This window comes from Streptomyces sp. NPDC091279, from assembly GCF_044757465.1.
Classification (GTDB): domain Bacteria; phylum Actinomycetota; class Actinomycetes; order Streptomycetales; family Streptomycetaceae; genus Streptomyces.
Map to the genome: position 1 here is coordinate 97557 of NZ_JBIVVA010000013.1, position 56786 is coordinate 154342.

Consider the following 56786-nt stretch of genomic DNA (forward strand, 5'->3'; position numbering starts at 1 on the left):
CTCAGCGTCGTTGAGGACGGCGACCCGGCGCCACAGGCCCAGCTGACCGCGTCCGGCGCCCGTCGGGCTGGCCCACCCGGTTCCACCGCCGCTACTCCCGATCGACCGCGTCACCCCAGGCCGAGCCGACCGCATCCACCCCCACCCAGCGAAGCCGCCCTCCCCGCCTCTCCCCGAGAAGCCGTCCTCCCCGCCTCCCCCGAGAAGCCGCCCCCCACCCGGACAACCCAGCACACCCCACCCCATCCCCTCCCCGCATCCGGAATATGACCTTCCACTTTCATTGAATTAGCAACGACCCGTGACCATCCGCGTGCGTTATGTGATGTGCTGGGATCGACCGCGGCACATGCCACCCGCACGGGGCGTACGCACCGGGCCAACGCGCTGCGCCGGCGCACCACTTCGGCGTACTCGGCAGGACACCGCGGACACCACACAACACGCAGCACACGCCACGCATGGCACACCACGCAGCACACAACGGGGGCATGAGGGAGGGGAGCCACCATGTCGTCAGATCACTCACCCGAGAACCCGCCCGAGCACGCGTCGGCGTACTCGCCTGAGCAGTTGTCCGAGCGGCCACCCGGACAGTCACCGGAGCGCCACCCCGAGCAGCCACCGCCACCGGCGCCGTCCCAGCCACCGGCGTTCTCGCAGCCATCGTCACCGGAGCTGTCCCAGCCCCAGGCACCTTCGCAGCCGTCGTCCCCGGCACCCTCGCAGCCGTCCCCGCCACCGGCACCCTCGCAGTCCACGGCACCTTCGCAGCCCCCGGCGTCCTCGCAGCCATCGTCACCGTCACCCACCCCTGCCCCCGCACCCGCCCCCGCACCCGCCCCCGCACCCACCCCCACCCCCTCGGCCCTGCTGGACCCCGCTGTGCTGCCGGCGCTCGGGGAGTCCATTCATCGGTGGGAGTCCGGGGCGCTGGCGCATGCTGTTGATGATCCGTTCGGGCAGGGGCCCGTGCCCTGGTTGCGGGGGAGCGAGACGTACTTCGACGACACCGGGCATGTCGTGCCCTGGTACGTCGACCCCGACGCGCGGCCGCCGGGGCCGACCGGGCGCCCGGTGCGTATCCCCGGGCCCCGGGCCGCGGACGACGTCGGCCGGCAGATCAAGGGGTTCATCTCCACCAGCGTGATCACCCCGGGCGAGGCCGTCGACTTCCATGTCACGGTGGACCCGCCGCAGGAGTTCGCCGTCGACATCTACCGCATCGGCCACTACGGCGGCGACGGCGCCGCGAAGATCACCACCAGCCCCCGCCTCTCCGGCATCGTCCAGCCCCCGCCGCTCGCCGCCGACCGCACCGTCTCCTGTCACCACTGGTGGCTGTCCTGGCGGTTACAGATCCCGTCGTACTGGAACGTCGGCGCCTACGTCGCCGTCCTCACCACCGCCGACGGGTACCGGTCCCACATCCCGTTCACGGTCCGCGACAACAACCCCGCCGACCTGCTGCTCCTCATGCCCGACGTGACCTGGCAGGCCTACAACCTCTACCCGGAGGACGGCCGCACCGGCGCCAGCCTCTACCACGCCTGGGACGAACGGGGCCGCCTCCTCGGCGAGTCCGACGCCGCCACCACCGTCTCCTTCGACCGCCCGTACGCCGGTGCGGGCCTGCCCCTGCACGTCGGCCACGCCTACGACTTCATCCGCTGGGCCGAGCGTTACGGCTACGACCTCGCCTACGCCGACGCCCGCGACCTGCACGCCGGTCACGTCGACCCCACCCGGTACCGGGGCCTGGTCTTCCCCGGCCACGACGAGTACTGGTCGGCCACCATGCGCCGCACCGCCGAGCAGGCCCGCGACCACGGCACGTCCCTCGTCTTCCTCTCCGCCAACACCCTCTACTGGCAAGTGGAGTTGGGGCCCTCCCCGTCCGGCACCCCGGACCGGCTGCTGACCTGCCGCAAGCGCAAGGGCCCCGGCAGGTCCGTGCTGTGGCGGGAGGTCGACCGGCCCGAGCAGCAGCTCATGGGCATCCAGTACGCGGGCCGCGTCCCCCAGCCCAGCCCGCTGATCGTCCGCAACGCCGACCACTGGCTGTGGGAGGCGACCGGCGCACACGAGGGCGACGCCCTCCCCGGCCTCGTCGCCGGCGAGGCCGACCGGTACTTCCCGCGCACCGCGCTCCCCGAGCACGAGGAGCGCATCCTGCTCGCGCACTCCCCGTACAACGACATCGCGGGCGTCCGCCGCCACCAGGAGACGTCCCTGTACCGGGCCCCGTCCGGCGCCCTCGTCTTCGCGTCCGGCACCTTCGCCTGGTCCCCGGCCCTGGACCGCCCGGGCCATGTCGACGCCCGCGTCCAGCGCGCCACCGCCAACCTCCTGGACCGCATCTGCAAACGCGACTGAAGCCGAGGACGGCCCCCCGGGGCACCCGGCCCCGCCCACCCGGGACACCCGCCCGGCCCCCTCCCGGCACCCCCTGCCGCCGCCGATCCCCCGCATACGGGAGAATCGAGCGAGTTGGACAAAACCATGGAGGTCAACGGTGTCCGGATTCGTCGAAAAGCCCGAGCCGCTCCAGGTTCCGGGCCTGGTGCATCTGCACACCGGCAAGGTGCGCGAGCTGTACCGCAACGAGGCCGGTGACCTCGTCATGGTCGCCAGCGACCGGCTGTCGGCCTACGACTGGGTGCTGCCCACCGAGATCCCCGACAAGGGCCGCGTCCTGACGCGCCTGTCGCTGTGGTGGTTCGACCAGTTCGCCGACCTCGTCCCGAACCACGTGCTGAGCACCGACCTGCCGCCCGGCGCCCCCGCCGACTGGGCGGGCCGCACCCTGATCTGCCGTTCCCTGCGCATGGTTCCGGTCGAGTGCGTGGCCCGCGGCTACCTCACCGGCTCCGGCCTGCTGGAGTACAACGACTCCCGCACGGTCTGCGGCCTCGCCCTCCCCGAGGGCCTGGTCGACGGCTCCGAGCTGCCCGCCCCGATCTTCACCCCGGCCACCAAGGCCGCCGTCGGCGAGCACGACGAGAACGTGTCCTACGAGGAGGTCGCCCGCCAGGTCGGCGCCGACACCGCCGCCGAGCTGCGCCAGGCGACCCTGGCCGTCTACGCGCGCGCCCGTGACATCGCCCGGGAGCGCGGGATCATCCTCGCGGACACCAAGTTCGAGTTCGGGTACGACGGTGAGACGCTCGTCGTCGCCGACGAGGTGCTCACCCCGGACTCGTCGCGTTTCTGGCCGGCGGCGCAGTGGGAGCCGGGGCGGGCGCAGCCGTCGTACGACAAGCAGTTCGTGCGGGACTGGCTGACCTCGCCGGCCTCCGGCTGGGACCGCAGGAGCGAGCAGCCGCCGCCCGCGCTGCCCCAGGACGTCGTCGACGCGACCCGCACCAAGTACATCGAGGCCTACGAACTCCTGACCGGCCTCAGCTGGGAGTAAGCGGGAGCCGGACGGAACGGGGAGAACGGGAGACCGGACCCGGGCGGGCGACCTCTCTCCCCCCGGGCCCGGCGCCACCAACTCCCTTTCGCGGCAAGGCCCGTCACGAAACCCGCCACCCGCTCGCCCCCCCGGCCCCCACCCGCACCCCGGACACGAGAAAGGCCCCCGGTCTCCCGGGGGCCTTCCCATCACGCACTCCGTGAAGCTCACTCGCTTCATCTGGAGCGGACGACCAGGTTCGAACTGGCGACCTCAACCTTGGCAAGGTTGCGCTCTACCAACTGAGCTACGTCCGCGTTGCGCCGTGGCGCGAGAGCAACTATACCCAACCTCGCTCGCGTGCGAGACGCACCGCCGTATGACGGTTCTCGGCACCGAGTTTGGAGGCGGCCGAGGAGAGGTAGTTCCGCACGGTCCCCTGGGACAGCGCGGCCCGCTCGGCGATCTCCGCGACGGGCGCTCCGTCGGCGGCCAGTTCCAGCACCTCCGCCTCCCGCGCGGTCAGCGGGGAGTCCCCGGCGGCGATCGCGTCGGCGGCCAACTCCGGGTCCACATAACGGTTCCCGGCATGCACCGTGCGGATCAGCTCGGCCAGCCGCTGGGCGCTCACCGTCTTCGGCACGAACCCGCGCACCCCGGCCGCGAGCGCCCGTTTGAGGTGCCCGGGGCGGCCGTGACTGGTGACGATCAGGACCCGGCATCCGGGGAGTTCGGCCCGCAGGGATGTGGCGACCTTCACACCGTCCGCGCCGGGCATCTGGAGATCGAGAACGGCGACGTCGGGTTCGTGGGCCAACGCCATGGCCAGCGCCTCCGGCCCGGACGCCGCCTCGGCGACGACGACGAGGTCGTCCTCCAGCGCGAGCAACGCGGCCAGCGCCCCCCGGATCAGATGCTCATCGTCAGCAAGCAGAACCCGCACCCTCACACCCCAACTCCTCGCACCACAACCGCCCCCCACCCCGCCCCTGCCCGTTGCCCGCTCATGCTCTCTCCCCCTGCACCGGCAGCCGCCCCGGTACCGGAACCGGTACCTCTGCCGCCACGCGGAACAGGTCGGGGGCGGCTGGGGCGGCGGTCAGGGTGCCGCCTACCTCGGCGAGGCGTTCGCGTAGGCCGGCGAGGCCCGAGCCCGCCTGGGCGCGGACGTCGCCGGGACCGTCGTTCCGGACGCCGGTGCTGTCGTTGCCGTTGTCCGCGCCGTCGTTCTCCACGGTCAGGAGCACCCGGCCCGAGGTGGTGGTGAGCCGGACGCGGCAGCGGGTGGCGTTGCCGTGGCGGAGGACGTTCGTGGTGGTCTCGCGGACCACCCAGCCGAGGGCCGACTGCACCTCGGCGGGCAGTCCGGCGGCCTCGCCGCGTATCTCGCAGTCGATGCCGGCCGCCGCCAACACCCCGCGCGCACCGGCGAGTTCGACGCCGAGGTCGGCCTCGCGGTAGCCGCGGACGACGTCCCGCACCTCCCGTTGGGTCTCCCGCGCGATGCGCTGCACCTCGATCATCTGGTCCACGGCCTCGGGGCGCCCGCGCCGGGCGAGCTGGACGGCGAGTTCGCTCTTGAGGGCGACGACGGCGAGGTTGCGGCCCATCACGTCGTGCAGGTCGCGCCCGAACCGCAACCGTTCCTCGGCGACGGCGAGCCGCGTCCGGGTCTCGCGGGCCTCGTCGAGCGCGTAGACGGCGTCGAGCAGCCAGACCGAGAAGACGGAGACGAAGGCGACGAACCCGGCGGAGCACAGCACCACGCCCGTGGAGATCAGCGTGGACAGCAGGGGCATCCCGATGAGCAGCGAGCCGATGCCGGTCGCGACGGCGAGCCCCGCGGCCATGGCGCTCACCCGGCGCCCCCCGCGCATGCCGAGCGCGACGACTCCGGTCCCGACGACCAGCACGATCCCGAAGACCGCCCCGGTCAGACCGGTGAGGTCGGCGCCCGGCGCGAGGCGGGGGACGAGGAGCGCGCCGAGCGCGATCGCGCCGGTCACGACCGCCTGCGTCCACAGCAGCCGCACCGGCTGCGGACGCGCGCCCCGGGTCCAGTCCAGCGCCCGCGACACCGTCACCATGGACAGCGCCGCGTGGGCCGTCGTCAGGGCCAACAGCAGCCATCCGAGGGCGGGTCGGGAGGAAACGGCGGTGGCCGCGCCGATCGCCGGGACCTCGCCGATCACCATCAGGTGGAACGACCATCGCGTGTACGTCTCGACCTTCGCCGGCGTGCTCTTGCCCCGCCACCAGCCGCCCGCCCGGACCATCTCACTCCCTCGCGGCACCCGTCATCACCGTCCGCACGTCACCGGGGTACCTCAGCGCCGGGGCTCCCAGCGGAACCACCGCTGTACAGCAAACACGGCCACCACGATCCAGGCCAGCGCCAGCCCGAGCGTGCCCACCGCCTCCGGCCCGGCCAGCCGTCCGCTCCAGCCGCCCTGCACCAGCCGCACGGCGGGGGAGAACGGCAGGAACCGGCAGACGTCCGCGACCCGGTCGGGCAACGTCTGCAACGGGACCGCCATCCCGGAGCCGAGCATGGAAACGAACAGCAGCGGCAACGCCGTGACCTGCGCACTCTCCACGGTCCTGGTGACCGTGGCGGTGACGGCGGCCAGCGCCGCGCTCAGCACCAGGCCGAGCAGGACGCCCAGCGCGGCGAGCGCCGGGCTCTTCGGCGCCCCGGTGTCGAGGAGCACCCCGCAGCCGACGGCGAGGATCACACACTGGGCGAGTCCGACGCACAGGGACGGCAGGGCGGTGCCGAGCAGGATCTCGGTGTCGCCGAGTTCGCCGGTACGCAGCCGTTTGAGGACGAGTTCCTCGCGGCGGGCGACATAGGCGCTGACCAGCGAGGTGTAGACGGCGAAGAGGAACGCGAAGCCGATCGCGGCGGTCAGCAGCACGGTGCCGATGGTCAGGCCCTGGCTTGTGAGGTCGAGGTCCGCCATCGCCGGTCGCGCGGTGAACGGCAGCGCCAGCGGAATCAGCAGCGCGGTGAAGACGGCGGTGCGGTTGCGGGTGAGCAGGGTCAGTTCGGCGCGGGCCAGCGCGCGCAGCCGACGTCCGCCGGTGACGGGTGCGGCGGTCTTCGCCGGGGCGTGCAGAACGTCGCTCACGCGGCCACCTCCGAGGTGCGGGCGATCCCGAGGAACGCCTCCTCCAGCGACGCCGAGCGCACATCGAGCCCGTGCAGCTCGACCCGGGCCCCCTCGGCCCACCGCAGCAGCCCGGTGGCCGCCCGCTGCAACTCCCTGGTGCGCAGCCTGACGACCCGGCCCTCGACGTCGTGGTCGGTGACCCCGAGCGGGCCGAGCGGCGGCAGGTCGCCGAGGTGGAAGCCGTCGGGCAGCCGGAAGGAGATACGGGCCGGCTGGGAGGCGGTCACCTCGGCCGGCGTCCCGGTGAGCGCGATCCGTCCCTCACGCATGATGGCGAGGTGGTCGGCGAGGTTCTCGGCCTCCTCCAGGTAGTGCGTGGTCAGCAGCACCGTGGTGCCGTTGTCCCGCAGCGCCCGCACCAACTCCCAGGTGGCCCGGCGCCCTTCGGCGTCGAGTCCGGTCGTCGGCTCGTCGAGGAAGAGCACCTCGGGGTCGCCGAGCAGGGCGAGCGCGAGGTCGAGCCGGCGCCGTTCGCCGCCGGAGAGCTGCTTGACGCGGACGTCGCCCCGGCCGCCGAGCCCGACCCGGGCCAGCACCTCCGCCTCGGGCCGCGCCCCGCTCACGCACCCCGCCCACATGCGGGCGGTCTCGGTGACGGTCAGCTCGGACGGGAAGCCGCCCTCCTGGAGCATGACGCCGGTGCGGGGGCGGACGGCGGCGCGCTCGGTGTACGGGTCGTGCCCGAGGACGCGGACCCGGCCCGCACTGGTCGGCGCGAGCCCTTCGAGCACCTCGACGGTGGACGTCTTGCCCGCCCCGTTGGTGCCGAGCAGCGCGAAGACCTCCCCGCGCCGCACCCGGAAGTCGATTCCGCGTACGGCCTCGAACCCGCCCCCGTAGACGCGGCGGAGGCCGGTGACCTCAATCACGTGTTCGTGTTCGTGGATGTTCATGTCTTCAGCGTTCCGCCACCGGAAGCCGTCCGGCAGTGCGCGGTGTCATCACCCGGCATGACAAATGTCAGAACCCCGGGCTTTCCCCGGCACTCGGGCACAACAAGGAAGGCGAACAACGCGAAGACCCCGGTCCAATGGACCGGGGTCTTCGTCAAGAGCGGACGACCAGGTTCGAACTGGCGACCTCAACCTTGGCAAGGTTGCGCTCTACCAACTGAGCTACGTCCGCATTGCCTCCGACCGGCTCCCACCGATCGGCGCGAGCACCAGCCTACCCGACCGAGAAGACTGGTCAGGACCGGCGGTGCAGAGCGGGTGACAGGAATTGCACACTGCGCCTTCCCCCTGGAAGGGGGATGTTCTACTACTGAACTACACCCGCGTGTACTCCTCGGTTCGGGCCTTTCGGCCTTGCCCCTCGGCGTGCTCCAGACTCTAGCCGACCCTGTGGGGTGCAACGCAAGTCGGTTCCTCCGAGGGGCCGGTGACCGGTTGTCGTACGCGGCTGCCGGGCGCGCTCACTGGGCCGCGCTGAACGCCTCGTACACCTTCTTCGGGATACGGCCCCGGGCGGGAACGTCCATTTTGTTGGCCTGCGCCCAGGCGCGGACGGCGGCGGGGTCGGGGGCGACCTCCGTCTGCCGGTAGGCCTTGCCGGAGCGCGACCGCTTGCGGCCGGCCTCCACGTAGGGCGCCAGGGCCTTACGCAGTTTCTTGGCATTGGTTTGATTCAGGTCGATCTCGTACGACTTGCCGTCGAGTCCGAAGGCGATCGTTTCCGCCGCTTCAGATCCGTCGATGTCGTCAGAGAGCGTGACCACGACCTTCTGCGCCACGAATATCGGTCCCTCCGTACGGCACGTTGCCAATTCATTTGTACAGTGCCTTATTGCATTGCGAAGCTCGACTAAATCCTCCCGCGTGTCCCCAGCGCAATAGGTACCGGGTGTCGATCTCGGATCTTTCCCGGAACTTTTCGACCACGGACACACGGCCCACCACTGGTGACGGCCCTCTCGTAGGTTCCTCCAACGCTACCCGCGTAGAAATTTTGTACGGGTAGTCTGAACCCACCTGTAGGAACCAGCTCAGCCCCACAACACCGGGAGTGCCAGTGGCACGCGTCGTAGTCGACGTCATGCTCAAGCCGGAGATCCTCGACCCCCAGGGCCAGGCGGTGCAGCGCGCACTGCCGCGGCTGGGTTTCGAAGGCATCTCCGATGTACGTCAGGGAAAGCGATTCGAACTGGAAGTTGACGGGCCGGTCGACGAGGCCGCGCTCGCCCGCATCCATGATCTTGCGGAATCCTTCCTCGCCAACACCGTGATCGAGGACTTCACGGTCAAGGTGGAAGAGGCGGCGGAAGTCGCGGAGGCCGCGAAGTGACCGCTCGTATTGGCGTCGTCACTTTCCCCGGAAGTCTCGACGACCGGGACACCCAGCGCGCGATCCGGCTGGCCGGCGCCGAACCCGTCGCCCTCTGGCACAAGGACAAGAGCCTCCACCAGGTCGACGCCGTGGTCCTGCCCGGCGGTTTCTCCTACGGCGACTATCTGCGCGCCGGTGCCATCTCGCGTTTCTCGCCGGTGATGGAGACCGTCATCGCCGAGGCGAAGGCCGGACTCCCGGTGCTCGGTATCTGCAACGGCTTCCAGATCCTCACCGAGGCCCATCTGCTGCCCGGCGCGATGCTCGGCAACAACCACCTGCACTTCATCTGCCGTGACCAGAAGCTGCGGGTGGAGAACGCGGACACCGCCTGGACCGCCGACTACACGGCGGGCCAGGAGATCCACATCCCGCTGAAGAACATGGACGGCCGCTACGTCGCCGACGAGCACACGCTCGACGAGCTGGAGGCGGAGGGCCGCGTCGTCTTCCGCTACCTGGCCCGCGGCGGAGCCGCTGGTGAGCTCGGAAACCCGAACGGCTCGCTCCGCGACATCGCGGGCATCACGAACGCCGCCGGAAACGTCGTAGGCCTCATGCCGCACCCGGAGCACGCGGTCGAGCCGCTCGTCGGGTCCGGCCGCACCGACGGCCTCCCCTTCTTCACGTCGATCCTCAAGAAGCTGGTCAACGCATGAGCCGGACGCCTCTGGACACGGTCGAGCACGCCGCGAAGACCCCCGACGTCGAGCTGCCCTGGGCCGAACTCGGCCTGAAGAAGGACGAGTACGAGCGCGTCGTCGAGATCCTCGGCCGCCGCCCGACCGGCGCCGAGCTGGCCATGTACTCCGTCATGTGGTCCGAGCACTGCTCCTACAAGTCGTCGAAGGTGCACCTGCGCCAGTTCGGCGAGAAGGCGCCCCAGTCGGACGCCCTGCTCGTCGGCATCGGTGAGAACGCGGGCGTCGTCGACGTCGGCCAGGGCTACGCGGTCACCTTCAAGGTCGAGTCGCACAACCACCCCTCCTACGTGGAGCCCTACCAGGGCGCGGCCACCGGAGTCGGCGGCATCGTGCGCGACATCATCGCGATGGGCGCCCGCCCGGTCGCCGTCGTGGACCCCCTGCGCTTCGGCGCCGCCGACCACCCCGACACCCGGCGCGTGCTGCCCGGCGTCGTCGCGGGCATCGGCGGCTACGGCAACTGCCTGGGCCTGCCCAACATCGGCGGCGAGGTCGTCTTCGACGCCTGCTACCAGGGCAACCCGCTGGTCAACGCCGGTGCCATCGGCGTCATGCGGCACGAGGACATCCACCTCGCGAAGGCGTCAGGCGCCGGCAACAAGGTCATCCTCTACGGGGCCCGCACCGGCGGCGACGGCATCGGCGGCGCGTCGATCCTCGCCTCGGAGACCTTCGACGACGCCAAGCCGTCGAAGCGCCCGGCCGTGCAGGTCGGCGACCCCTTCCAGGAGAAGCTCCTCATCGAATGCACCCTGGAGGCCTTCGCCGAGAAGCTGGTCGTCGGCATCCAGGACCTCGGCGCGGCCGGACTCTCCTGCGCCACCAGCGAGTTGGCGTCCAACGGCTCCGGCGGCATGACCGTCACCCTGGACGACGTCCCGCTGCGCGACTCCACGCTCTCGCCCGAGGAGATCCTCATGAGCGAGTCGCAGGAGCGCATGTGCGCGGTCGTCGAGCCGTCGAAGGTCGACCGGTTCCTGGAGATCTGCGACAAGTGGGACGTCATCGCCACCGTCATCGGTGAGGTCACCGACGGCGACCGCCTGGAGATCTTCTGGCACGGCGGCAAGATCGTCGACGTCGACCCGCGCACGGTCGCCCACGACGGCCCCGTCTACGAGCGCCCCTACGCCCGCCCCGACTGGCAGGACACCCTCCAGGCCGACAGCGCCGCGAAGCTCGCCCGCCCGGCGAACGCGGACGAACTCCGGGCCCAGGTAGTGCAGTTGGTGTCCTCCCCGAACCAGGCGTCGAAGTCCTGGATCACCTCCCAGTACGACCACTTCGTGCAGGGCAACACGGTTCTCGCCCAGCCCGAGGACTCCGGGATGATCCGGATCGACGAGGAGAGCGGCCTCGGCGTCGCCATCGCCACCGACGGCAACGGCCGCTTCGCCAAGCTGGACCCGTACACGGGCGCCCAGTTGGCGCTGGCGGAGGCCTACCGCAACGTCGCGACGACCGGTGCGAAGCCCCTCGCCGTCTCCGACTGCCTGAACTTCGGCTCGCCCGAGGACCCGGCGGTGATGTGGCAGTTCGCGGAGGCGGTGCGCGGACTGGCCGACGGCTGCCTCCAGTTGGGCACCCCGGTCACCGGCGGCAACGTCTCCCTCTACAACCAGACCGGCGAGGCGGCCATCCACCCGACCCCGGTGGTCGCGGTCCTCGGCGTCATCGACGACGTGGCCCGGCGCACCCCGGTCGCCTTCCAGGAGGACGGCCAGCTGCTGTACCTCCTCGGCGACACCCGCGAGGAGTTCGACGGCTCGGCCTGGTCCCAGGTCGTCCACGACCACCTCGGCGGCCTGCCCCCCAAGGTCGACCTGGAGCGCGAACGCCTGCTGGCCGAGATCCTGATCTCCGCCTCCCGCGACGGCATGATCGACTCGGCGCACGACCTGTCCGACGGCGGTCTGATCCAGGCGGTCGTGGAGTCGGCGCTGCTCGGCGGCAAGGGCGCCCGCCTGATCGTCCCGGACGGGCTCGACGCGTTCACCCTCCTCTTCTCCGAGTCGGCGGGCCGCGCGCTCGTCGCCGTCCCGCGCTCCGAAGAGGTCCGCTTCAACGACATGTGCGGCGCCCGGGGTCTGCCGGTCACCCGCATCGGTGTCGTCGACGGCGAAACGGTGGAACTCCAGGGCGAGTTCACCCTCCCCCTGGCCGAACTCCGCGAGGCGCACGAGGCCACCATCCCGGCCCTCCTCGCCTGACCCACCCCAGCCGGACCCCGAAGGCCCCGACCGCCACCTACTGGCGGCCGGGGCCTTCACCTTTCCGGTGCCGCCGGGCCGCAGGGCCGCCGCCCCAGCCCCCTTCCGCATAAGCTCCCCCCATGCCCCCGGCCAGAAAACGCCCCCGCGTCTACGACCCAGCCAAGACCCGTGCCGCCGTTCTCGCCCAGTTCGGGCAGGTACGGGAGGCCGTACGCACGCTCACCGAGGCGCAGTTGGCCGGGGAGACGCGGCTCGGGGCGTGGAACGTGCGGGAGTTGGCCGCGCATCTGACGATGGCCGTGGACACCGTCGCCCGGAATCTCGCGCGGCCCGAGCCGCCGAAGGCCGAACTGGCGCTGCTGGACTGGCCGTTCGCCACCGCAGGGCGGGCCGGTGACATCGCCGACGCCACCCGGCGGCTGGCCGCCGACCACCCCGACCTCGACGCCCTCTACGCCGCCGCCGGGCAGCGGCTGACGGACGCGCTCGCCGCCGCCCCCGACACCCGGCTCCTCGACACCCGCACCGGCGCCATGTCCCTCGGCGACTATCTGGTCACCCGGACCGTCGAACTCGTCGTCCACACCGACGACCTGAACGCCGCCGTGCCCGGCCTCGACGTGCCGCTGGACCGGCAGGCGCTGGCCGCCTGCACCCGGCTGCTCGCCGACGCCCTCGCCGCGAAGGCGCCCGGCGGCTCGACCGAGGTGCGCGTCCCGCCGTTCGCCGTCGTCCAATGTGTCGCGGGCCCCCGGCACACCCGAGGCACCCCGCCCAACGTCGTCGAGACCGACCCGCTGACCTGGCTGCGGCTCGCCACCGGCCGGCTCGGCTGGCGGGACGCGCTCGCGAACGCAAAGGTCAGCGCGAGCGGTGAGCGGGCCGACCTCGACGCGCTGCTGCCGCTGATGGGCTGAACCGGCGCTCGGCGGAACCCGTTCACCGGTGTCTCCGTCCCATCCCCATGGACAAGCAACGACTGACCCTGACCGTGCTCAGCGTGCTCCCCCTGCTCGTGTCGTGCGGCAGCGAGCGGGCGAACAGTTCCGCGGCCGCGGCCGGACCGGCGGTGAAGGGCGTCCACTGGAGCGTCGACAGCGTCACCGCCGACGGCCGCACCAGCGAGGCCCCCGGCGGCGCCTGGCTGCGCATCGACGACAACGGCGAGACCAGCGGCGCCCTCGGCTGCAACGACTTCGGCGCCACCGCCTCCGTCACCGGCGACCAGGTCTCCTTCGGACGCCTGGAGTCGACCGCCCTGGCCTGCGACAACGCCCCGCAGGACGTCGAGAAGCGGCTCGCCGGGACGCTCGGCGCAGGGCCCCTCACCGCCCGCGTCGACGGCGACCGCCTCACCCTCACCACCGAGAACGGCGACCACGTCCGCCTCACCGAGGAACCCGACGCCCCCTTCTACGGCACCGAGTGGACGATCACCGCGCTGCGCCACGACGGCGTCACCACCGACCTGCCGAAGAAGACCGCCGCCCACCTGACCTTCGACAAGAAGTCCGGGAACGTCACCGGAAGCCTCGGCTGCAACCACCTGCGCGCGAAAGCCACAGTCCGCGACGGACATATCACCCTGGGCAGCCCGCTCGTCACCAAAATGATGTGCGACACCTCACTCATGAACACCGAGAAAGCCCTGCTGAGCCTCTTCGACGGGCCGGTCGGCTACAAACTCGATCACCGCAACCTCGCGCTGACCAGCAAGAACGGGGAAAGCGCGGACGCCGTCGCGAAATCGGTGATCGATTAAGCGCGGGTGTCCCCAATTCGGACCAGTGGTCGATCTCGCCTACACTCGGTGCCGTGCCACGTGGTGACGGTCGACTCAGTCATGATCTGCTCCCCGGCGAGAAAGGACCCCAGGACGCGTGTGGCGTCTTCGGGGTCTGGGCTCCCGGTGAAGAGGTCGCCAAGCTCACTTACTTCGGGCTCTACGCCCTCCAGCATCGAGGCCAGGAATCCGCGGGAATCGCGGTCAGCAACGGCTCCCAGATCCTCGTCTTCAAGGACATGGGCCTGGTCTCCCAGGTCTTCGACGAGACCTCTCTCGGTTCGCTCCAGGGTCATATCGCGGTCGGACACGCCCGCTACTCGACCACCGGCGCCTCCGTCTGGGAGAACGCCCAGCCGACGTTCCGCGCCACCGCGCACGGTTCCATCGCGCTCGGCCACAACGGCAACCTCGTCAACACGGCGCAGCTCGCCGAGATGGTCGCCGACCTGCCCAAGCAGGAGGGCCGCACCCCGCGCGTCGCGGCGACCAACGACACCGACCTGCTGACGGCGCTGCTCGCCGCGCAGGCCGACGACGAGGGCACCCCCCTGACCATCGAGGAGGCCGCCCACCGGGTGCTTCCCCAGGTCCAGGGCGCCTTCAGCCTCGTCTTCATGGACGAGACCACCCTCTACGCCGCCCGCGACCCGCAGGGCATCCGCCCGCTGGTCCTGGGCCGGCTGGAGCGCGGCTGGGTCGTCGCCTCGGAGTCCGCCGCCCTCGACATCTGTGGCGCCGCCTACGTCCGCGAGATCGAGCCCGGCGAGTTCATCGCCATCGACGAGAACGGCCTGCGCACCTCGCGATTCGCGGACGCGAAGCCCAAGGGCTGTGTCTTCGAGTACGTGTACCTGGCCCGCCCCGACACCGACATCGCCGGCCGCAACGTCTATCTGTCCCGCGTCGAGATGGGCCGCCGCCTCGCCAAGGAGGCCCCGGTCGAGGCCGACCTGGTGATAGCGACGCCGGAGTCCGGGACCCCGGCCGCCGTCGGCTACGCGGAGGCCTCCGGCATCCCGTTCGGCAACGGCCTCGTGAAGAACGCCTACGTCGGCCGGACCTTCATCCAGCCCTCGCAGACCATCCGACAGCTGGGCATCCGCCTGAAGCTGAACCCGCTCAAGGAAGTCATCAAGGGCAAGCGCCTGGTCGTCGTCGACGACTCGATCGTGCGCGGCAACACCCAGCGCGCCCTGGTCCGGATGCTCCGTGAGGCGGGCGCCGCCGAGGTCCACATCCGGATCTCCTCGCCGCCGGTCAAGTGGCCCTGCTTCTTCGGCATCGACTTCGCGACCCGCGCCGAACTGATCGCCAACGGCATGACGATCGAGGAGATCGGCACCTCGCTCGGCGCCGACTCGCTGTCCTACATCTCCATCGACGGCATGATCGAGGCGACCACGATCGCCAAGCCGAACCTCTGCCGCGCCTGCTTCGACGGCGAGTACCCGATGGACCTCCCGGACCCCGAGCTGCTCGGCAAGCAGCTCCTGGAGACCGAGTTGGCGGCCGGACCGGCCGGCACGGCAGCGGCCGACGCGATCCGTCGCCCGTAAGCCCCGTAGTCCGAAACGAAAGTTCTTGAACCCCATGTCTGCTGAGTTTGATCAGCGCGCTCCGCTTCCGGGCGCCGGTGCCAGCTACGCGAGCGCGGGCGTCGACATCGAGGCGGGCGACCGCGCCGTCGAGCTGATGAAGGAGTGGGTGAAGAAGACGCAGCGCCCCGAGTCCCTCGGCGGCCTCGGCGGCTTCGCCGGTCTCTTCGACGCCTCCGCGCTCAAGCGCTACGAGCGCCCCCTGCTGGCCTCCGCCACGGACGGCGTCGGCACCAAGGTCGACATCGCCCGCCGCCTCGGCGTGTACGACACCATCGGCCACGACCTGGTCGCCATGGTCATCGACGACATCGTGGTGTGCGGCGCCGAGCCGCTCTTCATGACCGACTACATCTGCGTCGGCAAGGTCCACCCCGAGCGGGTCGCCGCCATCGTCAAGGGCATCGCCGAGGGCTGTGTGCTGGCCGGCTGCGCCCTGGTCGGCGGCGAGACCGCCGAACACCCCGGTCTGCTGGGCCCCGACGACTTCGACGTCGCCGGCGCCGGTACGGGCGTCGTGGAGGCCGACCGGCTGCTCGGCTCCGAGCGCATCCGCGAGGGTGACGCGGTGATCGCGATGGCCGCGTCCGGGCTTCACTCGAACGGGTACTCGCTGGTCCGGCACGTCCTGCTGGAGCGGGCCGGACTCGCGCTGGACGCGCGGATCGAGGAGTTCGGCCGCACCCTCGGCGAGGAGCTGCTCGAACCCACCAAGATCTACTCGCTGGACTGCCTGGCCCTCACCCGCACCACCGATGTGCACGCCTTCTCGCACATCACCGGCGGCGGCCTCGCCGCCAACCTCGCCCGGGTCGTCCCCGACGACCTGCACGCCGTCGTGGACCGCGCCACCTGGACCCCGGCCCCCGTCTTCGACCTCGTCGGCCGCACCGGCCAGGTCGAACGCCTGGAGCTGGAGAAGACCCTGAACATGGGCGTCGGCATGATGGCGATCGTCCCCGCGGACTCGGTGGACGTGGCCCTCGCGACCCTCGCCGACCGGGACGTCGACGCCTGGGTCGCCGGTGAGATCACCGCGCGTGGCGAGAAGTCGACCGGCGCGGAGCTGGTCGGGGACTACGCCTGACAGACAGCACGAAACCCGGTCCGGCGCGAACGCCCCGGACCGGGTGAGGTGCAGTCGTCAAAAGCTGTGTCGCCGACCGACTGCGAAGATCGGGGCGTCAAGCACCGCGACGATGTTGCGACGCGGGACCCGACTGATCGTCGTCGTCCTCATCGTCGTCGTTGTACAGATTCGCGTACTCGGCGTACGGATCGTCTTCGTCTTCGTCGTCCTCGAACGGCTCGCCGTTCGGCGGTTGGCTTGAAGTCGAAGCGCCCAGCTCGTTGGCCAGACGCGACAGGTCAGTCCCGCCGCTGTTGTACTTCAGCTGGCGGGCGACCTTCGTCTGCTTGGCCTTGGCCCGGCCGCGCCCCATGGCTCGACCCCCTCGGTGACGGGGCTCGACGGCCCCAGAGTCTTGACACGCGTTCATGATCTGGAACGGGCTCTGGGAAGAGACCGGTCCGTAGGGCATCCACGGTACCTGAGCCCACGCCCATACGGTACGTCGCCCGCACCCCGGGCCGTCGTCCAGGACCCGCGGGGCGCGCCGTCCCCGCTGGTCAACCGCGATTTTAACCACTTATCGGCGGGCGACCCGCCGACGAACGTGAGAGTTCTCTCGAACTGTCCGCCCGCGGGTACCGCCCCGCACCCCGTTCAGCGCGCCGCGCGGGCCTCGGCCATCCGCTGTTCGGCGATCCGGTCGGCCGCCGCGGCCGGCGGGATTCCGTCGCCCTTCGCACGTGCGAAGATGCCGAGCGTGGTGTCGAAGATCCTCGCCGCCTTCTCCTGGCACCGGCCGAAATCGAACCCGTGCAGTTCGTCCGCGACCTGGATGACCCCGCCCGCGTTCACCACGTAGTCCGGCGCGTAGAGGATGCCCCGGTCGGCGAGGTCCTTCTCGACGCCGGGGTGGGCGAGCTGGTTGTTGGCGGCGCCGCACACCACCCGCGCGGTCAGCACCGGCACGGAGGCGTCGTCGAGCGCCCCGCCCAGCGCGCACGGCGCGTACACGTCCAGTCCGTCGACGCGGATCAGCGCCTCGGTGTCCGCGACCGCCCGCACGCCCACCGGATGCCGCCGCAGCAGGCGTTCGACGGCGTCCTCGCGCACGTCGGTGACGACGACCTCGGCGCCCTCCGCCACCAGGTGCGCGACGAGGTGGTGGCCGACCTTGCCGACACCGGCGATCCCGACCCGGCGGCCGCGCAACGAGGGGTCGCCCCAGAGGTGCTGGGCGCTGGCCCGCATGCCCTGGTAGACGCCGAACGCGGTGAGCACGGAGGAGTCACCGGCGCCGCCGTTCTCCGGCGACCGCCCGGTCGTCCAGCGGCAGGTGCGGGCGACGACGTCCATGTCCGCGACGTAGGTGCCGACGTCGCACGCGGTCACGTAGCGGCCGCCCAGCGAGGCCACGAACCGGCCGTAGGCGAGCAGCAGTTCCTCGGTCTTGATCTGGTCCGGGTCCCCGATGATGACGGCCTTGCCGCCACCGTGGTCGAGACCGGCCAGGGCGTTCTTGTAGGACATCCCGCGCGCGAGGTTCAGCGCGTCGGCGACGGCGTCCGCCTCGCTCGGATAGGGGTAGAAACGCGTACCGCCGAGCGCGGGGCCCAGGGCGGTGGAGTGGAGGGCGATCACGGCCTTCAGGCCGGTGGCGCGGTCCTGGCAGAGCACGACCTGCTCGTGGCCGCCCTGCTCCGAGTGGAACAGGGTGTGCAGTACGTCAGCAGGTGCGCCGATTACGTCGGTCACGGTAGTGACTCCTGGTAAGTCGCGGCGGGTGGAACTGGTCCCCGTACAGGTGGCGGGGGCTCCGAGGCCGAGATTAGAGCCTCGCGGGCCGCGCCACCTGGCAGTGCCCAGGATCACCCTCCACCGGAGTACGGGCGTGCGACGATTTGCCTAGTTTTCCCGCGCGTTCGTCGGCGGGTCCGGCCGTTTTCCCCGGTGCTGGGCGGGGGAGGGAGCAGGCGTGCCCAAGGTGTCCTCGGTGATCGTCCCGTACGCGACCTATCTGCGGGTGTACGAGCCGCTGGCGGCCTTCCCCGAGCCGGAGCGCGGCCACTGGGCGCGCTACGCCCGCCGCCCCGACCGCCCCTCCTACCAGGACGAACTGCGCCGTTCGCTGGCCGACCTGCTGCCCACCCCGCCGGTCCCGGTGCCGGTGCACGAGAGCCCCGACGCCTTTGTCCTGGAGGCCGACGGCGTGGTCTGCGTCTGCCCGTGGCGGACCCGGCTGCGCGGCTGGCAGGCGCTCGCGGAGCTGCCAGGCGAACTGGCGCCGCCGCTCCTGGACGCGGCCCTGCCACCGGTCGTCCGGGAGCAGGCCGCCAAGGACTACGACCGCTGGCTCACCCGCAACCCCGACGCCCGCCCCTGGATTCGGACAGCGACCTGGCAGGTGCCGTTGCACTGGTTCGTCCTGGTCGCCGACCGGGAACGCCGCTACGACGAGGGCGGGAACGGCGGTGCGGGCGCCGCCGGCGGAATTCCGCCGATGTTGCGCTACCGCACGCCGATGGTGGAGGCCCGGCGCCGGGTGGCTCGCGCCCTGCGCACGCTCAAGGAGACCCTCGACGAGGGACCGATGATCGACGGGCTGATGGACGTCGGGCGCTGGCTGGAGGAATTCCATCCGCGTTCGCTGGTGGAACTGGACTACGGCGGCCTGGTGCACATCCTGTCGGCGGGCGAGCTGGAGGATGATCATTCGGCGGCCGATGTGGCGGTCGGCATCGAGGCGCTGCGACAGGGCGACGGGGCGGCGGCGGGGGTGGCGTACGCCCGGCTCGTGGAGCGCTGGCGGGCCGTGCGGGACCGGCGGTCGGCGAACTGACGTTTGACGGGGCGCCCGTTTTGGGGTTTCGTCCTGCCATCAAGTTTTTCCGGAACTTTCTGAGTTCTTGACCATCTTGACGTGATGGGGCCTAGGTCCTGTTCTGGGCTTTTGTGTCAAGCGTGACGGACCGCACGTACGCGGCCCTTGCGCCGCTTGCCCCTCCTCATGCCAAAATAGGACAAGGAGTCCGGGGAGTACTCCGTTCGTCCCGGTGTGCATCGCCGTGGGCGAATTCTTCAGCATTGCTTGCTTTGGGGGGTCTCGTGACTCCTGATCGTCATGTGACTGATCGTCACAGAGGCGTGACTGTCCGCTATGGCGTGGTCCATCAGCTTCCGCGGCTGATGACTACCTGGGAGGGCAATTCCATCGGTTTGGCCGACGCGGCTGGACGGATGGTGTAGTTGTAGTGCCGAGGACAAGCCGTTCGTCCTATAACCGACTCGACCCCCGTCCGCCATTTCGGGCAACGTGGGTCAAGGTGCAGAATTTAGAGGAAAGAACCGAGATGGATTCGGTTCTCCCGAGGAGGCCGCTCATGACCGCTCGCACCCCTGATGCCGAGCCGCTGCTGACCCCGGCTGAGGTCGCCACCATGTTCCGTGTCGACCCCAAGACGGTCACGCGGTGGGCGAAGGCCGGCAAGCTCACGTCCATCCGCACGCTCGGCGGACACCGCCGTTACCGCGAGGCCGAAGTCCGCGCACTGCTCGCGGGCATTCCGCAGCAGCGCAGCGAGGCCTGACACCCCCTATCCGGGTAGTGCGACACGTCCCCCAACGTGTCGAATCACCCGAAATCTAGCTCCACTCGACGCGGGGTCTGCCCCAACAGACTCCACGCCCGGGCTCCTTGAAGCCCACCCAAGATCGTCACATGGGCGCGTCGTCATCGCGCTGGACTCCGCCGGGTCCAGCGCGATTTTTTTGTGCCCGGGGCACTTTGTGCGCCCCGGCGCGCGCGGCCAAGGCGCTGTGCGCGGCCTGGCCGGACTCTGGGGAGGCTCGTCGGATCTCCTGTGGGCGACCTGTCCGGACGCCTTCCGGGGGCCTGTGCGGCTCTTTCTGAGGGGTCGTGGCAGCGGCCCGACAGCGCCTCGTCAGGTGGCCCACAGGGTGGTGCAATTGCACATATTAAATTGACTAGTTGTAGGGGGTCGGTAAGAACCTGCCCATCACGCTTTTATGCGGTGACACCCGTCACATGTCGGAATCCTTGCCGGTCCGGCGGCGGTGCGCTAAAGAAGCCCTGTTCGCCAGCGACCGTGCACAGCAAGGGAGTTGGGGCCGACGGAGGTCATGAACCGACGGGAGTCGCGTCCTCGCCGGCCTCGTCGGCGCCGTTGAAGATCTCCTCGTCGGCGTTCGAGGGTCCGGAGGCCATCGCCATCCGCAGGAGGTGGTGGCAGACCGGGCAGTGCCGGGTCCGATGCCGGTAGGGGGAAGCGGCCGACAGATGGGCGCGGAGCAGTGCCCGCGTCTCATGCCTCACCACAGGGGTCACACGCCACCTCCAGCACCCGCACGCACGACGGGCCTTGACATGTGGTTACCGGCACGAGGGGGCACCGTCAAGAGATCGGCGCACTGGAGGGGGTGGTGGGCAGAAAAGGTGCCGGTGTTCATGGAGGGGCACGCCTCTCGGCCACTCGCCGGGCCCGTCCGCCGAGTTGGCGGAGGGCGACGGATGTGAAGAAGACTTGCGCGTGTGAAGAGAGGGCGGGTGCGAAGGGGGCTGCTTCTTCGGGGTGGCGGTGGGTGCGAGAAGGCCCGCGTCTCCGGAGCGGAGGCGGGTACGAAGAGGGCCCGCGTCTCCGGAGAGGGCGGGCCTTGATCAAGTGTGGCGGTCCTGACGGGATTTGCTGTGCTCGATTGCGGCTCCGCCGCGGGCGCGGCCTCCACGGCGACGGCTGTGGTGGCGGGTACGAAGAGGGCCCGCGTCTCCGGGGAGAGGCGGGCCTCGTTCATCTGCTGCGGTCCTGACGGGATTTGCTGTGCTCGATTGCGGCTCCGCCGCGGGCGCGGCCTCCGCGTGGCGGCCGTGGAGGTGGGTACGAAGAAGGCCCGTCTCTCCGGGGAGAAGCGGGCCCTCTTCATCTGCTGCGGTCCTGACGGGATTTGAACCCGCGGCCTCCACCTTGACAGGGTGGCGAGCACTCCAAGCTGCTCCACAGGACCTTGATTCGCAGTGCGATTCGTGCGTTGCGCTGCGAGAAGAGACTCTACAGGAGCAGGCGCCCGCTGGTCGAACTCACCCAGGGTGAAGGGGTCGTCACGGTGCGGCCGCGTCGATCGCCTTCACGATCCGCTTGTCGGAGACCGGGTACGCCGTGCCCAGCGCGTGCGCGAAATAGCTGACCCGCAGCTCCTCGATCATCCAGCGGATGTCGGTCACCGAGGTCGGCACCGGGCGCCCCTGCGGCAGCTGTTCCAGCAGCCAGGCGTACTCGTCCCGCATCTCCCGCACCTTCTCCATGCGGGTGGTGTCCCGCTGGGCGTTGGTCGGCATCTGCTGGAGCCGCCGGTCGGCCGCGACCAGGTAGCGCATCAGGTCCGCCAGCCTGCGCACCCCCGTCGCCGTCACGAACCCGGGCCGCACCAGCTCGTCCAACTGCCCCCGCACGTCCTGGACGTTGGCCAGCAGCGCGGGGCTGCGGACGGCCTTCAGGCGCCGTTCGCAGGCCTGCCAGGCGGCGAGCACCTGCTGCACCTGTCCGACCGTGCGGACCGTCGCGTCGACGATCTCCGCGCGGACCTTCTCGTAGAGCTTCCGGTAGGACTCCTCGTCCCACGCCGGACCACCGAAGTCGGCGATCAGCCGGTCCGCCGACGCCATCGCGCAGTCGTCGAACAGCGCCTGGATGGAACCGTGCGGATTCGCCGACAGCGCGAGCTTCTGCGGGTTGGTCAGCTTCTCGGATGCGAACTTCGCCGGGTTGACCGGGATGGTGCGCAGGATCAGCCGCCGGGTGCCCCGCCACATCGCCTCGGCCTGCTCCGCCTCGGTGTCGAAGAGCCGCACCGAGACCGTGTCGCCGTCGTCCACCAGCGCCGGGTACGCCTTCACCGGCTGGCCGGCCCGACGTGTCTCGAAAACGCGGGTCAACGTGCCGATCGACCAGTCGGTGAGGCCCGAGCGCTCCAGGGACTCGCCGCCCTGACGTTCCGCCGTCGCCGCGGCCGCCTGCGACAGGGCCTGGCGTGCCTTCGGCCGCAGCCGCAGCTTCAACGCCTCCAGGTCCTTGTCCTCGGCCAGCTTCCGGCGCCGTTCGTCGACGATCCGGAACGTGATCTTCAAGTGGTCGGGGAGCTTCGCCCAGTCGAAGTCCTCCGCCTCGAACGGCACCCCGACCATCCGCTTCAGCTCGCGCGCCATGGTCGTCGTCAGCGGCTCCTGGCGCGGTACCGCCGTGTCCAGGAACCGTCCCGCGAAGTTCGGCGCGGGCACGTAGTGACGGCGGATCGGCTTCGGCAGCGACCGGATCAGCTCGGTGACGACCTCCTCGCGCAGCCCCGGGATCTGCCAGTCGAAGCCCTCGTCCTTGATCTGGTTGAGGACCTGCAACGGCACATGGACGGTCACGCCGTCCGCGTCCGCCCCCGGCTCGAACTGGTACGTCACCCGGAACTTCAACGGCCCCTGCCGCCAGGTGTCCGGATAGTCGTCCTTGGTGACGGCCTGCGCCGCCTCCCGGATCAGCATCGCCCGCTCGAAGTCCAGGAACTCCGGCTGCTCCTGCCGTTTCCGCTTCCACCAGGAGTCGAAGTGGGCGCCGGACACCACGTGTTCGGGCACCCGCTGCTCGTAGAAGTCGAAGAGGGTGTCGTCGTCCACGACGATGTCCCGGCGCCGCGCCCGGTGCTCCAACTCCTCGACCTCGCTGAGGAGCCGGCGGTTGTCGGCGAAGAACTTGTGGTGGGTGCGCCAGTCGCCCTCCACCAGCGCGTTGCGGATGAACAGCTCGCGGCTGACCTCGGGGTCGATCCGCCCGTAGTTGACCTTGCGCTGCGCCACGATCGGGACGCCGTACAGCGTCACCTTCTCGTACGCCACCACGGCCGCCTGGTCCTTCTCCCAGTGCGGTTCGCTGTACGTCCGCTTCACCAGGTGCTCGGCGAGCGGCTCGATCCACTCGGGCTCGATGCGCGCGTTGACCCGCGCCCACAGCCGGGACGTCTCCACCAGCTCCGCCGACATCACGAACCGCGGCGGCTTCTTGAACAGCGCCGAGCCCGGGAAGATCGCGAACTTGGCGCTCCGGGCGCCGAGATACTCGTTCTTCCCGCCGCTCTTGGGGCCGCTGTCGCCCTCCTTCACGTCCTTCATGCCGACGTGCGAGAGGAGGCCCGCGAGCAGGGAGACGTGGATGCGGTCGCCGGGGGCGTCGTTCTCGTCGAGGTGGATGCCCATCTGCTTGGCGACCGTGCGGAGCTGGGAGTAGATGTCCTGCCACTCGCGAATCCGCAGGAAGTTCAGGTACTCCTGCTTGCACATCCGGCGGAACGACGACGAACCCCGCTCGCGCTGCTGCTCGCGCACATACCGCCACAGGTTCAGGAAGGCGAGGAAGTCGCTGGTCTCGTCCTTGAAGCGGGCGTGCTGCTGGTCGGCCTGCGCCTGCTTGTCGGAGGGGCGCTCGCGCGGGTCCTGGATGGAGAGCGCGGCGGCTATGACCATCACCTCGCGGGCGCAGCCGTTGCGGTCGGCCTCCAGGACCATCCGGGCCAGCCGCGGGTCGACCGGGAGCTGGGCCAGCTTGCGCCCCGTCTCGGTGAGCCGCTTGCGCACGTCCTGCTGGGAGGGGTCCAACGCGCCCAGCTCCTGGAGGAGTTGGATGCCGTCGCGGATGTTGCGGTGGTCCGGCGGGTCGATGAACGGGAACTTCTCGATGTCCCCGAGCCCGGCCGCCGTCATCTGGAGGATGACCGAGGCGAGGTTCGTCCGCAGGATCTCGGCGTCGGTGAACTCCGGGCGGGCGGTGAAGTCGGCCTCGCTGTAGAGGCGGATGCAGATGCCGTCGCTGGTGCGGCCGCAGCGGCCCTTGCGCTGGTTGGCGCTGGCCTGCGAGATGGCCTCGATGGGCAGCCGTTGCACCTTGGTGCGGTGGCTGTAGCGGCTGATCCGGGCGAACCCGGGGTCGATGACGTACTTGATGCCGGGCACCGTGAGGGAGGTCTCGGCGACGTTGGTGGCCAGCACGATCCGGCGCCCGGTGTGCTGCTGGAAGACCCGGTGCTGCTCGGCGTGCGAGAGCCGCGCGTACAGCGGCAGCACCTCGGTGAACCGGTACTGGCGCTTCTCCAGCGCGTCGGCGGTGTCCCGGATCTCCCGCTCCCCGGAGAGGAAGACCAGGATGTCGCCCTTGCCCTCGCCCTGAAGCTCCTCGACGGCGTCGCAGATCGCGGTGATCTGGTCCCGGTCGGCGTCCTCGGAATCCTCTTCGAGCAGCGGCCGGTACCGCACCTCCACCGGGTAGGTCCGCCCGCTGACCTCGATGATCGGGGCGTCCCCGAAGTGCCGGGAGAACCGCTCGGGGTCGATCGTCGCCGACGTGATGACGACCTTCAGGTCCGGGCGTCTGGGCAGCAGCCGGGCGAGGTACCCGAGCAGGAAGTCGATGTTCAGCGACCGCTCGTGCGCCTCGTCGATGATGATGGTGTCGTAGGCGCGCAGCTCACGGTCGGTCTGGATCTCGGCCAGCAGGATGCCGTCCGTCATCAGCTTGACGAACGTCGCCTCCGGGTCGACCTGGTCGGTGAAGCGCACCTTCCAGCCGACGGCCTGGCCGAGCGGGGTGTCCAGCTCGTCCGCGACCCGCTCCGCGACCGTCCGCGCGGCGATCCGGCGGGGCTGGGTGTGCCCGATCATGCCCCGGACCCCGCGCCCCAGCTCCATACAGATCTTCGGGATCTGCGTGGTCTTCCCGGACCCGGTCTCACCGGCGACGATCACGACCTGGTGGTCGCGGATGGCGTCGGCGATCTCGTCCTTCTTCTGGCTGACCGGCAGCTGCTCGGGGTACGAGATGGCGGGTACCCGGCCGCGCCGGCGCGCCATCCGCTCCTCGGCCTTGACGACCTCGGCCTCGATCTCGGCGAGGACGGCGGCCCGGGCCTCGGGCTTGTGGATCTTGCGCGCACCTTCGAGCCTGCGCCCGAGCCGCTGCGCGTCACGCAGGGACAGCTCGGTCAGGCGGGGGGCGAGGGCGCCGAGGGCGGGGGCAGGGTGCGTAGACATACGCGATCCAGGATCTCATCCCGGGGAAATTCGTGGCGAACGATTTGCCGCCCCCGCTCGCGAGCGGGCCGCGCGCGGCTCCTGCGGGGGCATGCGACAAGGCCCCGATCCGGGGATCGGGGCCTTGGCTACGGTGGCTGGGGCCGGGATCGAACCGGCGACCCTCCGCTTTTCAGGCGGATGCTCGTACCATCTGAGCTACCCAGCCACGGTGTTTCACGTGAAACACCAGCGGTCCTGACGGGATTTGAACCCGCGGCCTCCACCTTGACAGGGTGGCGAGCACTCCAAACTGCTCCACAGGACCTAGCGTGCGCGTGCCAGAGTCTCGCACACACGACTTACGTATCCCCAAACGGTATGGATCTCACCGCTGCCCGAGAGCGCGCCGAGCGCTGGGGTCTCAATCCGGCGACCGTCCGGCGGCTCCTCGCCCCGCTCGATCCGGTGGACCGTGATCCGGAGACGGGACCCAAGGGCGCCGCAGAAAGGGCTCTCTTGCCGGTGCAGGTGCGCACACGTCCACCTGTACGCCCCGGGTGTCTGCCAGGACGTAGCCGACCCGGTGCTGCTGGTCGAGGTCACGATCGAGTCTCCGATGAACGGAGAGCCCGAGGAACGCCGGCTTCGGCCGTTCTGCCGAGGAAGAACCAGCAGTCCTCGGTTGACGAGGTTCGGTAGGCCTTTGCCCAGTACCGGGCCTGAACGGAGGCATCGGTCAGCCAGAGCATCCATTCACCGGCCGGTATCCGCACGGGCGTTGGCTCGCCGATGAGGGCAAGCTGCTCATCAACGACGTCGGGCCCGGCCCCGTTCACCGCCGCGAGCGGGAAGAGGCCGGGCCCGAGGCCGATGATCTCCTTCGCCCGGGCCGCCTTCCCGTGCCTACGGTGCGCGCGATGAGCAGCGATTTCGGACAGCACTGGGGGCACAGGTGAGCACGACTCCGGCAGTAGCGGTGAGCGCGGCAGAACTACGTCGGCGGGTCCGGGGTCCGCGGACATCTCGAACCAGGAGTCCGGTGCGGCTCATGGCGACGGCCGTGGAACTCGGGCTGCTGAGGCTGCTGTTCGTCAAGGGAGCTGCTGTCAGTCCGAGAGATGAGCGGGTTGTGGCTGACGCGTGCCGTCCGGCCGAGATGGCGCCGAGGTCGTGTTCCCGGTGAGCATGAATGCGCAGGTCAGAGCCGATTGTCAGTGGTGACCTCTAGAGTCTTCACCGATACGTTCACGGAGCGCGGTTGAAGGGGGTGTGCGGGGTGGCGCAGGAGATTCTGCGGGCGTTCAAGTTCACCCTTGACCCCACTGCCGCGCAGGAGGAGGCGCTGTCCCGGCATGCGGGTGCGGCCCGGTGGGCGTTCAACCACGCGCTGGGCATGAAGGTGGCGGCCCATCAGCAGTGGCGGTACGAGGTCCAGGAACTCGTGGACCAGGGCGTCGCGGAGGCGGAGGCCCGGAAGCAGGTGAAGGTGCCTGTCCCGACGAAGCCGGTGATCTACAAGCATCTGAACCGGATCAAGGGTGCCAGCCTGCCGGAAGGCGTGGAGGGGCCGCAGCGTCCGTGCCCGTGGGCGGAGGAGGTCAACGCTCACGCATTGCAGTCCGCGTTCATCGATGCCGACCGGGCATGGACGAACTGGCTTGCTTCATTGCACGGGGCGCGGGCCGGACGCCGGGTCGGTTACCCGAAGTTCAAGAAGAAGGGCCGAGTACGGGATGCGTTCCGTCTCCACCATGCCGTGAAGTCGCCGACGATCCGGCTGGAGAGCTACCGCCGGCTGCGGCTGCCGAACATCGGGGTGGTGCGGCTGCACGATTCCGCGAAACGCCTCGGCCGCCTCACCGCCCGGGGCGAGGCCGTGGTGCAGTCGGTGACCGTCTCTCGCGCCGGCAACCGCTGGTACGCCTCCGTCCTGTGCAAGGTCACCACCCGCCTGCCCGAACAGCCCACCCGGCGCCAGCGCGAACGCGGCCGAGTCGGCATCGACCTCGGCGTCAAACACCTCGCCGCCCTCTCCCAGCCCCTCACCCCCGGCGAACCCAGTACCGCCTTCATCGCGAACCCACGACACATCCGCAAGGCCCAACATCGCCTCACCAAAGCCCAACAGGCCCTCGCCCGAACCCAGAAAGGCTCCGGCCGACGGGAGAAGGCACGACGGCGGGTCGCGCGGCTGCACCACGAGGTCGCCGTGCGCCGCAGCACCGTGCTCCACGCGGTGACCAAACAACTCGCCACCCGCTTCGCCGAGGTCGCCGTCGAGGACCTCAACGTCGCCGGCATGACCAGCTCCGCCCGCGGCACCCTCACCAAACCAGGCCGCCGCGTCAAACAGAAAGCTGGCCTCAACCGGGCTATCCTCGACACCGCACCCGGCGAACTACGCCGTCAACTCACCTACAAAACCAGCTGGTACGGCTCCACCCTCGCGGTCGTCCACCGCGTGTACCCCTCCAGCCAGATCTGCTCCGCCTGCGGATGGCGAGACTCAAGCCTCACGCTCGCGGACAGGACGTTCCACTGTGTCAAGTGCACCCTCACGATCGACCGGGACCTCAACGCCTCGTACAACATCGAGGCCCACGCTGTCCCTGTCGGTCACCTCGTCGCCTCTGGTAAAGGGGAGACGCAAAACGCTCGTGGAGCGAGAGTCAGACCACCCGGCCCACGGGCCGAGCGGCATCACGCGATGAAACGAGAAGACACCACGCCACCCAGCGCGGTGCCACCCCAGCGGAGTGATCCGCTGGCATCCCCCAACCCGCGCCATGAACAGGCAAAGCTGTTCTGAAAGCCCAGGTCACGAAGTGTCCGACCCAGGCGCGCGAGGGATGACCGTAGTCGTTGTAGGCGAGCAGCTGCACTCGCCGGGCATCGGCGGCAGCTTCGCCGCCGTGCACCACCTTGTCGGCGGCCTCACCCTCAGCCAGAACTTCCGGCAGAGGGACCTGGTCGAGCGTCGGGCACTGGAACTGTGGCGCGACGACAACAGGGTCGAGGCGCTCCGTGCGTTCGCCGGAGCGGGTCGCGTGCACGCCCTGGTCGACAAGGACGCCACCCTCGCCGCGATGCTCACCGTGTGGGCCGACAAGCGCGCCGCGCACACCGACGACCACACGGCCGTGCAGCAGCTCCTCATGCTGGCCGCCACCAACGAGGTCGTGGAGGAACTGAACGTCGGGGCCCGCGCTCTGCGGAGGGCCGCAGGCGCCCTCCCCGGCCCGGAGCACGTCTACGCCCTGCCCGGCGGCGGTGAACTGACGTTGTCCGTGGGGGACCAGGTCCTTCTGCGGGCCAACGACTACCGGGGAAAGCGAAGCTGCGGTGCGCACGAGGACGTACTGAACGGGTACCGGGGGATCGTCCGCGCTGTGGACGAGGAGCGCCGGGTTCTGGTCGAGTGGCGCGAGAAGACCGCCGACGGCCACCGCGACGTCGCCGAATGGGTCGACGCCGACTACATCGCGCAGGGCGGCCTCAGCCTCGGATACGCGATCACCGGCCACAAGTCCCAGGGCCTCAGCGTCCAGGAAGCCCTGGTCTACGGCCCCGGTGCCCAGGCCAACGCGCTCTACACGATGATGAGCCGCGACAAGAAGGAGTCCCACCTCTTCCTGCCGTTGTCCCTCTACGAAACCGACGCCGACCGCGCACGCGACGGTGACGCGCTCACCGAGCAGGAACACCTTGACCGCGCTGTCGCGGGCCTCATCCGCGAGATCGAGAACGGCACCGAGGAACGCATGATCCTCACCGAACTCCCCAAGAACGAGATTCCCGCCCACGTCCGCCAGGCCGTAGGCGCTCTGCCGACCCCACGCGCGCCCCGCGCCCGCGACCCGCACGTGGCGCACGAACCCGAAGACGCACCCGACCCCGAGAACCGGCGCACACCCGGCACCACGCAACGCCCCGCGACCCCCGCCACGCCCCCAGAACCCGCGCCGACCGCCGACCGTCCTTACGCTCACCTCAGCAACGCGGGCCTGCGCGACGCGACGCGCAAGGCCGTCACGGCCGCGCGCGCCACCAGAACGGCGGCCGAGAAGGCAGAGACCCTGGCCGACCGCGCCGAACAGCAGGCCGCCGCCGGAACGGGACCCAACGCACTCGCACTCAACCGCCGACACCAGGATGTTGCCGAACGCGCCGCAGCAATCCACGAACTCCACGAACTGAACAGCACGATCGCCGACGCGACCACTCAACTGCACGGCGCACAGGACCAAATCGAGGAACTCGAACGACAGCTGGCAGCCACCGGCCGATTCGGGCGCCCGGTACTGCGCGGCGACGTCCGCTCCGCCGTCGAGGCCGATCGTGGAGAGCTGCTCCGTGCTCGCGAGGAGACCGCGCGGGAGCTGAAGCAGATGTACAACCGGCTCCACGAGGCCGCCGAACTCGCCGGACCCACCAGCGAACACGAAGCCGTCCTGCACGAAGCAGCCATGCCCCAGCAGGACAAGACCGCACTCCTAAGCCGCGCCAACGACAGGGACACCCAGGCAGCCAGGCAGCTCCGGACCGAGGCAGCCAAGGCCCGAGGCACTGCTCGCGGCGCCGACCACCGACTGTCCGGCCTCCAGGAGGAGATGGCCCTGCGCACTCGACGTGGACGCCAGCACGCCGACGTCGAGGAGCCCGCGACGCCGTCAGCCCCGAAGCTCGAGTCCTCGTACGCCAATCGGACGGCGACGGACTTCGTAGAACCTTCTCAACCTCCGGAGGGCGAACAGGACGCGCCGCACGTATAGCAAGGGCAGAGGCTGCGTTGTCGGGCGTCAGGGAAGGTAACGCTTCCGGGACGGTGCCCATGAGCCAGAGCCTGATGCGTCACGGCCCATAAGTGAGCACAAGGCCGGCGCGGAGCCTCTGGCTCTTGCCCGGGTCGGCACGCGCGGCCCAGTTCTACTTCGCCGGTCGCCCGAGTTGGTGGACGGTCCAGCCCGCCAAGCGCCAGGGCTCGGGGTCGAGGGTGGTGCGGCAGTCGACGAGCAGTGGATTGGCTGGGCGGCCCGCCAGGGCGTGTGGGTCGACCTGCCGGTACTCCGGCCATTCGGTGGCCAAGACGACGAGGTCTGCGCCGTCGAGGGAGGCGGCCAGGTCGTCGGTGAAGTCCAGCTCCGGGTTACGGACCATCGCCGTGGGCACGGCCTGCGGGTCGTGCACGGTGATGGTGGCACCGGCCTGGTGGAGGGATTGGGAGAGGGCGAGGGCCGGGGACTCGCGCACGTCGTTGGTGCCGGGCTTGAACGCGGCACCGAGCACGGTGATCCGCGCGCCCTTGATGGGGCGGTCGCCCAGGGCGCGGGTGATGAGGCCGAGGGCGACGTCGGTGCGGTTCTCGTTGATCTCCTCGGCGGCGCGCAGGAGGGTCGCGGCTCGGTCGGCACCGAGTTGGCGGGCGGATGCGGTGAAGGCGCGGACGTCCTTGGGGAGACAGCCGCCGCCGTAGCCGATGCCGGGCCGCATGCCGCCGGCGCCGATGCGGGGGTCGATGCCGAGGATGTCCACGATCTGGGAGACGTCGCCGCCCGCGGCGTCGCACATGTCGGCGACGGCGTTGATGTAGCTGATCTTGAGTCCGAGGAAGGTGTTCGCGGCGCCCTTGGCCAGCTCGGCGGTCTGCGGGTCGGTGACGAAGATCGGCACGCCCGCGTCGATGATCCCGGCGTACACCGCGCGGATCGCCTTCTCGCCCTCTGCGGTGGTGACACCGGCGATGAGCCGGTCCGGGCGGAGGGTGTCCTCGACGGCGTGGCCCTCGCGCAGGAACTCCGGGTTCCATACGACGTCGACTCGGTCGCCTGCGGGGGCCAGGCGCTGCGCGAGGGCGGTCACCTGGGTGGTGGTGCCGACGGTGACCGTGCTCTTGCCGACGATCGTGCATGCCCTGTCGAGGTGAGGGGCGAGCTGACGGATCGCGCCGAAGACCTGCGCGGTGTCGTACGAGCGGCCGTCGGCGTCAATCGGTGTCCCGACGCCGATGAAGTGCAGCTCCGCGAAGTCGGCGGCCATGCGGATGTCGGTGGTGAAGCGCAGACGTCCGCTCTGGGTGTGGCGGGCGAGCAGTTCCGGCAGACCGGCCTCGTAGATGGGGCATTCGCCGGCGTTGAGTCGATCGACCTTGGTCTGGTCGACGTCGACGCCGATGACCTCATGGCCGAGTTCGGCCATCGCCGCGGCGTGCGGGATGCCGAGGTGACCGCAGCCGATCACGAAACACGCATTGCAGGTCGTCCTTGTCTGGTCGGGGGCGCGCTGAAGGCGGTGTACCCCTAGACGCTATCGGGCGACCAGGCCCCAAGTCGGTCCGCTCGCCGGGTCGTTGGAGTGGATCAGGTGACCAGAGTCCGGGCGGGCACCGGGCCCGGTGCCGGCCGATGGTTCAGCTCACGGCGTTCAGCGCGTCGGACAGGGCGGTGGTCAGGAACTCGATGTCGTCGTCCGTGGAGGTCAGTGGGGGCGCGACCATGAACCCTTCGCTCTTGGGCTCCCCGGCGCCGGTGAACGGGTAGAAGAACATGCCCCGTTCCTGCGCCGCCTTCATCGCGGGCCAGAGCTGTCCCGGGGCGACTTCCACCCCGTAGAGGAAGCCCAGTCCGCGGACGTCCCGTACCGTCTTGATGCCGCTCAGCGATGTCATGGCCTCCGCGAGGCGGTCGCCGCGCGCGGTGAAGGCGGTGAAGTCCATCGCCTCCAGGTCGTCGAGGACGCCCAGGCACGCGGCTGCCATGAGGGGGTGGGTGGCCATGGTGCCCATCGCGGGCAACGGGTCGGCGTCGTCGTGCCGAATCCATCGGGCCATCTGCGGGGACACCAGTACGGCGCCGACGCTCGTGTACCCGGCGCCCAGCCCCTTGGAGAGGACGACCATGTCGGGCTCGCAGCCGTCCCAGTGGTGACTGGCCAGTGGTGTTCCGGTGCGCCACATTCCGGTCAGCACCTCGTCGTGGATCACCAGGACGTCCCGCTCCTGACAGATCTCGGAGACCCGCCGCAGGTAACCGTCAGGCGGTACGAAGGCGCCGCCCGTGGTCCCGTTGACGGGCTCGATCAGCACCGCGGCGACGTTCTCGGCCCCGCGGCGGTCGATCTCCGTCGCGATCTCGTCGGCGCACGAGGCGTCGCAGGCGCGATCCTTGTGGGCGTGTGACGGCGGGTACGGTGCCGGGAAACCGGGGCCGAGGCCGAGCGCGTCCTCCGGGCGCGGTCGTCGGGCGTGGTTGCCGGCCAGCGCGAGGGTCAGCGCCGACATCCCGTGGTAGCTCAGCGTCGAGGTCAGGATGTTCCCGCGCAGTTTCCCGTCGCGTACCCGGGTGATGTTCCGCGCCAGCCCCACGGCCACTTCGACGCCGAGGGTCCCGCACGTGGTCAGCGCAACGTAGTCGTCCGGGCGGCCGACGGCATGGCACAGACGCTCCATCAGCTCCATCTGGATGTGGGGCTGGACGACGGCGGCGCCCCCGAAGGAGTAGCGGAAGAACTGCTGCTCGATCCTGGCGTGGACGCTGTGGCTGCTCTGGCCCACGTTGGTGCAGAGCAGCCCGCTCGATCCGTCGAAGATCCGGGTTCCGCCCGCGAGGTGCAGCCAGGGGCCCTGCGACCCCACGACCTTGAAGTCCGGCATGGGCCTGGACGACGTCAGCAGCCGCTCACGGTTGCGCTCGTACGAATCCACTCTGGGAGTCCCTTCTCACGTGTGCTCACGGGGGTGGGGCCGCGCACGAGCACCGTGCGCGGCTCCGGGGTGCCGCGCGGGTCAGGTGGTCTGGACGGGGACCGGCGCTTCCACGCCGAGCTGGTGACACAGTTCGACGAGCGTGGGGATGGCCTCGGCCTTCACGATCACGTCGCCGTCCTGCGGGCCCTCCAGCGGGTAGGGCATGTACGTGCCGAACTCTTCGAGGCCCTCGGTGTCGACGTAGAAGACCTTCATGCCGCGTTCGCGGGCCCGCCGCTGGACCGACCGCCGGTCGGCGTGCAGCCCGACGACCAGGAGCGCCTTCGCCTCGGGGAGGAACGGGACGGGCGGGATCTTCTGGTCGTAGCGCCGCACGAAGCACTCTTCGAGACCAGCCCTCGCGGCGAGCAGGTCGAAGTTGTGCTGGAGCACGGGGCCGACGAAGTGCCCGGCGTCGTGCAGTGCCTTGAGCGCGCGGTGGGCGGCTGTCGGCTCGGCGAGGAAACTCGTCCGGACCATCGTGACCAGCTCGTCCGCCTTCCCCGTGGCATCGAGCAGCATCTCCCGCACGAGCGTGTCCTTCTGCGGGCTCAGGACGAACGGATGCATCCCCTTCGTGACGTTGTCGATCTGCTCGGTGACCCGGTACGCCTGGTGCAGGAAGTGCAGCGGCGGCACCCCGGCCTCCACGCTCGTGCCGCACCCGATCTCGACCTGGAACGGCAGGAAGTTCTTCAACTCGCTCAGGTCGTCGGCGTACGTCGGGTTGCCGCGCTCATCCTTGATACGGATGCCGCCCGCCAGGACGTTCCACGGCAGCTGCCGCACAGTGCGCGTCACCACGAAGTCCTCCGACACGAACACGACGTCCAGCGAGCCGAAGCCGGCCGGGGTCGTCCTGGAGGCCCGCTCGTCCTGCGGGTGGCTGCCGTACGGGACGACGCTGACGCGTAAGTCGCCCTTCGCCCACATGGTGTCGTCGATCTGCCGCCAGCGGCCCTCAGCGAGCCAGGCGTGTACGTTGTCGCGGTACTCGTCGATCTCGGAGATCGGGCCGAGCACCGACGTGTACAGGTACAGGTCCGCGAGGACCAGGCGCGGCACGGGGAAACTGAAGTCGAGATCGTACCGGTACCGGTAGTGCACGACGCGGCGCCGGCCGTGCTCGTCCTCGGTCCAGCCGGACTGGAGAGCGTTCGCCGGGTCCTGCGTCCTGCGCCAGATGCCCTCCTCGATCGCCCGGGGCCGTTCATGTCCGGCACCGGCGAAGTGCTTCTCCCAGGTTGCCACCTGGGCGTCGTCGAGCTGTTCGATCACAGGATGGGGAAGGAACATTTGTCCTCCTACTGAACGGTCGTGGAATCCCGCGTGCTTCCCGGCCGCGACCGGCCGGGAAGGTGGAGCCCCGCCCCGTTCCTGCGCCACATGGGCAGGTCGTGCCCGGCAGCAGGCCGGGGCGGGAGTCTGGGAAATGCGTGACGTTCCGAGAACACCACCGTGGCGACGGCCGTGGTGGTGGGCTTGCAGGGCGTGCAAACGCCTTGCAGGATCTGCAAGAGACCGCCCGCGCGCGTTGTCGACTGGGCGTCAGCGGCCCTTGATCACGGGCGCCACGATCGCGGCGACGAGGAACCAGGAGACACTGAGGTAGGTGCACAGGGCGTGCACGAGAACGGGGTGCTGGTGACGCATCGCCTTGAGGGCGGCGAAGCGCGTCCTGCCCTGGGAACGTGCCCCGAAGAGGCTGATCTCCACGGACGACGGCTGGACCGGGTGATCCGGCTCAGCGCCCATGTCCACGTCCGCGAGCATGTCGACGAGGCTGAACGGCTCATGGTCCTTACGCGGGGAGCGCGACGCGTGAAGACGGCGGAGGCGGCGGAGATTCTCGGAGACATGCATGGTCAGTCGGGCTCTCTCTTGATCGTTCGGACGGTAGAGGCGACGAAGAGGCTTACAGGACAAGCCAGTTGAACGGCGGCGGACGGTTGTGCCGCGACAGGTCAGGAACGTGCCCCGGTCAGGAGCGGCCGGTGCGGGTTGATGACGCGGCCGTCGGGCAGCAGCTCACCGGTGTCCTCGAAGAGCAGCACGCCGTTGCACAGCAGGCTCCATCCCTTTCGGCGAGTTACGGGGTCGTCGCCGACGACGACTTCAGCCGGTTCTGGAGGGTCGCGATCAAGTGTTTGGCCGTGTTCAGGCTGAGCGTGCCGAGGGTGATGGACGGGTCGTGGCCGCACCGCGCGCAGTAGGGGTGGAGCTGGACATCCACGAACCCCGACGTCGCTCTCATGGCTTGGTCGAGGCGCATCATGACCTGGTCGGACTCGGGCCAGTCGGGGACCTCGGCCAGCTTCGTGAGCGCCGGGGCGGCTCCGAGGAGGGTGCCGAGTGCCTGCGCGGTGTGCACGCTGATCTCGCCGAGGTGGATACGGAGACCGCGCGCAACGGGAACGGGAGCGCCCTCCAACCCGCAGGCCCGGAAGGCGGCGTCCAAGGCGTCGGCCGTCGCGATGTACTCACGCATACCCGCAGAAATGAGTTCGGCCAGCGTGGTAGCGGTGGCGGTGTCCAGGCGCTCGATGTGCAGGACCAGGCCCCAGCCCCTGGGATGGGGCTCCACCTCCGTCACCTGCGTCGGCCCGCTGATCCCCGCGTCGGCCAGAGCCCTTTGAAGGTCGGCGCGCGCGGCGACGGTCTCCTCATGGTTCATCATGCAGTCGAATGCGGACCGCAGAGGCTCCGTGGCGCGCAGCAGGGCCGTCATCCGCTCGGCGCCCGGGCCGCCCATATACCTGATGTGCATGACGGGGGTGCCGTCATGCTCGTTGTCACTGGGGTAGCCCGGAACCGGATGAACGCAGTTGATCCCGGCGTCTTGCAGTGCACGGCCAAGTACCTCGGCTGCGGCAAAGGCCGCTTTGAAGGCCTGATGGGTGATGGTCACGAATCTCCCCGTGGGTGAAATGGCGGACGGTAGGGATGCGGTCAGTCAGCGGCCGATCTGCGCGGTCGGGAGCACCCGCGCAGGAACGCGGCGATGGCGTCGTCGCTGTAGCCGTGGTGGCGGCCTTCCGCGTCGTCGCCCCCCTCCCAGTACCGCGGAGCGGGATCACCCCACCGGACCGGGTGACAGGTGTCGGCATCCGGCGACCACCGGACACGCAGGTCAGGAAAGCCGACGGGGACCGTGGCGTGCAGGTCCCGTGCCTGGAGCGCGTCCGTCAAGGACTCGTAACTCGCGTATCCGCCACGCCTCTTACCGCCGACCGGCACGGCCAGCAGCGGGCGGCCGAAGAGCGCGACCGCGACGCCGGAGTCCGCCTGGAGAGGATCGTCGAGCCGCTCGCGGAAGTAGTCGTAGTCGCAGGCGGCTTGAGGGGGCAGAAGCCTCGGCTGGAATCGCTCGTGGCTCGCGGTGGAGCAGGCGCAGGTGAAGTTCGGCAGGACCTGCCTTCCCTTCTCGGCGTAGGCGAGGGAACGCATGAGCAGCTCTCCTTCTCGGGTAGGTGATGGGCGGTGGGGAGCGGCAGGCTGTCTAGGCGGAACTGCTGATCTGGGAGAATGCGATGAACGCGAGTCGGTCGTGCAGCCACCGCAGGTAGACCTCGTAGACGTCGTCGGACGGCAGTGAGGCGCGGCCGGCGGTGAGGATTCCGTCTACACGCCCGGTCCCGGCGTACTGGCAGGCGCGGCTCAACTCCGGCCTAGGACAAGCGTGTTCGTCGCGCCGCACGTGGTCGGTGAACCGCTGCGCGCCCAGACGCCAGCCCATGACCTGCTCGGCGTAGGTGGTCAGCGCGTCGTGTTGAGGTTCGGCGGAGACGGCCGGGTCCGTTGCCACGTACGTGGCGACCCTGACGAGACGGCCTCGCGCCGAGACGAAGTCGAGCGCCTCGTCGTAGAAGGTGCGGCGTAGAGCGCCCAGTCGTGTCGAGACGGGTGCCGAGACGGGTGGGGCGTACTGCCAGAGCCTGGTCATGAGCCACCTCGGCGGCACACTTCGGCGAAGCGCTCCATCTCGATGGCCTGGAGCTTGTCCATCGGCGCGGGTGCGCGGCTCCTCTCACGGAAGGGTCGCCCCAGAGCGAGGAGGACCACGATCGCCGCCAGGAGGAACAGCTTCGGCATCGGTACTTTCCTCGGGGGTGTTTCTCCGCCGCCGGGGCCTCGGGGGAACTTCCCAGCGGCGGAAACATGAGTAAGGCCGGGCTCGTCGGCGTCCGCGGGGGAACGGTGCCGCCGACGAGCCCGGGGTCGGAGAGCGGTCCCGAGCCTTTGGTCCAAAGCCGCGTGGGCGCGAGCGCCGTCCGGCCAAGCCCATCTCGCAACAGCTGTGCAGAGACGAGGGAATGCGCTGTTCGTGCCCCAGTGATCAGCATTCGATCAGTCCGGTGACAAGGCCGACTTCCTCCAGGCCCTCGACCAGTTCGAGGGTGACTTGGCCCAGCTGCCGTAGGAGCCCCTGTGCCTGCCAAGGGTCGGTAGGAAGTTCTTCGGAGCGCAGCTCGCGGGCTCGGGCGATCAGGTCGGCAAGATCCGGATACTTCTCGTCCGCTTTATCTCGCAGCCCCCGGTTCACGAGCTGCATGAGGGCTCCTCGGAAGCGCTGGGCAAGATCCTCGGCATGGTCGTGCCCGGGTGCCGTCGTGCGGGCGTGGCTACGGCCGGACGTCCCCGCAGCGTGGTGACTGACCTCCCCCATGACCGTGTCCAGGGCGTCGAAAACGAGGTCCCAGTCCACCGGATTCCAGCGGTGCACCATGCTCAACACGTGCTGAAGGGCATGCGGATTGAGCGGCGGCGTCCAGGAGTCCGCTGGCACGGTGGGGTCCTTGATCCGAACTGGCATCGTCATCAGCTCGCCGTCAAACTCAGCTCGCACCACGTGGTGGCACCGCCGTCTTCGATGCCCCAGGTGCCCCGTTGTTCTTCGGCGATCGCCTTCACGAGGACCAGACCGCGACCGTGCTCGTCGGCGTCACAGGGTGCCCGCGGCAGGGCGTGACTGTTCGGGACACCGTCGTGCACGTCGATCCGGAGGAAACCGTCCCGTAGGGAGAGAGCCACCGTGACCCTCTGGCCTCCGCTGTGCACGATGGCGTTGGTGACCAGTTCGGACACGACCAAGGCGGCGTCATCAGCGATACAGAACAGACCGCGCGCGAGGAGGCAGTTCCGGGTTACCTGCCTCATGGCGCCGACCTGGAGTCTGTCTTCGAGCGGGGGGAGTTCGCCCGGCGAGCGCTTGGCGATGGGGAAGGCCTCCGCCACCAAGACGCCGTTGCGCATAGCGGGCAGGCGCTGCGACGCCTGGGCGTTCACCGCTCCGGTCCGATCTGGGTGGGGCTGTCGGCCGGAAGGTCGGTGAAGGTGAGCGGGTGCGACCGGCACCGCTGGCTGGGAACGCGTCGGAGCAGTCCGGCGAGGGCAGGCATCGGGGTGTTGGAGGCGTCAGCCAAGTTGCGGCGGCGCTCGCGATCTCCGGGAGTCCGTGCGGTCATCGAGCGTCACCTCCCGCGATGGGGAAGAGACCGCCGAGCTTTCCGTGCAGAGCAACCGCGTCATCGGCCGTCAGGACCAGCGGAACGACCACGGGCTTCGCGGCCCCCTCGTGCAGGTCGAGGGGGATCGCGAAGCGGCCGGCCTCCGTCGGCGCCACCTCGGCCTCGCGAGCAAGGCGGAGGTGGCGCCTGGCGGGCGCCGGGCCGGTGTCCGTCTGTACGTGACTTGTCGTCATGACCCGTAAACGTAGGGCCACTTCGAGGACTCATCCCTGAGAAAAAATCAGGGCTGAGTAACGCTCAGGGTCGGCATATGCCTATGCCGCGAGACCGATGTGCACGGCCACCGCGCGCAGGTCGTCGCGCCACATCGGCTTTTCACGCTTCAGCAGGTCGGCTACTGCCTCCCTGACCAGGGGAGAGAACACGATCTCCTCCGGTGACTGCTTCAACAGCTTCCCGAGGATGTGGACTGTCGCGTAGTCGTCGCGCTGGATGCGGTTGAGGTTCATTACCTCGATCAGGTAACGGGTCCGACGTTCGAGCGGTACCTCGATGTTGACCTGGACGTGATCGGCGGAGCGGAGCGCTTCGGCGGTGTCGCCCTCCTCGGCCTTCAGATGCACCTCGTGCATGGCGAAGTTGGTCGGTCCGAAGCAGGTGTGCCAGTGGTTCTGGTCCGAGCCGACTCGTTCCACGGCCTGTTGCGCACCGTGGTACATGTCCCAGGCCCGGGGCGCCTTGGCGGCGCGGACGGCGGCGACGGCGCCTTGCAGGTGCAGGGCGCCGTACGCCGACCAGTGTTCGAGGTTCGCGTCGTCGTGTGGCCGGCACTGGGCGATGGTCTGCTGAGCCAGTTCGTAGCTGTCTTCCACGTCGCCAGCGGAGGTGAGGACGCAGGACAAGCTCCACGCTGCTGCCGCGAGCAGGCCCGGGTCCCCGGCGTTGTCCGCGAGGGCGAGGCCGCGGTCGGCCGCGATACGCGCGAGGGTCAGTTCGCCGACTCGACCTAGCCAGATCTGGTGGAGGCTGTACAGACTGATGAGCTGCCGCAGGACAGCGCCCTCGTCCTCGGTCGAGGCATCGCGAAGAGCGGCATGCCCCTGTCGCAACAGGTTGGGAAGCCTGGCGCCTACGTCGCGATATCGGTCGGCAGCCTGCGTCTCGTAGACCTTCCATGCGTCCGCCACGGACAACTCGAAGTCCTCGGAACCGATCGACCCGACGCGTTGCGGAAGCAGGGAGGTGGGCAGGGACAGCGTCTGTCGGATGAGCGGTACGTGCTCGTGCTCAGCCCCGCCGGTGGCGATTCCGGACACGTAGCCGCCCGTCAGATCCGCTAGGTCGCACCGCAGTGCCTTGCTGAGAGCGATCAGGATCGGAAGCCGGTCCAAGGGCATCCGGTCGTTCTCAATCTTGTAGACCCAGTTCTCTGACCTGCCGATGAGGTCCCCTAGCATCTTCTGGGACAGGCCCCGGCGCTCACGCCACCACTTGATCCTCTGCCCGATGCTGAACAACTCTCCGTCATACGCCATGGGTTGACCATCCGTCGTAGTGGACAGGGCACTCGTGTCAAGCGTAGGCCCACGTACGTTGGAGAGCGGTGATACTGATGGTCTCTCCCCCTGGGGAGGGCCCTCAACGGTTGCTCTGCCGCTGTGACGGCCAGGGGACCAAGTACGCGAACGACCAGATGGGCAAGGAGGCCGCTTTGTCAGCCCCGTACCGTGGCCTGATCCTCGACTTCGGTGGTGTGCTCACCACCCAGATGCGACTGAACGGAGAGACGTTCGAGAGGTCGGAGGGACTGGCGCCCGGCGCGTACTTCGCGGCCCTGGAGGAACACCCCGACGGCGTCGCGATCTACGCAGCCCTGGAGGTCGGTGAGGCGACGCAGGAGGACTGGAACCGCGTCATCGGTGGCATCCTCGGCATCGACTCCACCGACCTGATGCGACGGGCCCTGGCCAACCTCCACCCCGAGCCCCAGATCGTCGCCGCCGCGGAGCGTGCCCGTGCGGCCGGGATCAAGGTGGCCATGCTCAGCAACTCGTTCGGGATCGAGCCCTACAACCCGTACGAAGACAAGGGCATCTGGACGGACTTCTTCGACGCGGTGATCCTGTCCGAGCAGGAGGGCGTACGGAAGCCGTCTCCGCTCATCTATCAGCGGGTACTCGACGCCTTGGAACTCACCGGGCCGGAATGCGTCTTCGTGGACGACTACGCGAGAAACCTGCCTCCGGCCGAGGCCTTGGGCATCCGCACGGTGCACCACACGACCGACCCCGCGAGTACGGCGGCCATCCTCGACGCCCTCCTCCTCGACCGGACCCCGGCCTGACCAGGCGGAGCGGCTTGTATCGCTGAAAGCCGGTTGCGCGTCGACCGAGGGACAGCAGCGGTTTTGGAGGAGCCCAGTACGGGGCTCCTCCAAAACAACCTTGTTAAAAAAGCCGGGTCGCATATCGAGTAACAGGTTCCAACGTGTGGATTTTTGTGAACTGGCCTCGGGGGATTTCTGAAATTGCAATACCTCTCGCTGGTTCGGCTAATAATTGTCTCCACCGAAGCGCGAGGAAGGTGTCCCGACGGTGCAGATCTGTGTTATGTGCGATCGCCTAAACACTGGCCTGCGTGCCCTTTCCCGGCCTATAGGCGGCGCCACTCGGGAAATCGTCCCGGAAATCGTCCCGGAAGCCGTCTCCGGCACGCTTCGACAGGACTCCTGTGGGTGCCTTCAGACTCCGATATGTGGGAGTGCGCGTAGGACTTGTGCTGATCCGGGGTAGCGCATGCCTGTCAGAATGAGGTGTGCGTCTAGGTTGCCGTCCACGAGGCCGGACAAGATAGAGGTGAATGGCGTTTGGGGTGCGTGGGCGAATTTTTCGACGATGCGAATGTATCGCGTGATGGCTGTGTCAATTGCGGTTTGCAGGTCGCCTGGAGACCGGGCGTGGAATAGGACCCAGTTGGATGTCACGTAGGCGTTAGCGGCTCCTATCCGTACTTCCTCCTCGTCCTTGGTGATGGACGCCAAATCGTTGACCAGGTAGATCGCCTCCACGGCGAGTTCGTTGAACTCATAGGCTTTGGACCCGGGGGTGGGAAAGGGCAGACCGCGGACAGTCCGCCAGCAGGTGACGTACGGCAGGTTGCCGATAGTCAGCCGCCGCAGGGCATGGAATTGCTCCTCGGTCATGGTGCGGACATCGTGCTGGGCTTCCGTGGCCAAGGCGGAGCAGAAGTCCGCAAGCGCAGTCGTGAACTGCTGGGTGTCCAGAGCCCGCTTATTCATCTCGTCCAGCAGCGCATGACACAGGACGCCGCACTCGCCACTCGCCGCCCGGTGACCACTGCGCAGTTGCTGCTCCAGATTGGCCAGTTGGTCCGTCGGACCGTCATCCACGCACAGGAAGAAGACGATGTACTTCCCGCCGAGCAGGCTCTCGTCCAGGGTCGCATCGGATGGTGCGCCACAAGTCTCGAAGGTGGCCGCAACGTAGGCCGTCTGGGCATGCCAGGCGGCGCCTTGCCCACAAGAGCACAGTCGGAGGGACCAGGCGAGCAGTTCCCGAGTGAGGTCACAGTGCCGCTGATTGATCATGCGGTACGGGGCGAGCAGATCGGTACTCATCGCGGCTCCTCAGACTGTGTCAGTGCCTTACTGGTCTGGCCGGTGTGTGGAAGGGCGGCGGCATGGCGTGGTGGGTTGTGAGGGGTGCAGGGCTGCGAGGGCAAAGAGAGTGGTCAGCTGCGGCGAACCGAAGTACAGGGGTACACGACCGAGGCGGTAGTAGGGGCGGGCGGGCCAGGAGCCATCCGGTCGTTGGTGGCGTACGAGAGTGGCGCGCCGTTCGTCTTGTGCGTGTGTGTGGGCAAGGTTGTTGGCCGCGATGGTCCGCAAGGCCAACTGGAGTGGATCACCCGCTGCCTCCTGGGTGGTGAGGTACGCCTCGCGTTGGACGAGGGCGGCACGCAAGGCGTCGGTGAGTGGGGCGGTGTGTGCGGTGGTGTGCAGGCACAGGCGCGATGCCGCGTGGAGGAAGGCGTCGGGTGAGGGGTAGTAGCGCGTTCCGTGCCGGTAGCGTCCGGAGTCGAGATGCTCTCTGACGTAGTCCAGGGTGGTTGCCATGGTCAGGCGGCAATTCTCGGTGAGCGCTGATGGTGTGGCCAAGCTCATGGTGTGCAGGGCATTGGCGCAGACGACGGGGTCGTGCTTGCGTCCCCTGGGTGTGGCGCCCGGCTCGGCCCCATCGTCCCAGTAGACCATCACAACCCCGGGATGCAGGCCGGGGTGACGGCCCCTTTCGGTGAATCCCGTTGCGGGCGGGGCGGCTGCGTCGGCCAGTTCCCGCACGACGGCATGCAGTCTGTGCCGGGGCATGGCGCCATGCGCGGACAGGCCGCTGGCGGCGTGAGCCGTACAGTCGGTATCGGCGGCGAATTGGCTGACGGCCGGGAAGAACCGGAACCTGTGCTGCCAGCGGCTGTTGTCGACCTGCCGGATCAGCGCAGCACCAGCCGTGGGACTCAGGCAAGCTGTCGGCAGCACTGACAAGGCGAGCATGGCCGAGAACGCCTCGTCTGCCGGACTGAACCCCAGGTCGATGCCGAACTGTCGCAGCACGCGCGCGCGGGCCTCGGTGCCTGAGCAGCAATGGTGGAAGAGACAGTCGGTGGCAAGCTGGGCAGCCGGCATACCCCTGCCTTCGACCTGGTGGGAGAGGTAGCTCAGCCCCCGCTCGATTGCCTCTTCGGTCTTGCCCCGGCCGTTCACGTGGTGTCCGTCTGGTCGTCATGGGCGGTCAGTTGCCGAGGACGGGTGTCGGCGGCGCCAGCGGCCAGAGCGATCTCCGCGAGGCGGACGGAGTTAGAGGAGTTCAGGGAGTCGACGACTATGAGCAGGTCAACCTGGGCGGCGGGCTGTTTCACTGCCGTCTGGCGGTTCTGTGTGGCGTAGCAGATGTCGTCGCTGGACGGGGAGATGAGCTGCGAGAACTTCTGCTTGTCTTGTGGCGGACGTAGATGGGGGCCCCGTACAGTTTCAGAGTTTTTCGACGGTCTGGATGGAGCGTAGGGACGCCTGCGCAGAAGCCACGGGGGCTAGCGAGGAGGACCCTGGCAGGAGGCTTCATGATGTGCGCTCCGTGGCCAGGCTCACGATGCGGCGGAGCGAGACGTCGTAGAGCGGTCGGACCGGCGCGTCCGTGTGGCCAGAGCGGGGATTTCACCGGCCGGTACGGCCCGTACCGCCTGCGGTCCGGTCAGGTCGGCTGAGATGGGCCGGGTCGGCGTGGCGACAGTCATCGGGATCTTCCTTCGCCGGGGTCCTGGGCAGGTGTGGTCAGAACCAACCCGGCGTGCGGTGCCCGCAGTTGGAGGCAGGCGGGAGCCGGGTACAACAAGTGCACCACCCGAGCCTCGGGCCGTACAGAGGGCTGAGGCGGTGGATGTGCTGCAACCGATGCACTATTGCGCGCTTGCGAGATGCGGGCGGGGCGGTCCGGCAGGTCGGAGCCAGGGAGGGTAGAGATGCCCAAAACCCCCAACGCTTACCTGCGGACCCAGCTCGTCGGCTCTCCCGGAAGCAGAGTGACGGGCCCGACGCTCTAGTTGGAAGGTCTGGCCCCTGGTGAAGACCACGTCGAGGCCGTCATCAAGGCGTCACCGGTTACTCCGGCCAAGCTGCTAGTTGGAACCGGGAACTGCGTTCCTCGTGGCGCCCGACTCGGCACTCGTCGCCGGCCTTGCCGAGCATCTTGTTCATCCGGAGAAGGAACCGGTCGTACTGTTCGTGCCAAGTCACCGTTGACGCTGCGTCGTTGTACGCGTCGGCCCTGGCGAAGGCGAACGCCGCGATCTCGTAGGCGAGATGGTGGTGCTCTTGCCAGCAGGGCGGGATCACGTCCTGGGGCTGCCAGGCGTATGTCTCGTTGAGCCAGCGGCAGACGGCGTCCAGCCAGGCGGGCATCGGAGCCGCCAACTCGGCGGTCAGGGCGCCGAGATCCCACGGTGCGGGTCCATCGGCCACCGACTCCTCGGCGCTTCGTTCCGCGAGGTACTCCAGGATCGGCGCGGGCGGCTCGGGGAAGGGCGTGAAGCGGGCGAGGGGGGTGCCGGTCATGCGGCAGCCGCCGCCTGATTGTTCGTCCATGCGCCGGCGTGCGCCTCGGCCTGGTTCTTCTTCGTGGCGGCCTGCTGTGAGCGTGTTGCCTTGTTCGCTGTTCGGAGGTCGTGGACGTGGCTTTCGATCTCGGGCCAGGAGTCCCAGGTCCACATGCCGTCGAGGCGGGTGACGACGGGTGCGAGGTTGTCTGCGAGGAGCAGGGCGTGGCCGTCGGGGAGTGCCCTGATCTCGTCACCGCGAAGAACCGGCTCCAGCGCCGTGTGCGTTGCGGTCGAGTGACCGCCGTGGTCGCCGCCGGTCGTGGTCCTCGTCGTGCGGACGCGTTCGACCTGACCGCACAGGTCGGACATGTCCTTGAGGAACGCGGGGTCCTTCGCGCCGCCGAACACGACGACGTGGTTGGTGAACGATGCCAGCTCGTTGGCCGTGTCCTCACCGAAGCGGGCGCGGGCGGACGCCCAGCCCTGGAGGCCGTAGACGACCGTGATGCCCCGGCCCCTGCCGTCTGCCACCCACTGGCGCAGCGAGGGGATCGGCGCGATGTTCGGCGCCTCGTCCAGGGCGGCGAGGAGGGGCGGGTCGAGGCGCCTGGTTGCTGTCGGCTTCGTGTGTCCTGCGTGTGGGGTCAGGTCACGGTGAGGGTGCCCTTCATGTACTGGTGGATGGTGCAGATGTAGGAGTAGGTCCCGGCGGTCTTCGGGGCCGTGAAGGTCTTTGTCCTGCCCGCCCCGATGTCGCCGGTGTCGAAGGTCTTCTTGCCGGTGGCGGTCACGGTGTGGGTGGCCGAGTCGTTGTTGGTGACCGTGATCACGGTGCCGGGTCCGACCGTCAGTTTCGCCGGGTGAAAGGCGAAGTCCTTGATCTCGATGTGGTTCGCACCGGACGGCGACGCGCTCGCCGAGGAACTGGAGCTGGCACTGCCGGAGTTCGAGCAGGCCGTCAGCGCCAGCAGCAGACAGGCGATGCCTGCCACCGCCGGACGGCGACGGCGGACGCGGCCAGAGGCGTACGGAAGGCCCCCTCTCCCCTCGCCCTCTCTCGTTCTTCTCACCCTCACACCTCACACCGTCAGGAGGCTCGGCTTGGCGGCCGAGTTGACGGGCAGGAAGGCGTCCGGCACCGGGTACTGGCCGAGGACGAAGTGCAGGATCGCCGCGTGCATGGCCTCGACCGGGGCAATGGTCGCCGCGGTGCTGACGCCCGCGATGCTCTTCACGTGGGCGGTCGCGTAGAGGTAGGTCTGCGCGGCCTGGTCCTCCAGCCGCAGGGCGAGCTTGGCAGCCGCGCCGACGCTGGTCGCCTTGCCCAGCGTGGCCATCACCTGGTTCTGGTCGGAGAGCGGTACGTCGTGGATGGCGGGCTTTCCGGCGCCGGTGAGCACGGCGTTCCACGCCTTCGCATGGTCGGCGTGCTGGGACATCGCCGTCGTGACGAAGGTGGCGACCGCGGGCGGCACCTTGCCCAGCTTGCCCGCCTTGGCCGCCGTCAGCGTGGCCCGGTAGGCGCCCACTGCCTGGTTCTCCAGCGCGACCGACAGGGCGACCAGCTGGAGATCACCGGTGTATGTGCTCCCGGAGGAGGAGCCGGACGGCGAGGGGGACGCGCTGCTGTCCGCGTCCAGCGCGGCCGCCGAGGTGTCGCCGCCCCCGCCCGAGCAGGCGGCCAGCAGGAACGCGGCCGCACCGCCACCCGCGCCGAGCAGGAACCGGCGCCGGTCCGTGGCGGGACGGCCTGGGCCCTGGACGCCGTCGGACCGGGTCCTGATCTCCTCGGCCAGCTCCGCCGCGCTCGCCTGCATGGCGGGGAGCGTCTCGTGGTGGGCCTCGGTCATGTCGTCGGTGAGGCGGGCGAGCTGGTTCTCGGTGATCGGCAGTTCCCAGCCGTCCTGTGTGGCGTTCACTTCACGGCTCCTTCGGACACCGGCGAGGCCGATCTGGTCGGGTAGAAGGCGTTGGGGAATCCGACGTTGCCGACCTTGGCGGGCAGTTTGGCGACGTCCGTCGGGATCGCGATCAGGCTCGCGTCGTTCGAGGCCAGCAGGGACTGCACCGCGAGCAGCGTCGCGCGGTGCTGGGCCTCGACGGGAGCGACCGACGCGAACAGCTGCCGCAGGCGGGGGTCGCCGACCTGGCCGACGTTCTTGGTGTAGGTCTGGGCGGCGACGTCCTCCAGGCTGATGGCCAGCCGTACGACGTCGGCGGACGTGCGGAGGCCCGGCAGCGCCTTCTTCACGACGGCCGCGTACTTCGGGTCGGGCTGGTGCTGCGCCTTCCCGCCGGCCTGGGCCACAGCGGCGTTGAACGCCTTCGCGTGCCCCTGGTGCTGCTCGGTGGTCTTGCTGATGAACGCGACGATCGTCTTGTTGCCGTCCTTGATGAACGGCAGCCCGGCAGCCGCCTGGTAGACGCTCACGGCGAGGTTCTCCAGCGACGCGGCCGTCTGGAGCGCCATCACGTCGGTCTTCGATCCGGCTCTCGCTCTGGACGGCGCGTCGTCCGCGAAGTCGTTGAGCGCGCCGTGCGTCAGCCGCAGAGCATCACTGTTCAGATCCTGCGACTGCTCGGTCAACATCTCCAGCAGTCGGGAGTCGATACGGTCCTGTCCCATCACGCCCCGTCTCTCAAAGGCATCCGCCCGGCGGCGGCCGCTCTACCACCAGGGTTCGCCGCATCCGCGCATTGAGGGGCGTTTTGTTCGGCCGTACGAGCTACCGATTGCTTCATAGGGTGACTTGGCAATTACGGAAAGTGTTCGAAGTGTCAGGCGGACCCTGTGATCGCTCGGGCAGTGAGGCCGAGGCCGACGAGGACGACCAGGAGGGCCGTCGCCAGGGGGCCCACGCGGGCGAGTACGCGTACGGCGCGGTGGCGGCTGTCGGACGGGGACGTCAGGTGCGCTTCGACGCGTTCTCTCAGGCGCACCAGGACCAGGCCGACGAGGGTGAGGGTCGCGGCCATCCCGAGGCCGTAGGCGACGACCAGGAACACGCCGAAGACGGTCCTGCCCAGGGCCACGGCGCCCAGGAGAACGACGAGGGCGGACGGGCTGGGCACGAGGCCGCCGGCGATGCCCATGCCGATCAGGCCACCCCGGCCGAGGGGGCGGTGATCGGCGTGCCGGTGGCCGGGAGGGGCGACGGGGTCGGCCGTTCTGAGGAGAGTGGCCACGCCGACGGTGTCTCCGGGCGGGCGCGGGGCGGGTGGGGTACGGCGTCTCGGGAGCAGTTCCGTGAGGCGGCGGCCGGGGTGTTCGTGGCCTCCGTGGGCGTGGTCGCCGTGATGGTGATGGTGAGCGTGTCCGTGGCTGTGGTGGTCGTGGCCGTGGCCGTCTCCGTGATGGTGATGGTGGCCGTGGTGGGGCCGGTTGCGCAGGGCGCCGGTGAGGAGCCAGCCGCCGATGCCGGTGACGATCAGGCCGCTCGCCGCCCCGAGCCAGGTCAGGACGGTTTCGCCGGCCAGGTGGGTGGCCGCCGGGAGGGCGAGCCCCAGAACGAGCACGCCCGCGGTGTGGGTGAGGGTGACGGTGGCCCCGACGGTGATCGCGTCGCGCCGGGTGCCGCGGCGGCCGGCGAGGTAGGACGCCATGACGGTCTTGCCGTGTCCGGGGAGCACGGCGTGCGAGGCGCCGAGGACCAGGGCGAGGAACAGGGCCGACAGCCCGATGGGCAGGGTCAGTTCGTGGGCGCCGACCAGCGAGTCGAAGACGGCCGACGTCTTTTCCAGGAGGCCGTTGAACCATCCGCTGCCCGGCAGCTCCGCCCTGCCGGTGTCCGCCGCCCCGTTCGTGCCGGGTCGGCAACTCACGTGCCCGGCACGCTGGTTCAGCGGGTCGGCCGCCGGGTCGCGGGGATAGTGGCGCAGCTCGTCCGTGGGAGAGACGGCGGGCAGGTCGGTGCCGGAGAGCTGGACGCCGTCGCCCCGCACGGTGATCTCGCGCCAGCCGATGCGCCGGGTGTCGTAGCTGGTGCGCAGGTCGAGGCCTGCGGGGCGGGACAGTGTCGCCGGGGCGCTGTAAGCGCAGCTGAGGCGGCTGGTGTCGAGCCCTGCCTCGCCGCGCTCGTAGGTGAGAGCCGAGGCGCCCGCTGTCCACGCGACGGCGTTCTCACCGACGGCGACGTGGAGTTGGCGGGTCAGCGCCGCGCACCTGGCCCCGGCGTAGGCCCGCCTCTCGTCGGCGGAGACCGAGCCGTCGTGATCGGCGTCGATGAGAGGACGTTCCTGGAGGGTGGAGATCTCGGCCCGGTCGACGATGACCTGGGCGTCGATGCGTCCGGGGTGCAGGGTGAGGCCGGTGTGGTAGTTGACGGTGAAGTTCCCCAAGGGGTGGGCCGGGGAGTGGGCCGGTACGGCGTGCGCCGGGGTGAACGCGCCGGCTCCGGCCAGGGCGATCGACGCGGCGGTGAGGGCGGCGCGCTGAAGGGTGTGGTTCATGGGGTTCTGTCGATCCGCTGGAGCAGGGCACGCGCCTCGGGGGCGTGCAGGGGGTGGAAGTGGGGCTCGGTGCGCAGGGCCGTGGTGAGGTCGGCGCCGGCGGCGGCGTCGTCGCCGAGGGCGTGGTGGATGACCGCGCGGTGATAGCGGAACAGGGCGCTGCGGGTGCCGAGCGCGAGGGCCAGGTCGGCCTGGCGCAGGGCTTCGCGGTCCCGTCCGGCCCGGTGCAGCGCCCAGGCGCAGGCGTCGTGCACCGCGATGAACTTCCTTGTCCTCAAGGCCTGTTGGGCCATCGTCACGGCCCGGGAGGGGTCGCCGTGGTCGGCCTCGAAGAGGATGGCGTCCGTGTCGGCGGGGACCCGGACCGAGCGGCGGATGGTCTCCTGGCCGCGCAGGACCGCGTACGAGGCCTCGGCCTGGTCGTCGTCGCCCAGGGACTGCTGGAGTTCGCCGAGGCCGAGCAGGTAGTGCGGGAGCGGGGCGACGGCGATGGCGGCCCGGTAGTCGGCGACGGCCTGCCGGGTGCTGCCCAGGGCGGTCCGGGCGCGGGCGCGGGCTTCGAGGAGGGCCGAGTCGCCGGGCGCGTTCCGCAGTCCCGACTCGGCCTCACGCAGGGCCGGTCGGGGGTGGCCCGTCTGGAGGGCGAGCGCGGACAGGACGGCGTGCGCGAAGGACCGTTCGCCGGGGGTGGAGGCGGCGTCCAGCGAACGGCGCATGAGGGCGACGGCCTCGTCCGTGCGGCCGCGCAGTTCGAAGGTGTAGGAGGCGCGCGCCAGAGCGGGTGCGTCCGGGCGCAGGTCGTTCATGCGCTGAACGGCCCGGTAGGCGGCGGGGTACTGGCCGAGCTGCGTGTGGGCGTCGGCGAGGACCCCGAGTGCGACCGGGTCGTAGGGGTCGCTCGTGGTCGCCCGTCGGGCCCAGGTGAGCGCCGCCGGGAAGTCGTGGCGGGCCGCCGCGAGCGCGCCCATGCCGGTCTGCGCGCCGGAGTTGTCGTCACGCTGGAGGGCCAGGGAACGGTTCAGGGCCTGCTCGGCGCGCGTGTAGGTCGCCGGGTCGGCGGTGGTGCGGGCCCGCTGGACATAGGCCATGCCCAGGGCTGCCCAGCCGCCCGCGTCCTCGGGCAGGTGCCGGACGCGGGCCTGAAGGGCGCTCAACGAGCCCCGGGGCGGCGGGTGTTCGGCGGCTGCGGGGGTGGGCTCAGCGGCCGGGGCCAGGCCGAGGGCGCCGACGGTGAACAGGGCGGCGCCCAGTGTCAGGGCGACGGCGGCGCCGCGCAGCCGACCGCCGGTGCGCGTGGGGGGCGGTGCGGGGGCGGGTGTGTGCATGGGGGTACTCCCTGCCGGTGAAGCCGGTGCCCGGCCCCGGGTCGCGGGGGCCGGGCACCGGCGAAGAGCCTCGCGGGCCGGGACGTCAGCTGGTCTTGTCGCGGCGGCGCAGTCGCCAGCCGCCGACACCGAGCATCAGGGAGCCCAGGACGCCGATACCGGCCGCGTGGGACGTCGTCAGCGCCGACCGCTGTACGTGGTCGCCGCCGGAACGGCCGTTCACGGACTTGGTGTGGGGCAGCGCCAGGTAGGGGAACGACCCGCCGAAGGGGACGTCGTTGGCGTCGACCTTGTCGCCGTCGGCCAGGGCGGGGACCAGCTTGCCGGTCTGCGCGGCGCCTTCGACGGCTTGCAGCGAGATGTCGATGACGTCGTCGGTGAGGCGGCGGCCGTTGGGGAATCCGGCCAGGTCACCGGCGAGCACGCCGAGCCGCTGGGGCCTGGCGGCGGGCGGCACGGCCATGTTGAGGCGCAGTTCCTCGGCCGGCACGATCCGCTGGAGGCTCGCGTCCTTGTTGAGGCGGTGCGCGTTGAGGTCGGCCTTGATCGGGCCGCACGCCTTGCAGAGGCCGGTCAGGTAGATCTCGGCGAGGTCGTCGCGGGGCGTGGCGGGCGCCGGGACGCCGTAGACCTTCTGGATCAGCTTGGGCAGGATCGGGTCGTAGACCTTGTCGACGACCGGCTTGACGGTGCGGTCCTGGTCGGGGTTGAGGGTGTTGAACGCGTCCTTGTACTTCAGCGGGACGACGACCTCGTTGACCAGCGGGTTGCCCAGCCGTGAGACCTGCCGCCAGGTGTCGTGCCGGGTGCGGGAGTCGGCGACCTGGACGCCCTTGCGCTCGGTCGTGGACCAGACGCCGATGACCGGGTTGCGCGCGGCGCTGCCCTTGAGGGCGAGCTGCTTCTTGGGGATCTGGAGGGCGACGGAGTTGACGTTGTAGCCCGCCAGGGTGTCCTGCCCCCGTTCGGACAGGTTGCCGCCGTAGAGGAGGTCGAAGACCCGCAGGTCCGCGAAGAACGGGTCGTCCGCCTGGCCCGCGAACGTCTTGCCGCCGCCGGGGAGGTCGCTGACGGCCTGGGCGCGCAGGGCGCCGTAGTTCGGCATCGACGCCGGGCCCACCCGGGAGGGCGCCACCGGCACGTTCGACCGGACGACCTTGCTTCTGCCGCCCTCCGTGACCGTCAGGTCGTAGACCTGGCGGAAGTTCAGGTTCGGGTCGGTCAGGGAGGTGACCGGGCCGGTGTTGTAGAGGAACTGGTTCGCCGCGTCCCGGACCTCGTTGCGGAAGCGCCAGGTGTAGGTGACGTCCGCCGTGCCGTCGCCGTCGTTGTCGATCTTGATGTGGTAGCGGGCGTCGTCCGCGAAGGCGTAGAAGTTCGGGCCGCCGTTGGGCTCCTCGAACGGAATCCAGTTCGCGACGAGGGTGACGCTGTCGGTCTTGTCGGGGCTGGTGAACGCGTACACGTCGGTGTTGTCCGCGCGCGGGTCACCGGCGATGAGGGGTGCCTCGCGGTGGCTGGAGGCCTGGCTGACGCCCGGGGCCAGGGTCAGGACGCCCACCGCGGTCGCCAGGGCGCCGGTGCCGAGTGCCAGCAAGGAGTGGTCCAGGACCCGCCGTGAACGTGAACGGGGCCCGGTGGTCGTTGCCTTCACGACATTCCTTTCAGGGGGGAGGGGTGGAATGACGGTCGGCACCGCGGCGAGCGGACTCGCACTGTTCGGGACGGCAGGAAAGGCAACGGGGACTGCCGGCCCGGAACACACCACCGCGCAGGACTGCGCAAGCGGAAGGTAAGCACGCTGACGGACTCCACGGAGGCGGGGTTCGTTCTCGCAGGCGCACCTCGCGAAGTGCCCTCACAGGAAACGCACAGGCCGGGGCGGGTCTGTGAGAGCTGTTCTCACGCTGATTTTCGATTCCGACACGATGGAGTCCGCTGGGCCGAACGAGGAGGTCGCCGCCGCTGCGGGGGAGCGCGGGGTGAGCAGGCCGGGGGTGCGTGTCCGGTGCGGCGTCGCACGGGTTGGGCGCGCGCGGCTGGGAGCAGCCCAGGGACCCCGGCCATGGCGGGAACGGGGGCGCTGCGGGTGGCGGTGCCGAAGCCGCCACCCGCGCGGACCCCCTCGTGACTGCCGCTCCCGGACCTGGCCGTGTGCCATGCCATCAGGACCGGTCAAGAGGGTCGTCCAGCCCACGCCGCCCCGTAAACGACGGTGGACTGGAGCTGTGGAACAGAGCCCCTTCCGTGGACACTGCCACCGGACACACGGCATGTGCCCGGCTCGGGACCCGGCTGAGGCGGGCCCTCATCAGTCACTCCGGTACCGCGTGCTCCACGGATGGGTCGGGGGCTTCTGCTTCGCTCGATCGGACGACGGCTGACCGGCATCGTGGGGCCGAGGGCACCTTGCTTACCGCCCTGCGCAACGGAGTCCGGTGTTCTCGCCCCCCTGGCGTCTGGGGTGTTGAGGGCGCCCTTGACCAATCCAGGTGGGTGGATGGGCTCGGATCAGTGATGAGCGAGCCGGGTGGGCCGGCGCTTACTCCGGAGGCTTAATCGCATGGTCACTTTGATTCTGATCGGTCTGCTGGGAGGGCTGATCACGGCCGTGTCCCCGTGCATCCTGCCGGTCCTTCCGGTGGTGTTCCTGGCGGGAGCCCCGGGCGGCCAGACAGGCGCGGGGCCGCCTGGTGAGGCCAGGTCCACCGGCGCCCAGAACGGCGACGGGGCTACGGCGCTGCCGGGTGATGTCCTCGTCGCCGATCCGGCCCCGGCCGTGCGTAATCGGCGGCCGTATGCCGTCGTGGCGGGCCTGGTGCTGAGCTTCAGCTTCTTCACCCTGCTCGGGGTGACGATCATTTCCGCACTGGGCCTGCCCGACGACATCCTGCGGTACGTCGGACTGGTGATGCTGGTCCTGATCGGTCTAGGGCTCGTGTTCCCGCCGGTGGAGCGGTTGTTGGAGAAGCCGTTCGCTCGGATTCCGCAGCGACAGGTCAACAAGGAGGGCAGCGCGTTCGCCCTGGGCCTTGGCCTGGGCCTGCTCTACGTCCCCTGCGCGGGTCCCGTGCTGGCGGCCATCACCGTGGCCGGCGCTCGTGGTGAACTGGGCCTGGACGTCGTGGCGTTGACCCTCTCCTTCGCCCTGGGAACGGCCCTGCCGCTGCTGCTGTTCGCCCTGGCCGGACGGCGCGTGGCCGAGCGGGTCGGCGCCTTCCGCAAGCGGGCCAGGAAGCTGAGGATCGTCGCGGGATGCCTGATGATGGCGCTCGCACTCGCCTTGGCCTTCAACGTCACCGACGCGATCCAGCGGGCGCTTCCGGACTACACCTCGGCGGCGCAGAAGAAGATCGAGGACAACGACGTTGCCCGGCAGGAGCTTTCGGGTCTGTACGACAATTCCAACAAGGAGCTGTCACGCTGCGAGGACGGCGTGGACGAGCTGCGTTCCTGCGGGCAGGCGCCGCCGATCGCCGGTATCTCGAAGTGGCTCAACACCCCCGGCGGTCGGCCGGTCGACCTGAAGCAGGAGCACGGCAAGGTCGTACTGATCGATTTCTGGACCTACTCGTGCATCAACTGCCAGCGCAGCCTGCCGTACATCGAGGCGTGGAACCGCGCCTACAAGAGTGCCGGTCTTGAGATCATCGGGGTGCATTCGCCGGAGTTCGCCTTCGAGAAGAACGCCTCCAACGTGGCAGGCCAGGCGCGCGAGTTGGGAGTCACCTACCCGGTGGCGCTCGACAACAAGCTGACGACCTGGAACAACTACCGCAACCGGTTCTGGCCCGCCAAGTACCTGATAGACGCCAAGGGGACCGTGCGCTACTTCACGTTCGGCGAAGGGCGGTACGCGCAGACCGAGGACTTGATCCGCACTCTCCTCAAGCAGGCCGATCCGGACGTCCAACTGCCCCCGAAGACAGGCCAGAAGGACCCACAACTCACCAAGGACCGCACTCCGGAGACCTATCTGAGCAACCACCGCATCAGCGGCTATGTCGGCGACCCCCTGCTGGACAACAAGCCCAAGGCCTACCGCTTCCCGACCGCGATCCCGGTCAACAGCCTTTCCCTGGACGGGACATGGACGGCCGGATATCAGTACTTCACCGCGGGGGAGAACGCCCGCCTCGCCTTCACCTACCGGGCGAAGAACGTCAACCTCGTCCTCGCGGGTGAGGGAACGGTCACCGTCCTGGTCGACGGCAAGACCGTGAAGACGATCCCCGTGGCGGGGACACCCACCCTGCACCGGCTCGTCGACGAGAGCACGGCCCGCACCGCGCATCTCGAACTCAAGGTCACACCCGGCATCCAGGCGTACTCCTTCACCTTCGGGTGAACCGGCCCCGGCCGGACTGCCTTTCCGCCCCAGGACGCATCGGCGCCTGGGGCGGGAGCCGTTCATCGAGTGTGGCCGTGCTCCAGCTCCAGTTCGCGCTTGAGGTTGCGTGACGCGCGTGCCCTCACCGGCCGGCTCGAAGCGCTACTCCTTCCAACTCCCCGACTGCCCGGCGGCCTGCGGTCCCTGCGCGCCCCGGACGCCACCGACGACTTCGGCGGGTTCGGTCTGTGCGAGTGCGGCGAGGAGTTGCAGCTTCTCGTCGCTGTCGCTGTCCTTGTCGGGGTAGTAGACGACGAGGATGACGTCGTCGATGGGGAGTTTGTCGCGGTGGAGCCGCAGTTCACCGACGACGGGGTGGTGGACGGTGGTGGTGCCGCCGTCGAGGCTGCGGACGTCGTGTCGGGCCCACAGGGTGCGGAACCGCTGACTGGACAGCGCGAGCTCTCCGACGAGTTCGACGAACCGGGGGTGGTCGGTGTCGTCCCCGATGGTGGTGCGAAGAGCGGCGATGAAGCCGGCGGCGGCTTCGGCCCAGTCCTGCTGAAAGGCTTGTTCCTCGGGATCGAGGAAGAGGGAACGGAGCCGGTTCTGGCCGGGCCGCAGGCGCGGGGAGAGCGCGACGGCCATGGGGTTGGAGGCCAGGACATCGAACGCACGCCCTTCGACGAACGCGGGAATCCGAAGGTGGGCGAGGAGCTGGTGCACCCGTGCCGGTACGTGCTCGGGCCGCTCGCGGCGCGGAGCCCTGGGGCGCGCCGCCGTGAGGCCGAGCAGATACGTCCGCTCGACGTCGTCGAGGCACAGGACACGCGCGAGTGATTCGAGGACCTGAGCTGAGGGGTTCTTGTCGCGGCCGCGTTCCAGTCTCAGGTAGTAGTCGGGGCTGATTCCGGCGAGCAGGGCGACTTCCTCACGGCGCAGGCCGGGCACGCGGCGGTTGCCGCCGGGCGGGATTCCTGCCTGCGCCGGGGAGATCAGCTCGCGCCGGGCGCGCAGGTAGCCGCCGAGCCGGTTGCCGGATTCCGCACCCTTCATACCGACACCGTAATGCCCTGTGCGTGACGCAGAGGGGCCCTGGCAGGACCAGGGCCCCGCCACACCCGGCGGATTCCGTCAAGACTGCCATGGCAGTGTTCTGCGAGGGACACGGAACATCACTGGACGCGCCGCGCCTGAACCCCGTCGGCGTCCTGGACCGAAGGGAAGATCTCGTGGATCTCTCCAACCGCACCGTGCTCATCGTCGGCGGGACCTCGGGTATCGGGCGAGAGCTGGCCCGCCGGTTCGCCGCGGCGGGCAGCACCGTGGCCGTTGGCGGCCGCAGCCAGGAGGCACTCTCGGAACTCGCCGGAGAAGGCTTCGGCACCGTCAGGATCGACGTCACCGACGGCGCCTCCGTCGCATCCGCCCGTGACGCCGTGCTCGCCCGGTACCCCGAGCTGGACACCGTGGTGACGATGCCGGGCGTCATGCTCCTGGAGGACCTGCGCGACCCCGCGCACTTCGAGGCGGCACAGACGACGATCGACACCAACCTGGTGGGCACCATCCGGGTGATCGACGCCTTCACCCCGCACCTGGTCCGACGCGGCGATGGCACCTTCATCACCGTCACCTCCGGCATCGCCTTCCTGCCTTTCCCGCCCATGCCCACCTACGCCGCCTCGAAGGCCGCGGTGCACGCCTACTCCGAGGCACTGCGCGCGCAACTCGACGGCACCGGCGTCGGCGTCGTCGAACTCGTCCCGCCGGCCGTCGCCACAGCAGGCCAGGAAGAGGTGAACCCGCACGCGCTGCCGCTCGACGGCTTCGCCAGCGAGGTCATGCAACTCCTCTCGCAGGACCCCACCCCCCGCGAAATCCTGGTGAAGGGGGTCCTCATGCACCGCTGGGCCGAGCGCGACGGCACCTACGACGACCTCGTCGCACAGCGTTCCCGGGCCCTGGCCATGCTCCCCAGCCGCGAAGGCTGACCTCCTTCGAACGGCCCCGCTCTGCCGGGCGGCGGACGTTTCAGC

52 protein-coding genes, 6 tRNA genes and 1 pseudogene are annotated in these 56786 nt (G+C 69.6%); 16 read left to right on the top strand and 43 right to left on the bottom strand.

Annotated features, from left to right (window positions below):
- Window positions 1-521: 521 nt before the first annotated feature.
- Complete coding sequence (locus ACIQOU_RS29925) at window positions 522-761, bottom strand: hypothetical protein (protein WP_401541516.1); 240 nt, start codon at window positions 759-761, stop codon at window positions 522-524.
- Window positions 762-885: 124 nt separating this feature from the next.
- On the opposite strand from ACIQOU_RS29925, the gene ACIQOU_RS29930 reads away from it, so the two are divergent.
- Window positions 886-2376: a N,N-dimethylformamidase beta subunit family domain-containing protein gene (locus tag ACIQOU_RS29930; RefSeq protein ID WP_401541519.1), complete on the top strand. Its 1491-nt coding sequence runs from the start codon at window positions 886-888 to the stop codon at window positions 2374-2376.
- A gap of 139 nt (window positions 2377-2515) precedes the next feature.
- Window positions 2516-3415, top strand: a complete 900-nt coding sequence (locus tag ACIQOU_RS29935) for a phosphoribosylaminoimidazolesuccinocarboxamide synthase (protein WP_401541522.1) — start codon at window positions 2516-2518, stop codon at window positions 3413-3415.
- 223 nt (window positions 3416-3638) lie between these two features.
- Here ACIQOU_RS29935 and ACIQOU_RS29940 read toward each other — a convergent pair.
- The 8 genes from ACIQOU_RS29940 to ACIQOU_RS29975 form a co-directional block, all read right to left on the bottom strand.
- Window positions 3639-3714: transfer RNA gene (locus tag ACIQOU_RS29940), tRNA-Gly, on the bottom strand.
- A 23-nt stretch (window positions 3715-3737) separates the two neighbouring features.
- A complete protein-coding gene (locus ACIQOU_RS29945) occupies window positions 3738-4346 on the bottom strand; it encodes a response regulator (protein WP_401541524.1) in 609 nt (202 codons plus the stop codon).
- A gap of 55 nt (window positions 4347-4401) precedes the next feature.
- Window positions 4402-5691: a sensor histidine kinase gene (locus ACIQOU_RS29950; RefSeq protein WP_401541527.1), complete on the bottom strand. Its 1290-nt coding sequence runs from the start codon at window positions 5689-5691 to the stop codon at window positions 4402-4404.
- 33 nt (window positions 5692-5724) lie between these two features.
- The gene (locus ACIQOU_RS29955) at window positions 5725-6528 is read right to left on the bottom strand and encodes an ABC transporter permease (RefSeq protein ID WP_401541530.1); all 804 of its coding nucleotides are present in this window, start codon (window positions 6526-6528) and stop codon (window positions 5725-5727) included.
- Window positions 6525-7463, bottom strand: coding sequence for an ABC transporter ATP-binding protein (locus tag ACIQOU_RS29960; RefSeq protein WP_401541533.1), 939 nt, complete (start codon window positions 7461-7463; stop codon window positions 6525-6527). Before ACIQOU_RS29960 ends, ACIQOU_RS29955 begins: the two co-directional genes overlap by 4 nt.
- 159 nt (window positions 7464-7622) lie before the next feature.
- Window positions 7623-7695 (bottom strand) — tRNA-Gly (locus ACIQOU_RS29965).
- Between the two features lie 81 nt (window positions 7696-7776).
- Window positions 7777-7848 (bottom strand) — tRNA-Gly (locus ACIQOU_RS29970).
- 136 nt (window positions 7849-7984) lie between these two features.
- Window positions 7985-8302, bottom strand: a complete 318-nt coding sequence (locus ACIQOU_RS29975; RefSeq protein ID WP_401541535.1) for an Lsr2 family protein — start codon at window positions 8300-8302, stop codon at window positions 7985-7987.
- A 278-nt stretch (window positions 8303-8580) separates the two neighbouring features.
- On the opposite strand from ACIQOU_RS29975, the gene purS reads away from it, so the two are divergent.
- From purS to purM, 7 genes are all read left to right on the top strand, one after another.
- Window positions 8581-8853, top strand: coding sequence for a phosphoribosylformylglycinamidine synthase subunit PurS (purS, locus tag ACIQOU_RS29980; protein ID WP_067056252.1), 273 nt, complete (start codon window positions 8581-8583; stop codon window positions 8851-8853).
- Window positions 8850-9554, top strand: a complete 705-nt coding sequence (gene purQ, locus ACIQOU_RS29985; RefSeq protein ID WP_401541538.1) for a phosphoribosylformylglycinamidine synthase subunit PurQ — start codon at window positions 8850-8852, stop codon at window positions 9552-9554. The genes purS and purQ overlap by 4 nt, the downstream gene beginning before the upstream one ends.
- Window positions 9551-11809 (top strand): phosphoribosylformylglycinamidine synthase subunit PurL, encoded by a 2259-nt coding sequence (purL, locus tag ACIQOU_RS29990; protein WP_401541540.1) that lies wholly within the window; start codon window positions 9551-9553, stop codon window positions 11807-11809. The genes purQ and purL overlap by 4 nt, the downstream gene beginning before the upstream one ends.
- A 122-nt stretch (window positions 11810-11931) precedes the next feature.
- Entirely contained in the window at window positions 11932-12729 is a 798-nt protein-coding gene (locus tag ACIQOU_RS29995; RefSeq protein ID WP_401541543.1) for a sterol carrier family protein, read from the top strand.
- Window positions 12730-12776: 47 nt separating this feature from the next.
- Window positions 12777-13574 (top strand): META domain-containing protein, encoded by a 798-nt coding sequence (locus ACIQOU_RS30000; RefSeq protein ID WP_401541546.1) that lies wholly within the window; start codon window positions 12777-12779, stop codon window positions 13572-13574.
- 53 nt (window positions 13575-13627) lie between these two features.
- Window positions 13628-15154 carry an amidophosphoribosyltransferase gene (purF, locus tag ACIQOU_RS30005; protein ID WP_401541549.1) on the top strand — a complete coding sequence of 509 codons (1527 nt, stop codon included), beginning with the start codon at window positions 13628-13630 and terminating at the stop codon, window positions 15152-15154.
- A gap of 34 nt (window positions 15155-15188) precedes the next feature.
- Entirely contained in the window at window positions 15189-16280 is a 1092-nt protein-coding gene (gene purM / locus ACIQOU_RS30010) for a phosphoribosylformylglycinamidine cyclo-ligase (protein WP_401541551.1), read from the top strand.
- A 97-nt stretch (window positions 16281-16377) separates the two neighbouring features.
- Here purM and ACIQOU_RS30015 read toward each other — a convergent pair whose 3' ends face one another.
- Together ACIQOU_RS30015 and ACIQOU_RS30020 are read right to left on the bottom strand one after the other, a co-directional pair.
- Entirely contained in the window at window positions 16378-16635 is a 258-nt protein-coding gene (locus tag ACIQOU_RS30015; protein WP_401541554.1) for a DUF3073 domain-containing protein, read from the bottom strand.
- Window positions 16636-16919: 284 nt separating this feature from the next.
- Window positions 16920-18017: a Leu/Phe/Val dehydrogenase gene (locus ACIQOU_RS30020; RefSeq protein WP_401541556.1), complete on the bottom strand. Its 1098-nt coding sequence runs from the start codon at window positions 18015-18017 to the stop codon at window positions 16920-16922.
- A 220-nt stretch (window positions 18018-18237) separates the two neighbouring features.
- On the opposite strand from ACIQOU_RS30020, the gene ACIQOU_RS30025 reads away from it, so the two are divergent.
- Window positions 18238-19101, top strand: coding sequence for a hypothetical protein (locus tag ACIQOU_RS30025; RefSeq protein ID WP_401541558.1), 864 nt, complete (start codon window positions 18238-18240; stop codon window positions 19099-19101).
- A 541-nt stretch (window positions 19102-19642) separates the two neighbouring features.
- Window positions 19643-19849 (top strand): developmental transcriptional regulator BldC, encoded by a 207-nt coding sequence (bldC, locus tag ACIQOU_RS30030; protein WP_003949541.1) that lies wholly within the window; start codon window positions 19643-19645, stop codon window positions 19847-19849.
- A 551-nt stretch (window positions 19850-20400) separates the two neighbouring features.
- On the opposite strand, the gene ACIQOU_RS30035 is transcribed toward bldC, so the two are convergent.
- From ACIQOU_RS30035 to ACIQOU_RS30060, 6 genes are all read right to left on the bottom strand, one after another.
- A complete protein-coding gene (locus tag ACIQOU_RS30035) occupies window positions 20401-20607 on the bottom strand; it encodes a DUF6274 family protein (RefSeq protein WP_401541561.1) in 207 nt (68 codons plus the stop codon).
- A 599-nt stretch (window positions 20608-21206) separates the two neighbouring features.
- Window positions 21207-21281, bottom strand: a tRNA-Asp gene (locus ACIQOU_RS30040).
- Between the two features lie 94 nt (window positions 21282-21375).
- Complete coding sequence (hrpA, locus tag ACIQOU_RS30045; protein ID WP_401541564.1) at window positions 21376-25341, bottom strand: ATP-dependent RNA helicase HrpA; 3966 nt, start codon at window positions 25339-25341, stop codon at window positions 21376-21378.
- Between the two features lie 134 nt (window positions 25342-25475).
- Window positions 25476-25549: transfer RNA gene (locus ACIQOU_RS30050), tRNA-Phe, on the bottom strand.
- Window positions 25550-25573: 24 nt separating this feature from the next.
- Window positions 25574-25648, bottom strand: a tRNA-Asp gene (locus ACIQOU_RS30055).
- A gap of 274 nt (window positions 25649-25922) precedes the next feature.
- Window positions 25923-26264: a hypothetical protein gene (locus ACIQOU_RS30060; protein ID WP_401541566.1), complete on the bottom strand. Its 342-nt coding sequence runs from the start codon at window positions 26262-26264 to the stop codon at window positions 25923-25925.
- Window positions 26265-26599: 335 nt separating this feature from the next.
- Here ACIQOU_RS30060 and ACIQOU_RS30065 point away from each other — a divergent pair, with 335 nt between their 5' ends.
- Both ACIQOU_RS30065 and ACIQOU_RS30070 read left to right on the top strand, forming a co-directional pair.
- Complete coding sequence (locus ACIQOU_RS30065) at window positions 26600-28132, top strand: RNA-guided endonuclease InsQ/TnpB family protein (protein WP_401541569.1); 1533 nt, start codon at window positions 26600-26602, stop codon at window positions 28130-28132.
- Window positions 28133-28172: 40 nt separating this feature from the next.
- Window positions 28173-30095, top strand: coding sequence for a hypothetical protein (locus tag ACIQOU_RS30070; protein WP_401541571.1), 1923 nt, complete (start codon window positions 28173-28175; stop codon window positions 30093-30095).
- A 154-nt stretch (window positions 30096-30249) separates the two neighbouring features.
- Here the strand turns inward: ACIQOU_RS30070 and ACIQOU_RS30075 are convergent, their stop codons facing one another.
- From ACIQOU_RS30075 to ACIQOU_RS30140, 14 genes are all read right to left on the bottom strand, one after another.
- Entirely contained in the window at window positions 30250-31560 is a 1311-nt protein-coding gene (locus ACIQOU_RS30075; RefSeq protein ID WP_401541573.1) for a UDP-glucose dehydrogenase family protein, read from the bottom strand.
- Window positions 31561-31729: 169 nt separating this feature from the next.
- The gene (locus ACIQOU_RS30080; RefSeq protein ID WP_401541575.1) at window positions 31730-33022 is read right to left on the bottom strand and encodes an aminotransferase class III-fold pyridoxal phosphate-dependent enzyme; all 1293 of its coding nucleotides are present in this window, start codon (window positions 33020-33022) and stop codon (window positions 31730-31732) included.
- A gap of 81 nt (window positions 33023-33103) precedes the next feature.
- Entirely contained in the window at window positions 33104-34360 is a 1257-nt protein-coding gene (locus ACIQOU_RS30085) for a hypothetical protein (RefSeq protein WP_401541577.1), read from the bottom strand.
- A gap of 252 nt (window positions 34361-34612) precedes the next feature.
- Window positions 34613-34927, bottom strand: a complete 315-nt coding sequence (locus ACIQOU_RS30090) for a hypothetical protein (RefSeq protein WP_401541579.1) — start codon at window positions 34925-34927, stop codon at window positions 34613-34615.
- Between the two features lie 101 nt (window positions 34928-35028).
- On the bottom strand, window positions 35029-35265 hold the full coding sequence (locus ACIQOU_RS30095; RefSeq protein ID WP_401541581.1) for a DUF5999 family protein: 237 nt from the start codon (window positions 35263-35265) through the stop codon (window positions 35029-35031).
- Entirely contained in the window at window positions 35154-35831 is a 678-nt protein-coding gene (locus tag ACIQOU_RS30100; protein WP_401541584.1) for a hypothetical protein, read from the bottom strand. Before ACIQOU_RS30100 ends, ACIQOU_RS30095 begins: the two co-directional genes overlap by 112 nt.
- Window positions 35832-36013: 182 nt before the next feature.
- Window positions 36014-36511 (bottom strand): DUF6302 family protein, encoded by a 498-nt coding sequence (locus ACIQOU_RS30105; protein ID WP_401541586.1) that lies wholly within the window; start codon window positions 36509-36511, stop codon window positions 36014-36016.
- Window positions 36512-36563: 52 nt separating this feature from the next.
- Entirely contained in the window at window positions 36564-37007 is a 444-nt protein-coding gene (locus ACIQOU_RS30110) for a hypothetical protein (RefSeq protein WP_401541589.1), read from the bottom strand.
- Window positions 37004-37156, bottom strand: a complete 153-nt coding sequence (locus ACIQOU_RS30115) for a hypothetical protein (RefSeq protein WP_401541591.1) — start codon at window positions 37154-37156, stop codon at window positions 37004-37006. Before ACIQOU_RS30115 ends, ACIQOU_RS30110 begins: the two co-directional genes overlap by 4 nt.
- 244 nt (window positions 37157-37400) lie before the next feature.
- A complete protein-coding gene (locus ACIQOU_RS30120) occupies window positions 37401-37913 on the bottom strand; it encodes a DUF6415 family natural product biosynthesis protein (RefSeq protein WP_401541594.1) in 513 nt (170 codons plus the stop codon).
- Window positions 37883-38350 carry an ATP-binding protein gene (locus tag ACIQOU_RS30125; RefSeq protein ID WP_401541596.1) on the bottom strand — a complete coding sequence of 156 codons (468 nt, stop codon included), beginning with the start codon at window positions 38348-38350 and terminating at the stop codon, window positions 37883-37885. Before ACIQOU_RS30125 ends, ACIQOU_RS30120 begins: the two co-directional genes overlap by 31 nt.
- Complete coding sequence (locus ACIQOU_RS30130; protein ID WP_401541598.1) at window positions 38347-38529, bottom strand: hypothetical protein; 183 nt, start codon at window positions 38527-38529, stop codon at window positions 38347-38349. Before ACIQOU_RS30130 ends, ACIQOU_RS30125 begins: the two co-directional genes overlap by 4 nt.
- Entirely contained in the window at window positions 38526-38765 is a 240-nt protein-coding gene (locus ACIQOU_RS30135) for a hypothetical protein (RefSeq protein ID WP_401541601.1), read from the bottom strand. The genes ACIQOU_RS30130 and ACIQOU_RS30135 overlap by 4 nt, the downstream gene beginning before the upstream one ends.
- Before the next feature lie 81 nt (window positions 38766-38846).
- On the bottom strand, window positions 38847-40067 hold the full coding sequence (locus tag ACIQOU_RS30140; RefSeq protein ID WP_401541603.1) for a helix-turn-helix domain-containing protein: 1221 nt from the start codon (window positions 40065-40067) through the stop codon (window positions 38847-38849).
- A gap of 176 nt (window positions 40068-40243) precedes the next feature.
- On the opposite strand from ACIQOU_RS30140, the gene ACIQOU_RS30145 reads away from it, so the two are divergent.
- Entirely contained in the window at window positions 40244-40876 is a 633-nt protein-coding gene (locus ACIQOU_RS30145; protein ID WP_401541606.1) for an HAD-IA family hydrolase, read from the top strand.
- A 396-nt stretch (window positions 40877-41272) separates the two neighbouring features.
- On the opposite strand, the gene ACIQOU_RS30150 is transcribed toward ACIQOU_RS30145, so the two are convergent.
- From ACIQOU_RS30150 to ACIQOU_RS30200, 11 genes and pseudogenes are all read right to left on the bottom strand, one after another.
- Window positions 41273-42169 (bottom strand): terpene synthase family protein, encoded by an 897-nt coding sequence (locus tag ACIQOU_RS30150; RefSeq protein ID WP_401541609.1) that lies wholly within the window; start codon window positions 42167-42169, stop codon window positions 41273-41275.
- Window positions 42170-42196: 27 nt separating this feature from the next.
- A complete protein-coding gene (locus ACIQOU_RS30155; RefSeq protein WP_401541612.1) occupies window positions 42197-43312 on the bottom strand; it encodes a hypothetical protein in 1116 nt (371 codons plus the stop codon).
- Window positions 43312-43542, bottom strand: a pseudogene (locus ACIQOU_RS30160) (hypothetical protein); the annotation flags it as partial. The gene ACIQOU_RS30155 and the pseudogene ACIQOU_RS30160, both read right to left, overlap by 1 nt.
- 664 nt (window positions 43543-44206) lie before the next feature.
- The gene (locus ACIQOU_RS30165) at window positions 44207-44659 is read right to left on the bottom strand and encodes a hypothetical protein (RefSeq protein ID WP_401541789.1); all 453 of its coding nucleotides are present in this window, start codon (window positions 44657-44659) and stop codon (window positions 44207-44209) included.
- Window positions 44656-45333, bottom strand: coding sequence for a type IV secretory system conjugative DNA transfer family protein (locus ACIQOU_RS30170; protein WP_401541791.1), 678 nt, complete (start codon window positions 45331-45333; stop codon window positions 44656-44658). Before ACIQOU_RS30170 ends, ACIQOU_RS30165 begins: the two co-directional genes overlap by 4 nt.
- Window positions 45288-45635, bottom strand: a complete 348-nt coding sequence (locus ACIQOU_RS30175; protein WP_401541614.1) for a cupredoxin domain-containing protein — start codon at window positions 45633-45635, stop codon at window positions 45288-45290. Before ACIQOU_RS30175 ends, ACIQOU_RS30170 begins: the two co-directional genes overlap by 46 nt.
- An 87-nt stretch (window positions 45636-45722) precedes the next feature.
- Entirely contained in the window at window positions 45723-46562 is an 840-nt protein-coding gene (locus tag ACIQOU_RS30180) for a ferritin-like domain-containing protein (RefSeq protein ID WP_401541617.1), read from the bottom strand.
- Entirely contained in the window at window positions 46559-47269 is a 711-nt protein-coding gene (locus tag ACIQOU_RS30185) for a ferritin-like domain-containing protein (RefSeq protein ID WP_401541620.1), read from the bottom strand. The genes ACIQOU_RS30180 and ACIQOU_RS30185 overlap by 4 nt, the downstream gene beginning before the upstream one ends.
- Before the next feature lie 152 nt (window positions 47270-47421).
- Complete coding sequence (locus tag ACIQOU_RS30190) at window positions 47422-49092, bottom strand: nickel/cobalt transporter (protein WP_401541623.1); 1671 nt, start codon at window positions 49090-49092, stop codon at window positions 47422-47424.
- Complete coding sequence (locus ACIQOU_RS30195) at window positions 49089-50417, bottom strand: hypothetical protein (RefSeq protein ID WP_401541625.1); 1329 nt, start codon at window positions 50415-50417, stop codon at window positions 49089-49091. The genes ACIQOU_RS30190 and ACIQOU_RS30195 overlap by 4 nt, the downstream gene beginning before the upstream one ends.
- Before the next feature lie 85 nt (window positions 50418-50502).
- On the bottom strand, window positions 50503-52071 hold the full coding sequence (locus ACIQOU_RS30200; protein WP_401541628.1) for a DUF4331 domain-containing protein: 1569 nt from the start codon (window positions 52069-52071) through the stop codon (window positions 50503-50505).
- 909 nt (window positions 52072-52980) lie between these two features.
- Here ACIQOU_RS30200 and ACIQOU_RS30205 point away from each other — a divergent pair.
- Entirely contained in the window at window positions 52981-54765 is a 1785-nt protein-coding gene (locus ACIQOU_RS30205; protein WP_401541631.1) for a cytochrome c biogenesis protein CcdA, read from the top strand.
- Window positions 54766-54909: 144 nt separating this feature from the next.
- On the opposite strand, the gene ACIQOU_RS30210 is transcribed toward ACIQOU_RS30205, so the two are convergent.
- Window positions 54910-55803: a helix-turn-helix transcriptional regulator gene (locus ACIQOU_RS30210; RefSeq protein WP_401541633.1), complete on the bottom strand. Its 894-nt coding sequence runs from the start codon at window positions 55801-55803 to the stop codon at window positions 54910-54912.
- A 176-nt stretch (window positions 55804-55979) separates the two neighbouring features.
- Here ACIQOU_RS30210 and ACIQOU_RS30215 point away from each other — a divergent pair, with 176 nt between their 5' ends.
- Entirely contained in the window at window positions 55980-56741 is a 762-nt protein-coding gene (locus ACIQOU_RS30215) for an SDR family oxidoreductase (RefSeq protein WP_401541635.1), read from the top strand.
- The last annotated feature ends 45 nt before the right edge of the window (window positions 56742-56786 follow it).

Excerpts from the sequence above, each read along its gene's own strand:
- ACIQOU_RS29960 (WP_401541533.1), bottom strand. The coding sequence starts at position 7,463 with ATGAACATCCACGAACACGAACACGTGATTGAGGTCACCGGCCTCCGC.
- purL (WP_401541540.1), top strand. The coding sequence starts at position 9,551 with ATGAGCCGGACGCCTCTGGACACGGTCGAGCACGCCGCGAAGACCCCC.
- ACIQOU_RS29995 (WP_401541543.1), top strand. The coding sequence starts at position 11,932 with ATGCCCCCGGCCAGAAAACGCCCCCGCGTCTACGACCCAGCCAAGACC.
- ACIQOU_RS30000 (WP_401541546.1), top strand. The coding sequence starts at position 12,777 with ATGGACAAGCAACGACTGACCCTGACCGTGCTCAGCGTGCTCCCCCTG.
- purM (WP_401541551.1), top strand. The coding sequence starts at position 15,189 with ATGTCTGCTGAGTTTGATCAGCGCGCTCCGCTTCCGGGCGCCGGTGCC.
- ACIQOU_RS30015 (WP_401541554.1), bottom strand. The coding sequence starts at position 16,635 with ATGGGGCGCGGCCGGGCCAAGGCCAAGCAGACGAAGGTCGCCCGCCAG.
- bldC (WP_003949541.1), top strand. The coding sequence starts at position 19,643 with ATGACCGCTCGCACCCCTGATGCCGAGCCGCTGCTGACCCCGGCTGAG.
- hrpA (WP_401541564.1), bottom strand. The coding sequence starts at position 25,341 with ATGTCTACGCACCCTGCCCCCGCCCTCGGCGCCCTCGCCCCCCGCCTG.
- ACIQOU_RS30070 (WP_401541571.1), top strand. The coding sequence starts at position 28,173 with ATGACCGTAGTCGTTGTAGGCGAGCAGCTGCACTCGCCGGGCATCGGC.
- ACIQOU_RS30085 (WP_401541577.1), bottom strand. The coding sequence starts at position 34,360 with ATGTTCCTTCCCCATCCTGTGATCGAACAGCTCGACGACGCCCAGGTG.
- ACIQOU_RS30090 (WP_401541579.1), bottom strand. The coding sequence starts at position 34,927 with ATGCATGTCTCCGAGAATCTCCGCCGCCTCCGCCGTCTTCACGCGTCG.
- ACIQOU_RS30100 (WP_401541584.1), bottom strand. The coding sequence starts at position 35,831 with ATGCACATCAGGTATATGGGCGGCCCGGGCGCCGAGCGGATGACGGCC.
- ACIQOU_RS30105 (WP_401541586.1), bottom strand. The coding sequence starts at position 36,511 with ATGCGTTCCCTCGCCTACGCCGAGAAGGGAAGGCAGGTCCTGCCGAAC.
- ACIQOU_RS30110 (WP_401541589.1), bottom strand. The coding sequence starts at position 37,007 with ATGACCAGGCTCTGGCAGTACGCCCCACCCGTCTCGGCACCCGTCTCG.
- ACIQOU_RS30115 (WP_401541591.1), bottom strand. The coding sequence starts at position 37,156 with ATGCCGAAGCTGTTCCTCCTGGCGGCGATCGTGGTCCTCCTCGCTCTG.
- ACIQOU_RS30130 (WP_401541598.1), bottom strand. The coding sequence starts at position 38,529 with ATGACCGCACGGACTCCCGGAGATCGCGAGCGCCGCCGCAACTTGGCT.
- ACIQOU_RS30135 (WP_401541601.1), bottom strand. The coding sequence starts at position 38,765 with ATGACGACAAGTCACGTACAGACGGACACCGGCCCGGCGCCCGCCAGG.
- ACIQOU_RS30140 (WP_401541603.1), bottom strand. The coding sequence starts at position 40,067 with ATGGCGTATGACGGAGAGTTGTTCAGCATCGGGCAGAGGATCAAGTGG.
- ACIQOU_RS30150 (WP_401541609.1), bottom strand. The coding sequence starts at position 42,169 with ATGAGTACCGATCTGCTCGCCCCGTACCGCATGATCAATCAGCGGCAC.
- ACIQOU_RS30165 (WP_401541789.1), bottom strand. The coding sequence starts at position 44,659 with ATGACCGGCACCCCCCTCGCCCGCTTCACGCCCTTCCCCGAGCCGCCC.
- ACIQOU_RS30185 (WP_401541620.1), bottom strand. The coding sequence starts at position 47,269 with ATGGGACAGGACCGTATCGACTCCCGACTGCTGGAGATGTTGACCGAG.
- ACIQOU_RS30190 (WP_401541623.1), bottom strand. The coding sequence starts at position 49,092 with ATGAACCACACCCTTCAGCGCGCCGCCCTCACCGCCGCGTCGATCGCC.
- ACIQOU_RS30195 (WP_401541625.1), bottom strand. The coding sequence starts at position 50,417 with ATGCACACACCCGCCCCCGCACCGCCCCCCACGCGCACCGGCGGTCGG.
- ACIQOU_RS30205 (WP_401541631.1), top strand. The coding sequence starts at position 52,981 with ATGGTCACTTTGATTCTGATCGGTCTGCTGGGAGGGCTGATCACGGCC.
- ACIQOU_RS30210 (WP_401541633.1), bottom strand. The coding sequence starts at position 55,803 with ATGAAGGGTGCGGAATCCGGCAACCGGCTCGGCGGCTACCTGCGCGCC.